Source organism: Streptoalloteichus tenebrarius, assembly GCF_024171885.1.
In the GTDB taxonomy this organism is placed as follows: domain Bacteria; phylum Actinomycetota; class Actinomycetes; order Mycobacteriales; family Pseudonocardiaceae; genus Streptoalloteichus; species Streptoalloteichus tenebrarius.
Window position 1 is genome coordinate 1 of sequence record NZ_JAMTCP010000021.1, and the last position, 57,671, is coordinate 57,671.

The following is a 57,671-nucleotide window of genomic DNA, read 5'->3' on the forward strand; positions in this document are numbered from 1 at the left end:
TTCTTCGACAAGCTGACCGCCCGGGAGCAGTTGGAGACCTTCGCCGCGCTCTACGGCGTCTCGCGCGGCGACGCCGCCGACATGCTCGACGTGGTCGGGCTGGCCGACAAGGCCGACACCCGGGAGGACAAGCTCTCCGGTGGTCAGCGCCAGCGGTTGTCGATCGCCTGCGCGCTGGCCCACGACCCGGACATCGTGTTCCTCGACGAGCCCACGGCCGCGCTCGACCCGCAGTCGCGCCGCAACCTGTGGGACGTGCTGCGGGTGATCCAGCAGCGCGGCAAGACGATCGTGTACACGACCCACTACCTGGACGAGGCCGAGATCCTCTGCGACCGGGTCGCGATCATGGACCATGGCCGGGTCCTGGCGATGGACACACCCGCCGCACTCGTGCGCGGGCTGGACGCGCCCACCCACGTGACGCTCGCCGACGGCGCGCTGTCCGTCGAGACGGCCAGGGCGATCCCGGGCGTCGAGTCCGTCAACACCGACGGCGTCTCGCTGACCCTGTCCACCCGCACGCCCGCGCCGGTGCTCGCCGACCTGGCCGAGCGGGGCGCGCTGGACGGCCTCCAGGTCCGCACGGCCACCCTGGAGGACGTCTTCCTCCACCTGACCGGACGGGAGTACCGCGCATGACCGCCTCCTCTCGCCGCGGGGGGACGGCGTCGTCCTTCCGCAGCCTGTCCACGGCCATGTTCCGGGGCTTCGTCAGGGACAGGGCCGGCCTGTTCTTCGTGTTCCTGTTCCCGCTGATGTTCCTGGTCGTCTTCGGCCTGATCTTCGGCAAGGAGGGCGGGAGCCGGCCGAAGATCGCCGTGGTCGGCGACGGCCCCGTCGTGGTGGCGTTGGAGCAGAGCGGCGCCGTCGAGCTGGAGCGGCTCGGCGCGGCCGACGACGCCGTGCGCAAGGTGCGCGACGGCGACCTCCCGGCGGCCGTGCTGGCCAGGGGCGACACCGTCGAGCTGCGGTACGCCGCCAGCGACCAGGCGCAGGCCGGCCTGGTCCAGGGCATCGTCGGCGGGGTCGTGGACAAGGTGAACATCGCCGCGTCCGGGCAGCCGCCGAAGGTGCGGCTGGACAGCCAGCGGATCGAGGACTCCTCGCTGAAGCCGATCCAGTTCCTCACTCCTGGCATCCTGTCCTGGGCGGTGTCCACCTCCGCGATCTTCGGCTCCGCCGTGACGCTGGTGTCGTGGCGCAAGAAGCAGGTGCTGCGCCGGATCCGGCTCGCGCCCGTCCCGGTGTCCACCGTGCTGACCTCGCGGCTGCTCGTGAGCATGGGGATCGCGGTCGGCCAGGCCGCGCTGTTCGTCGGCGTCGCCTCGATCCCGCTGTTCGGGCTGTCGCTGTCCGGCCAGTGGTGGCTGGCGCTCCCGTTGATCCTGCTGGGCTCGCTCGCCTTCTTCGCGATCGGCATGCTCGCCGGCTCGTTCGCCAGGACCGAGGAGACGGCGACCGCGGCGGCCAACCTCGTCGTGCTGCCGATGGCCTTCCTGTCCGGCACGTTCTTCCCGATGCAGAACGCCCCCGGCTGGTTGCAGACGGTGTCCCAGGTGCTGCCCCTGCGGCACCTGACCGACGGCATGCTCGACGTGATGGTGCGGGGCAAGGGGATCGAGGCGCTCGCGGTGCCCGCTGCCGTGCTGGTCGGGTTCGCGGTCGTGGTGGGCGCGATCGCCTCGCGGCTGTTCCGGTGGGACGACGCCTGAGGCTGATCCGAGGGTGATCTGTACCGGCGGACCGGGGATATGTAGCCTACCTACGCACCCCCGGTCCGCCGGCGCGTGTCGGCCCCGCTCCCCGCGGCGGCCGGCCGGCGAGTGACCCGACCGGGGTTGGGACGAACCGCAGACCGTCACCGACCGGAGGGAATGCCGTGCTCTCGTCGCCCGCCGCCCGTTTCCGCGCCATCGCCGTCGCCGAGGCCCTGTCCTGGTGCGCGTTGCTCGTGGGCATGCTCTTCAAGTACGTCGTGGCCAGCAACCCGATCGGCGTCAAGATCTTCGGTCCCGTCCACGGCGTGCTCTTCGTGATCTACGTGATCGTGACGCTGCTGGTGCGGGACCCGCTGCGCTGGGACGGGAAGGCGACGGTGTGGGCGCTGGTCGCCAGCGTGCCGCCGTTCGGCACCGTGGTGTTCGAGCGGTGGGCCAGCCGCACGGGCCGGCTGACCGACCCGACCGGGAACGGCGAGGACGGCGAGGGCCCCGGCGGCGCGACCTCCTCGGCCGCCGCCGAGCCGGCGCGGAGCTGACGTCCACCGGTCCGGCCCGCCCGCCGCTCCGGCGCGTCGCGGCCGTCCCCGGGCGCGCCGGCTCAGGGAGCCTCGGGCGCGTCGTCGACGAAGTCGCCCGCGGCGCGCCGGACCCGGGCCAGCAGCTCGGTGAGCTGGTCGGTCTGCCGCTCGGTGAGGCCGGGCAGGCCGAAGTTGACCTCCATGACCGCCTCGGTGGCCCGCTTCATCAGGTCCCGGCCGGAGTCGGTGATCTCCACGAGCGTGGTGCGCCGGTCCGTCGGGTGCGGGAGCCGGCGCACCAGCCCGTCGCCCTCCAGCCGGTCCACGATGTTGGTGACGCTCGTGGGGTGGAGCTGCAACCGCTCGCCCATCACCCGCATCGGGAGGCTGCCGCGCTGGGAGAAGACCAGCAGCACCAGCGCCTCGTACCGGGCGAAGGTGAGGCCGAGGGGCCGCAGTACCTGGTCCACGGCGGACAGGACGATCTGCTGGACGCGCATGACGCTGGTGACGGCCGCCATGGTTCCGGCTGGCCCTCCGATGCGCTCGGACCAGAGCCGGGTCGCGCGGGCGATCGGGTCGAACGGCAGGGGGCGGTGGGCCGTCATGGCGTTCGACGCTACCAGCGGGTTCGCCGTCGGTTGGATCACCTCGGGTGTTGGGCGGGCCGCCGGTCGGCGACGATTCCGGAGTCCGGGCGGGAACGACACGGGAAGTACGAGGAGGAGAACGGCGTGCTGGTGGCTTTCAGCGTGAGCCCGCTGGGCGGCGGCGAGTCCGACGGTGTGAGCGAGGCGGTGGCCGACGCCGTCCGGGTGGTGCGCGAGTCCGGCCTGCCCAACGAGACCACGGCCATGTTCACCACGATCGAGGGTGAGAGCTGGGACGAGGTGATGGACGTGGTGCGCAGGGCCGTCGAGGCCGTGCAGGCCCACGCGCCCCGGGTGAGCCTCGTGCTCAAGGCGGACATCCGGCCCGGTCACACCGGGCAGTTGCGCGCCAAGGTGGAGCGGGTCGAGCAGCACCTGGCTCAGGACTGAGCGCGCGACCGCGCGGACTGCGTCGACCGCATCGACCGCATCGACCTCGCCGAACGGCCGCCTCCGGCATCGTGCCGGTGGCGGCCGTTCGGCGTTCGTGGCCCGCCTCCCCGGCGAAATGGTGTCCGCACGAGCCCGCACGTCCTGACACGGACACGTCCCACGCGCCAGGTGTGCCCGTCGACGCGGCCATGAAGGGGTGCGATTTCGCCAAAACACCGTTACCAGGGGGAACCCCTGATTTCACGATGGCAGGGGAGGGTGACAGTTCCTGGGCCGCCGCGTCGGGAGCCGGCGGAAACCGCCCGGGTTGGTGACGGGCGCCACACTGGCCGGTAGATACTAGGAAGTCCTACCATCGGGGTACCGATGGAGACCCAGCCGAGGGGGTAGTGATGCCCGTGCCTGGTTCCGACGAGCAGCGGGAGGCCGGCCCGCACGGCGGGCTCACCGGTCCCGAAGAGATCGAGGCCGGTCGCGAGCGGTGGCGTCAGCGCTACGAGGAGGCGCGCCGCAGGGGGCAGGTCAGGGACGCCGACTTCACCACCCTGTCCGGGGTGGAGGTCGACCCGGTCTACGGCCCCCGGCCCGGCGAGACGGTCGCTGGCTTCGAGCGGATCGGCTGGCCCGGCGAGTACCCGTTCACCAGGGGCCTGCACGCGACCGGGTACCGGGGCAAGGCGTGGACCATCCGGCAGTTCGCCGGGTTCGGCAACGCCGAGCAGACCAACGAGCGCTACAAGATGATCCTGTCGCGCGGCGGCGGCGGCCTGTCGGTCGCCTTCGACATGCCGACCCTCATGGGGCGCGACTCGGACGACCCCCGCTCGATCGGCGAGGTCGGCCACTGCGGCGTGGCGATCGACTCGGCGGCCGACATGGACGTGCTGTTCCGCGACATCCCGCTGGAGCAGGTCACCACGTCGATGACCATCTCCGGCCCCGCCGTCCCGGTCTTCTGCATGTACCTGGTGGCGGCCGAGCGGCAGGGCGCCGACGTCGGCAAGCTCAACGGCACGCTCCAGACCGACATCTTCAAGGAGTACATCGCGCAGAAGGAGTGGCTCTTCGCGCCGGAGCCGCACCTGCGGCTGATCGGCGACCTCATGGAGCACTGCGCGCACCACATCCCGGCCTACAAGCCGCTGAGCGTGTCGGGCTACCACATCAGGGAGGCCGGCGCGACGGCCGCGCAGGAGCTGGCCTTCACCCTCGCCGACGGCTTCGGCTACGTGGAGCTGGGCCTGTCGCGGGGGCTGGACGTCGACCGGTTCGCCCCCGGCCTGAGCTTCTTCTTCGACGCGCACGTCGACTTCTTCGAGGAGATCGCCAAGTTCCGCGCCGCCCGTCGCATCTGGGCGCGCTGGATGCGGGACGTCTACGGCGCCAAGACGGCCAAGGCGCAGTGGCTGCGCTTCCACACCCAGACCGCGGGCGTGTCCCTGACCGCGCAGCAGCCGGACAACAACATCGTCCGCACCGCCGTCGAGGCGCTGGCCGCCGTGCTCGGCGGCACCAACTCGTTGCACACCAACGCCCTCGACGAGGTGCTGGCGCTGCCCAGCGAGCGGGCCGCCCAGATCGCCCTGCGCACGCAGCAGGTGATCATGGAGGAGACCGGGGTGGCCAACGTGGCCGACCCGCTCGGCGGCTCCTGGTACGTCGAGGCGCTGACCGACCGGATCGAGGCCGACGCCGAGCGGATCTTCGACCGGATCAGGGACATGGCCAGGGCGGCCGTGCCCAGCGGCGAGCACCCGATCGGCGAGATGACCTCCGGCATCCTGCGGGGCATCGAGGACGGCTGGTTCACCGGCGAGATCGCCGACGCCGCGTTCGCCTACCAGCAGGCGCTGGAGAAGGGCGACAAGAAGATGGTCGGCGTCAACTGCCACGTCGACTCGCTGTCGGACGACCTGGAGATCCTCCGGGTCAGCCACGAGGTCGAGGTGGAGCAGCGCCGCCTGCTGGAGCGGCGCCGCGCCACCAGGGACCAGGCCGCGGTGGACCGCGCGCTGTCGGACATGGTCGAGGTGGCCAGGGGCGAGGGCAACCTCATCGAGCCGATGCTGGCGGCGGTCCGCGCCGAGGCGACGCTCGGCGAGATCTGCGACGCCCTGCGCGCCGAGTGGGGCGTGTACACCGAACCCGCCCGGTTCTGACCGTTCCGCCACCTCGCGTTCTCGGGCGACCGGCCGGCGTCGACGCCGGCCGGTCGCCCGTCGTCGTTCCGGCTCCGGTCCTCCGGCGGAACCGGGCGCCGCGCGACACGGCCGCGCGGGTTGGTGAGGGGACGGGCGGCCGTTGGTCACGCGGTCGTGCCAAGATGGAGGACGTGACGAGGCCGGATCCACGTCAGCAGTCCGCAGCAGCGCTGTCCGCCGCCTTCGCCGGCGCGGTCGACCTCTCGGCGGTGAAGGCGAGGGCCGAAGCCGCCAGGCAGGCGCCCGCCCCACCGGCGCCGGGCGGCGGGGCCGGCGCGCCCGCGCGGGGCTCCTTCGTGGTCGACGTGACCGAGGCGACCTTCCAGCAGGAGGTCGTCGAGCGCTCCATGCAGGTCCCGGTGGTGGTCGACCTCTGGGCCACCTGGTGCGGGCCGTGCAAGCAGCTCTCCCCGGTGCTGGAGCGGCTGGCCGAGCAGGGCGGGGGCGCCTGGGTGCTCGCCAAGATCGACGTCGACGCGAACCCGCGCATCGCCCAGCTCTTCCAGGTGCGCTCGGTCCCGACCGTGATGGCCATCGCCGGCGGCCAGCCGATCGACGGCTTCGCCGGCGCGCTGCCCGAGCCCCAGGTCCGCGACTGGATCAAGGCGTTGCTGGACGCGCTGCGCGACCAGATGCCGGGCATCCGCGCCGCCGAGCAGGCCGCGTCGGGCGCGGCCGAGCCCGCCGAGCAGCCGGAGGACCCGAGGTTCGTGGCGGCCGAGGAGGCGCTGGAGCGCGGCGACCTGGCCGCCGCCGAGGCCGCCTACCAGCGCATCCTGGACGCCGAGCCGGGCAACGAGGAGGCGAGGGCCGCGCTCGCGCAGGTCCGCTTCGAGGCCAGGGCCGCCGCGGCCGACCCGAGCGCGGTGGCGCGGGCCGACGCGAACCCGGACGACGTCGACGCCCAGTTGGCGGCGGCGGACGCCGAGATCGCCGGCCAGCGGGTGGAGCAGGCGTTCCAGCGCCTGGTCGCCGCGGTGAAGCGCACCTCGGGCGACGAGCGCAACCGCGTACGCCAGCACCTGGTCGACCTGTTCGAGCTGTTCCCCGCCGACGACCAGCGGGTGATCGCGGCGCGGCGGAACCTGGCCAGCGCGCTGTTCTGACGGCCCGCCGCCCGGGACGGCCCGGCCGGCGCGCCGGCGAGAGACGAGCCGGCGAGAGACGAAGGGTCCTCTTCGGACAGACAACTGTCCGAAGAGGACCCTTTCTCGTCCGTCGGCGTCAGGGGCGGGGAGCGGGGCGGCCAGCCCGGCCGCCCCGGCGTCCTCACATCCCCCGGAGTCCCCGCCTCCGCCGACGGCTCAGTTGAACTTCTCCGTGCACGGGCTGACGCCGTCCATGAACCCGACCCGCAGGGCCTCGACCCTGGCGAAGCCCGAGGGCACGCTCCTGCCGTCCACGTCCGCCGCGATCAGGCTGTGCTCGGACAGCAGCTCGGCCACGGCCTCGTCCAGGTCGCCGGGAGAGATCTTGGCTCCCGGCAACGGGTTCCGCTTGTTGACCGGGTGCTCCAGGAGCTGCCCAGCCCACGAGCCGACCATGCAGGCGGTCCGCAGGCCGGCCACGTCACCCTTCAGTTCCGCGCCGACCGCCTTCTGCACCGACATCACGTACCGCGACGCCACCTCGCCGTAGGCGGCGAAGTCGCCGATGCCGGTGCTCTGCCGGTCGCCCTTCTTCGGCGGGGTGCCGATCCTGGTCAGGTCGGCCATGTCGAGCGAGACCGTGTTGCTGCTGGGGCAGTACGCCGTCGGCTTGGTGGGCTTGGCGTCCGAGCAGGACCCGACCGAGTCCCGGAAGGACGGCGCCGCCGCCCCGGTGTCCCTGAACGCCTCGCCGAGGCTCTTCTTGATCGCTTCGAGGTTGGCCGCGTTGATCTCGATGTTGCCGCCGGTCTTCTGGTCGTCCTTCTTGATGAACGGCAGCTCGGTGATCCGGTTCTCGACCTCCTTGACCCCGATCCTGGCGCAGCGCGACGGCCCCTCGGCGAAGCCGTACTGGAAGCCGGTGATGCGGTCGAAGGCGGTGCCGTGCGCGCCCTGCTTGGCGAAGGAGGTGCCGACCTGGTCGCGGATGAAGAACAGCGAGGCGAGCACCTGGTTGAGGCCCTTGCCGGTGGAGATCTCGAAGTGCTTCGACCTCCCCTCCGCCACGTGCCGGAAGAAGGCGCCGGCGTAGCAGTCGGCTTGCTGCTCGGCCACGATGGACGGGGTGGAGCTCGTGATCTTCGCGTCGTCGGGGATCCCGGCGGACGTCCCCGCCGTGGCGAGCCGGTGCTGCACCGCGTGGCCCATCTCGTGGGCCAGCACGGTGACGACCGCCATGGGGCCGAACCGCTTGTTCAGCATCGGCAGCAGCTCGCCCCTGTCCCACGCGATGGCGTCGTCCAGCGGGCAGTAGAACGCGTTGACCTGTCCCTCGGTGCTGCTGCGGCAGATCTGCACGCCCCTGCCGTTGGAGTCGTAGGACAGCAGCCGGCTGACCGGCTTGAACTCGGTCTTGAAGTCGGTGCGGAAGCGCTCCTTCCAGTACTCCTGGACGTCGTTCACCGCGTTGACGGCGATCTTGTCCATCTCCCCGCCGTCGGCGTTGTCGACCGGCAGCGTGGAGTCGGCCGCGCCACGCTTCGGCCCGCTGGGCCCGTCGGTCACCGGCAGGCCGGCCACGGTGCCGGGGTCGATCGCCCCCAGCGCGCGGGGCTTCCCGGCCACCTTCTGCCCGGCGCATCCGCCGAGTGCCAGCGCGGCCACCACGGCGACCGCCGTGACCACCGCCCGGCCCGTCCGTCGGGATCGGGTCGACACCACCGCCATCCGAACGTCCCATCCTGATCGTGGAAGTGAGAAACCGGCGCATCCACCGAACCGGTGACGCGCCAGCACGAACTTAGTGGCCGGATGTCGCCCAGGTGCCCGACTTGCTCCAACTGGCGGCTTGGCCACGGCCGCGAAACCGAACACCCTTCAGCTTTACTCCCCGGTAACAACCGGGACGCCAGCGGGCGGCGCTCGGGCCGGGCGAGCTGGAAGGAGTCGACCATGGTGACTGCACGACAGGGTGGCCGCACCAGGTGGCTGCGGTTCGGCGCGGTGCTCGGCGGCGGCCTGGTCGCCAGTGGCGTCCTGGTCATGGGCATCTCGCAGGGCGCGCTGGCCGCGTCCTTCACGGTCTCCGGAACCAGCTTCAAGGCCTCGGCCGACAAGATGGTGGGCCAGGGCTACGCCCAGTACGGCAGCGTCGACCGGTCCGCGGACGGCAAGGCGCACGCGGTCGCCGTCAACGCGATCGGCAAGGCCAGCCTGGACAACTTCTGCCAGTCCGTGGTCACGCCGAACGTCCCCCTGCTCGGCGAGATCTCGCTGAACATCACCGCGGGGGGCGCCGGGGGCATGAAGGCGGAGAACCTGCTGCTCAACGCCGAGAGCCTGTCCGGAAGCCTGACCCTCAGCAACGCCGAGGTGGGCCGTGACGCGGCGACCCTCGACAAGGGCCCGGGCAAGGGGCAGGCGGGGACGTTCGGCTTACAGGCCGACACGGTCACGGTGACCGGTCTCAAGCAGACCGCGTGGAGCACCACCGCCTCGACGTTGCAGTTCAACGGGATGAACCTGGCCCTGCGGGCCGGCCGGCACGAGTGTTTCTGATCCTGGCCGCGCCCTCGCACGTCGTCCGGCCGACCGGTCGGACGACGTGCTCGGCCGACACGGGAGGAGACGGCGATGGTCGCCGAGGAACCATCTGTGGGCTCGGGGGTGGGGGCCGGAGCTCCCCCGCCCCGGCCACCCGCGCGCGCCGGGACCTCCGGTCCGGCTCCGAACGCCGGGGGAACGCCCCGCCCCGGCGACCGGTGGTCACCCGAGGGCCCAATCGCCCGGGATGACGGAGGCTCGTCCCCACCAACATCCGGGACCGGGTCCCATGCCACCTGGGTGGCGCCGGGCGCCGTCGGCGAGGACCCCCTCGGGCCGCCCACCGCCGTGATCGGCGCGACCGCGGTGTCCCCCGGGGGCGGCGGCGACCACGCGCGCACCCGGGTCCTGCCCCAGCCCGGGGCGGCGGCGCCACCCGCCGGGTCCAGGTCGGCCCCCGCCCGGCTCGCCCAGGGGTGGCGCGCCTTCCGGACCTGGCGCCGGGGCCGGCCGTTCTGGGCCGGGTTGTTCCTGGGGCTGTCCGGCGTCGTGATCCTGGTCCCGCCCTACGCCACCCTCCGCATCGGCGACCTGACGCTGGCGATCCGCACCATCGGCGGGGTCTCCTCGCTGGTGATCGGCGTCCTGCTGATCACCGTCGGGCTCTCGCTGTGGGTGCGCCCCCAGTTCCGGCTGGTGGCGGGCGTCGCGGCGATGTTGCTCGCGCTGGTCTCCCTGGTGACCGCGAACCTGGGCGGCTTCGTGGTGGGAGCGGTGCTGGGCGTGGTCGGCGCGGCGCTGGCGGTGTCGTGGACCGACCAGGCCGGGCAGGCACGACCTCGGAAGCGGCGGCGCTCCGAGGGGCGGAAGGACCGGGGACGAGCGGTGGACGACGGCGAGACCGCGGTGTCGGCCACGGCGACGACCACCGGGGCCGGGGCCCCGACAGCGCCGACCACCGAAGAGATGATCACGCGTGAGGTCGTCGACGCGGCCGAGCGCTCCGCCGCACCCGGTGAGTCCGACGCGTCAAGCGAGTCCGCCACGTCAAGCGAGTCCGCCGCGCCCGGCCAACCGACCGTGCCTGGCGAGTCCGGCGCGCGGCGAGCGCCCGACGAGCGGCCGTCTCCCGGACCCCGTCTGCCCCCGTCGGCGCTGGTCGTGGGCCTGCTCGCGGCGGCAGCGGTCGCCGTGCTGATCGCCTCCGCGCCCGGGAGCGTCGCCGTCGCCGGTGGGCGTCCTCCCGCCACCGCCACCACGACCCCGTCACCGACGCCGGCGGCCACGACCGCCCCCACCACACCCACGTCCGGCACACCCACGTCCGGCGCGCCCCAACCCGGCCCGACCGCGACCAGTGGCGCGCCGGGGACGTCCCCGGGGGCGCCGCCCAGCTCACCGTCCTCCTCGCCAGGCGCGTCGCAGAGCGGCTCGGCGTCGGGAACCCCGACGCCGAGCACGCCGAGCACGAGCACCAGCCCGCCACCGACGGTGCAGGCGGGACCCGGCCTGGCCGCGACCAAACCGTTCACGCTGACCGGGTCGCGGATGACGTTGTCCGGCCTGAGCTTCGACGGGATCACCGACGTGCCCATCCGCGGCGGGACCAAACGCGCCCTGGCGTTCCGGGTCACCGGGGTCGACATCACCGACATGGTGATGACCTCGGACGTGGGGGAGGGGCGGACGATGACCGTGCGGGCCGGCCCCGGCACCGTCACGACGATCCGGGGGTCCTCCGTCGTCCTGCACACCGAACGGCTGGTCGGCAAGCTCGACATCCTGGGGATCCCGATCCCGGTGGACTTCAGCCCGGACAGCCCCCCGCCCCTCACGTTGCCGCTCCTGTTCTTCCGGGACGTCACCGTGACCAACGCGCAGCAGCTCGGCGGGACGTTGAGCATCCCGGGGGCGGTGATCAGCCTCTCCTGACCCTGCCCCTGACCCTGACCGCTCAGCCGAAGCCGCAGGCGGCGGGGCCGCCGAGCGCGCCGTTGCGGAACGCCTCCACCCGGTCGAACCCGGAGTGGACCGCCTCGCCCGCCACGTCGCGCGCGCCGTAGTCGTACCCGAGCAGCACCTGGACCGCCTCGTCCAGGTCGCCCGGTGACAGGCCGAACCCCTCCCGCCGGCCGAACACCGTGCCGGTGTACGCGCCGGCCAGGCACAACGCCGTCTTGGTCGCGGCCTCGCCCCGCACCGGCCGGCCCAGCGCCGACTGGGCCGCCAGCCCGTACCGCGTGGCCACGAGCGTCCCGGTCGCGTAGTCGCCGATCCGCGTGTGCAGCCGCGACACCTCGTCGGCGCCGTCCAGCTCGATCCGGCCGGTGGCGGGGCAGAACGCCACCGGCCCCTGGTCGCGGCCCTCGCACTCGGGGTGGGGCACGTCCACGCGCACGGTCGGCCGCCGCCACGAACCGCCGCGCTGGGTGACCAGGGCGTTGAAGTAGTTGTCGAGGTCGGCGGTGACCGAGCCGATCATGCGGTCAAACTCCATGTTCCCGCCGCTGGCCCGGTCGTCGAAGCTGGTGAACGTGGTCTGGGTGAACTTCCGGTTGTCCACGCTCATTCCCGAGCACAGCTTCGGCCCCTGCTGGAAGCCGTCCTGGAACGCCGAGACCCGGTCGAAGGCGTTGCCGTGGGCGCTGCGGTCGGTCTTGGCCGTGCCGACCGGGTCCCGGAAGCTGACCAGCGCGCCGAGCGCCGAGTCGAGCTGCCCGCCGTTGATCCGCAGGTGCGGGGCCCTGCCGTCGGCGACCCACCGGACGAACGCGCCGGCGTAGCAGTCGGCCATCGCCTCGGTCAGGATCGTGGGGTACCGGCTGGGCTGCTGCCGTTGCTCGGCGACGCCGACCCCGGCCCTGTGGTGCACGGCGTGGCCGATCTCGTGCGCCAGCACGATCACCACGGCCGCGTCCCCGTACTTCTCCCGCAGGACGGGCAACAGGGCGGAGCGGTCCCACGCGATCGCGTCGGCGCTGGGGCAGTAGAACGCGTTGCCCTCCACGTCGCTGGCCTTCTCCGTGCACGGCGCCGGCTTGGCCGACCTGCTGGAGCTGTCGACCGAGTAGAACCCGCCCTTCAGGTCCTGCCAGGCGCGGCCGAAGGTCGGCTCGAAGGTCTGCCGCCAGTAGTCCTGGACGTCGGTGACGGTGGCCGCGGCCAGCCGGTCGGTCAGCCCGCCGTCGGTGCCGCGCACGAACGACGGGTCGACCCCGCTCCTGGTCACGCTCTCCGCCGCGCTCGGCACGCCGGGGACCGGCACCGAGCAGGCCCCGAGCAGGGTGGCGAGGAGCGACACCACGGCGGCGGTCCCCACCCCCCACCGCCTCCGGCGCCGTTCCCCAGCCTGTCGCACCCGGTCATTGTGCCGGGCAGGGGTTGAGATCCCCGTCGGTTCCGACGAGGCCGTCCCCGCCGTGCCCGCCGTAGGTGTACTGACCACTGAGAGTGCGAACGGGCTGACGCGTCATCGGATGATCGTGGAATGAGGGAGGGATTCCGGGTTCGGTGTGGACCGCGACGTCGACACCGACCAACGCAAGCCCCTCGTGACCCACGCTCACACACCACTGACTCCGCTGGGCAGGCTGCGCTTGGCCCGGTGTGTCGTGGACGAGGGCTGGCCGCTGCGGCTGGCCGCGGAGTCCAAATCTGGAGTCAGCACGGCGAAACGCTGGGCCGACCGCTGCCGCGTCCAGGGCGTGTCGGGTGTGGCCGTCTGATCATCGCCTCCGCACCAGTCCCGGGCGCACCCCGACCCGCATCGAGCGGCGGATCATCACGGTCCGCCTGGCACGGCGGTGGGGGCCGGCCCGGATCGCGTTCCTGCTGCGCATGGCGCCCTCGACAGCGCATCGGGTGCTGACCCGGTTCGGCCTGGCCCGGCTGACCCACCTCGACCGAGCCACCGCGCAACCGGTGCGCCGTTACCAACGCGCGCCCACCGGGTGAGAAGAAGGAGAGCGCGGTCTCGAACGCTTCAACCGCACCCTGCTCGACGAATGGGCCTACGCCCGTCCCTGCCGATCCGAGACCGAACGACGAGCCGAGCTGCCGCGGTGGCTGCCACCGACCATCACCACCGCGGCCACACCGCACTCGCAGGCGAACACCCGCCAGCCGCGTTCCCCACCTCTCAGGTCAGTACACCTAGTCCTGCCCGTCGGGAACGAGCCACAGGACCCCGAGCGGCGGGACGTCGACGACCGCCGAGGCCGGCCGGCCCAGGTGGGGCTCGGCCGTGGCGGTGACCAGCTTGCCGTTGCCGACCCCGGAGCCGCCGAAGTCCGGCTCGTCGGTGTTGAGCAGCTCCCGCCACCGGCCGGCCAGGGGCAACGCGAGCCGGTGCTCGTGGTGCGGGATGCCGGCGAAGTTGACCACGCAGACCAGCAGGGACCCGTCGTCGCCCCGGCGGAGGAAGCTGAGCAGGTTGCGGGCGGCGTCACCCCCGTCGATCCACTCGAAGCCCTCGGGGCTGGTGTCGAGGGTGTACAGCGCGGGGTGCTCGCGGTAGAGCGAGTTCAGCACGCCGACCAGGCGCTGGATGCCCCGGTGGTAGTTCATGCCGCCGTGCTCGTCGAGCAGGTGCCACGCCAGCGACGTGGCGGCCGACCACTCCCACGGCTGGCCGAACTCCCCGCCCATGAACAGCAGTTGCTTGCCGGGATGGGCCCACATGTAGGCGAGCAGCGCCCGCACGCCGGCGGCCTTGTTCCAGGCGTCGCCGGGCATCCGCTCCCACAGCGAGCCCTTGCCGTGCACGACCTCGTCGTGGGACAGCGGCAGGATGTAGTTCTCGCTCCACGCATAGAGCATCGAGAACGTGATCTCGTTGTGGTGGTAGGAGCGGTGCACGGGATCCCGGCGCAGGTACTCCAGGGTGTCGTGCATCCAGCCCATGTTCCACTTGAAGCCGAAGCCCAGCCCGTCCTCGTCCGTGCGGCGGGTGACGCCGGTCCACGCGGTCGACTCCTCGGCGACCATCATGATCCCCGGGTGCCGCCGGTAGGCGGTGGCGTTGAGTTCCCGCAGGAAGGCGATGGCCTCCAGGTCCTCCCGGCCGCCGTGCGGGTTGGGCACCCACTCGCCCTCCTCGCGGGAGTAGTCGAGGTAGAGCATCGACGCCACGGCGTCCACCCGCAGGCCGTCGAGGTGGAACTCGTCGAGCCAGTACAGCGCGCTGGCGATCAGGAAGTTGCGGACCTCGGTGCGGCCGAGGTTGAACACCAGCGTGCCCCAGTCCGGGTGCTCCCCCCGCCGGGGGTCGGCGTGCTCGTAGAGCGGCGTGCCGTCGAAGCGGGCCAGGGCCCACTCGTCCCTCGGGAAGTGCGCCGGCACCCAGTCCAGCAGCACCCCGATGCCGCGCTGGTGCAGGTGGTCCACGAAGTAGCGGAAGTCGTCAGGGGTGCCGTAGCGCGCGGTCGGCGCGTAGTAGGAGGTCACCTGGTAGCCCCACGAGCCGCCGAACGGGTGCTCGGCCACCGGGAGCAGCTCCACGTGGGTGAAGCCCATGCGGTCGACGTAGTCGGCCAGCTCGTGGGCGATCTCGCGGTAGCCCGTGCCCTGCCGCCACGAGCCGAGGTGCACCTCGTAGATGCTCACCGGCTCCCGCCACCACTGGGCCGAGGCCCGGCGCGTCATCCAGTCGTCGTCGTGCCACACGTGGCCGGAGGTGGTGACCACCGAGGCGGTGGCGGGTGGCAGCTCGGCGGCGAACGCCATCGGATCGGACCGCTCGTGCCAGTGGCCGTCCGGGCCGAGCACGCGGAACTTGTACCGGGTGCCCACGGGCAGGTCGGGCACGAACAGCTCCCAGATCCCGGAGGAGCCGAGGGAGCGCAGCGGGAAGGCCCTGCCGTCCCAGAAGTCGAAGTCGCCGCAGAGCCGGACGCCGCGCGCGTTGGGCGCCCACACCGCGAAGGCGACGCCGGACACCGTGCCGTGCTCCGTCTCGTACGCCCGCTCGTGCGCGCCCAACGCCTCCCACAGCCGCTCGTGCCGTCCCTCGGCGATCAGGTGCAGGTCGAGGTCGCCGAGCGTGGGCAGCCACCGGTAGGGGTCGTCGACGGTCTCGACGTGCTCCCCGTAGCGGATCTCCAGCCGGTAGTCGCCGGGTGGCGCCGGCACCACCCCGGAGAACAGGCCGGCCTCGTCCACCAGGGGGAGCGGGCACCGCCGCTCCGGCTCGTCCCCGCCGCCGGGCAGCACGACCGTCACCGCGTCGGCGTGCGGTCGGAACACGCGGACCACCATCCCGTCGGGGTGCGGGTGCGCGCCCAGGACCGAGTGGGGGTCGTGGTGGGAGCCGGAGACCAGCCGGTCCACCGACTCCCCGTCGGGCGGGCAGGTGTCCACGGTGTCCAGAACCGACTTCATCGATCACCTCGACGGGGGTGCACGGAGACGATGTGGGCGACGCGGTGGGGGTGCAGCCGGACGTAGTTGCGCGCGCCCCAGTCGAACAGCTCCCCGCTGACCTCGTCGTGGGCGTCGAACCGCTCGTCCCACCCCAGCCCGAGCGCGGGCATGTCCAGGGACAGCGTCGCCTCCTGCGGCCGGTGCGGGTCGAGGGTCACCACGCAGACCACCGTGTCGCCGCTGACCGGGTCGCGCTTGGAGTAGGCGATCAACGCGTCGTTGTCGACGTGGTGGAAGCGCAGCGTCCGGAGCCGCTGGAGGGCGGGGTGGTCTCTCCTGATCTCGTTGAGCCGGGTCAGCCACGGCTGCAACGACCGGCCCTCGGCCAGCGCCCCGGCGAAGTCCCTCGGCCGCAGCTCGTACTTCTCCGAGTCCAGGTACTCCTCGCTGCCCGGCTCGCGGGGAACGTGCTCGTACAGCTCGAAACCCGAGTACACGCCCCAGCTCGGGCCGAGGGTCGCGGCGAGGGCGGCGCGCAGCGCGAACATCGCGGGCACCCCGGTCTGCAACGAGGCGTGCAGGATGTCGGGGGTGTTGACGAACAGGTTCGGGCGGGACTCGTCGGCGTGCCGGACCAGTTCCTCGCCGAACTCGGTCAGCTCCGCCTTGCTGGTGCGCCAGGTGAAGTACGTGTAGTTCTGGTGGAAGCCCAGCCGGGCCAGCCCGTAGAGCCGGGCGGGCCGGGTGAACGCCTCGGACAGGAAGACGACGTCGGGGTCGGTCCGCCTGACCTCGGCCAGCAGCCACTCCCAGAAGTCCGCCGGCTTGGTGTGCGGGTTGTCCACCCGGAAGATCCGCACCCCGTGGTCCATCCAGTGCCGGACCACGCGCAGGATCTCGCGGCGCAGCCGCTCGGGGTCGTTGTCGAAGTTCAGCGGGTAGATGTCCTGGTACTTCTTGGGCGGGTTCTCCGCGTAGGCGATCGTCCCGTCGGGACGGCGGCCGAACCACTCCGGGTGCTCCTGCACCCACGGGTGGTCGGGCGCGCACTGCAACGCCAGGTCCAGCGCGACCTCCATGCCCAGCTCGTGCGCCCGCTCGACGAAACCCTTGAAGTCGGCCAGTGTGCCGAGGTCAGGGTGCACCGCGTCGTGCCCGCCGTCGTGCGAGCCGACCGCCCACGGGGACCCGACGTCGTCGGGCGAGGCGACCAGGGAGTTGTTGCGCCCCTTGCGGTTCACCCGCCCGATGGGGTGGATCGGCGGGAGGTAGACGACGTCGAAGCCCATCGCGGCGACGCGCTCCAGTTCCCGGGCCGCCGTCTGGAACGTGCCGTGCACCGGCTCGCCCCTGGCGTCCCAGCCGCCGGTGGAGCGGGGGAACATCTCGTACCAGGCGCCGACGGCGGCGCGCGGCCGGTCGACCCACACCGGGTGCGGCCGCCCGCGGGTGAGCAGCTCACGCACCGGGTGGTCGTGCATGATCCGGAGGATCTCGGGGGACAGCGCCGGACCGACCCGTTCCGGCAGCGGGCGGCGCGCGTCGCGCAGCGCGGCGGCGGCCCCGGCCAACGCCGCCCGGTCGCGGCGGCGGTCGGGCCGGCGGGCGACCCGGTCCAGCAGGCGGGCGCCGGCCTCCAGGTCGTTGGCCAGCTCGGCGGCGTCCTGCCCCGCGCGCAGCCGCGCCTCCACCGCGTGGACCCAGCTCGCCCAGGGATCGCTCCACGCGTCCACCCGGAAGGTCCACGGGCCCAGCCGGTCGGGCAGGACCATCGCGACCCAGCGGTCGCATCCCTCACCGTCCGGAACCATGCGCACCTGACGGCCCACCCGGTCGCCTGGCCCGCGCCACACCACCGTGGCGGCCATCGCCTCGTGGCCCTCCCGCCACACCGTCGCCCGGATCGGGAGCTGCTCGCCGAGCACCGCCTTGGCGGGGCGCCGACCGCAGGAGATCACCGGGGAGACGTCGTCGATGCTCAGCCGGCCGCTCACCGGTCCGCCTTCCGTCATCCGACGTGCTCGAACGGTGCCCAGTCTGCCGTCTCGCCCTGGCCACTGCCGGGTGACCCCGGGGCGGTCCGCGCATCTTGCGCCCGGTCGGGGACGGATATCCCCCGGGCGGTGGGACCGGTCGCGCGACCCCCGTCGATCACGGCCGTGTCGGCCCGCCGACGTGCCCGGCGCGGGGCCGGTTTCCGTGACCGGAGCGGGGTTCGGGGCGCGGCGCGACGGTGCCGCCGCTCGGGGGAGCCCGGGGGTCACCTGGCGGGATGACGACGGAGGCACCGACGGTCATTCGCTCCAAAGTGGAGTGGTGGCGCCGGCCGCGCCGGCCGATCATCAGGGACCGAGGCCCTCACCGGCCTCGCCCCGCCCGACGCTCCCGTCATTCCCGCCCGCTCCCGACCGGCCAGGGGGACACCGTGGTCCGAACGATCGTCGCGGCGCTCGGCGCCGCCCTGTCACTGTCCCTGGTGCCCGCGTCCGCGGTCGCGGACCCGGCCGTCGACCCGGGCACGCGCGCGGCCGCCGCCCCAGCTGCCACCTCCGCGGACCCGGTCGCCCTGGTGGGCGCGCGGTCCGTCGTCGAGGTCTCGACCGGCGACGCGCGCGTCTCGCGGGGCTCGCGCCGCGAGGCCCGGCGCGACCTCATGGCGGCCCGCGCCGCCTCGGCCCGGTTCCGCGACCTCAAGGTCGCGCTCGACGAGGGCTACGTGCCCATGGGCCAGAGCTGCGTCAGCTCGCCGGAGGGCGGCATGGGCCGGCACTACATCCGGCGCGAGCTGGTCGGCCGGCTCGAACCGGTGCTGCCGACGATCCTGGTCTACGACGTCGACCCGGAGAGCGGAGAGACCAGGGACCTCGTGGCGCTGGAGTGGGTGAAGTGGGACGACGACCAGGACGTCTCCACCGACGACGACCGGCCGACAATGTTCGGGGTGCCCTTCGACGGCCCCTTCGAGCGGGTCGAGGACATGCCCGTGCGCTACGACCTGCACGCCTGGGTGTGGAAGGAGAACCCGAGCGGGGTGTTCGCGAGGTGGAACCCGACGGTGAGGTGTTGATGCGCCTCGCTGGCCCGTTCGTCCGGCGGCCGGTCCCCCGGCCAGGGTCGTAGGCTGCCCTGCCGTGAGAGCAGTACGCCGCTTCACCGTGCGCGCCCACCTGCCGGAGCAGTTGTCCGCGCTGGGCACCCTGGCCACCAACCTGCGCTGGACCTGGCACCCGCCGACGCAGGACCTGTTCGCGGCCGTCGACCCCGAGGTGTGGGAGCGGGTCGGGGGCGACCCCCTCCGGCTGCTCGCCGAGGTGCCCGCCGAGCGGATGACCGCGCTCGCCGCCGACCCCGACTTCCTGACCAGGACCAGGGCGCTGGCCGACGACCTGCGGCGCTACGTCACCGGCCCCCGCTGGTACCAGCGCCGCCAGGAGGAGGGCGTCCGGCTGCCGGCCTCGATCGCCTACTTCTCCATGGAGTTCGGGGTCACCGAGGCGCTGCCGAACTACTCGGGCGGCCTCGGCGTGCTCGCCGGCGACCACCTCAAGGCCGCCTCCGACCTCGGGGTGCCGCTGGTCGGTGTCGGCCTGCTCTACCGCTCCGGCTACTTCCGGCAGTCCCTGTCGCTGGACGGCTGGCAGGTGGAGCACTACCCGGTGCTCGACCCGCGCGGGTTGCCGCTGGAGCCGCTGGTCGAGCCGTCCGGCACGCCGATCCAGGTGCACGTCGCCATGCCCGGCGGCCGCGTCCTGCGGGCGCGGGTGTGGAAGGCCCAGGTCGGCAGGGTCCCGTTGCTGCTGCTCGACTCGGACCTGCCGGAGAACGACCCCGACCTGCGGGGGGTCACCGACCGGCTCTACGGCGGCGACCAGGACCACCGCATCCGGCAGGAGATCCTGGCCGGGATCGGCGGCGTGCGCGCCGTGCGCACCTTCTGCGAGCTGGTCGGCCACCCGCAGCCGGAGGTGTTCCACACCAACGAGGGGCACGCGGGTTTCCTCGGCCTGGAGCGCATCCGCGAGCTGATCACGACCGAGGGGCTGGACTTCGACCAGGCGCAGGTGGCCGTGCGCGCCGGCACGGTGTTCACCACGCACACCCCGGTGCCGGCCGGCATCGACCGGTTCCCGGTCGACCTGGTGCGGCACTACTTCGGCAACGGCGACGCGGACGGCCTGCTGCCCGGCGTGCCGGCGGACCGGGTGCTCGCGCTGGGCGCCGAGGACAACCCCGGGGTGTTCAACATGGCGCACATGGGGTTGCGCCTGGCGCAGCGCGCGAACGGGGTGTCCGCCCTGCACGGCAGGGTCAGCCGGGGCATGTTCCGCAAGTTGTGGCCGGGGTTCGACGTCGACGAGGTGCCGATCGGCTCGGTCACCAACGGCGTGCACGGCCCGACCTGGGCGGCCAGGGAGATCAGCAAGCTCCTCGGCGAGCCCGAGATGGGCGCGGTGGACAGCGGGATCGGCCTCGCCGGCTTCGAGCCGGTGACCGACTCGCTGCTGTGGGAGCTGCGGTGCGCCCTGCGGGCGCGGCTGGTGGAGGAGGTCCGGCGGCGGGTCCGCCAGGCGTGGTTGCAGCGCGGCGCCTCCGCGTTGGAGCTGGGGTGGACCGAGTCGGTGTTCGACCAGGACGTGCTCACCGTCGGGTTCGCCCGGCGGGTGCCCACGTACAAGCGGCTCACGCTGATGCTGCGCGACCACGCCCGGCTGCGGGAGCTGCTGCTGCACCCCGAGCGCCCGGTCCAGCTCGTGGTGGCCGGCAAGTCACACCCCGCCGACGACGGCGGCAAGGCGTTGATCCAGCAGATCGTGCGCTTCGCCGACGACCCCTCGGTGCGCCACCGCATCGTCTTCCTGCCCGACTACGACATGCAGCTCGCGCGTTACCTGTACTGGGGCTGCGACATCTGGCTCAACAACCCGTTGCGCCCGTTGGAGGCGTGCGGCACGTCCGGCATGAAGGCGGCGCTCAACGGCGGGCTCAACCTGTCCATCAGGGACGGTTGGTGGGACGAGCTGTACGACGGCAGCAACGGGTGGGCGATCCCCACGGCCGACGGGGTCACCGACCCGAACCGCCGTGACGACCTTGAGGCTGCGGCGTTGTACGAGCTGCTGGGGTCGCAGGTCGCGCCGCTGTTCTACGACCGGGGTGAGGACGGCGTGCCGAGCCGCTGGATGGCGATGGTGCGGCACACGTTGGCCTCGCTCGGCCCGAAGGTGCAGGCCTCGCGCATGGTGCGGGAGTACGTCGAGTCCTACTACCTCCCGGCGGCCGCGTCCGCCGCGGGCGTGCGCGACGACGGGTTCCGGGGAGCCAAGGAGCTGGCGGAGTACCGCGCGCGGGTGCAGGCGTCGTGGAACCGTGTGCGGGTGGTCGACTGCGACATGTCGGTGAACGGGGCGGCGGCGCCGGTCGTGGGCGCGCCGGTCACGGTGCGCGCGCGGGTCGAGCTGGCGGGGCTTGCTCCGTCCGAAGTGGACGTGCAGGCGGTGGTGGGCCGGGTCGACGACGCCGACGACCTGCGGGACGTGGTGACGGTGTCGATGAACCACACCGGGGGCGGCGAGTACGTGGCGGAGGTGAAGCTGCCGCACACCGGGCCGGCGGGCTTCACCGTGCGCGTGTTGCCGCAGCACGACCTGCTCGCGACGCCGGCCGAGCTGGGGCGCGTCGTCCTCGCCCGCTGATCCTCCGTCCAAAGTGGACGTCGTACGGTCCTGACTGGCCGCGCGGGCGGCCGGAGCGCCCTGGGCCGGCCAGGGCGGCGGACGCCGTCGAACGGCTCACTCGTGCGCGATCGGTGCTGTTCCGGCCGGGTGGGTGACCGTGCTGCGGCACGGTCACCCACCCAGCTTGTTCTTCGACCTTCCGCCCGATGCGGTGACCCCGCCGGACGCCTTTCTGTCGGTGCGCCGTGCGACTGTGGAAGTGGGGGGTCCCCCTACTACAGGCCTGTAGGCGCCGGTCAGGCTCGCGTCGCCGCCGCCGGTTCCTCGGCGCGCGAGGACCTGCCACCGAGCAGCGCCCAGGCGAGGGCCGCGGTGAGCGCCGCCGCCGCGGCGATCAGGCCGAAGCCGAGGGTCATCGCGTGAGTGAAGGCCTCCCTGGCTGTCGCCGCGAGCGTCTCCCCCTCGGGGCCGGCGGTCCGTGCCACGGACAGCGCCTCGGCGAGGGAGTCCCGCACGGAGGCCGGGGCGTCGGCCGGCAGGGCGGCGGCGTAGCCGGCCGCGAGCACGGTCCCCAGTCCCGCCACGCCGAAGGACATCCCGACCTCCTGCGCCGCGTCCTGCACCGCCGAGCCGATTCCGGCCTGCTCGCGGGGCAGCGCGCCGAGCAGAACCTCGTAGACCATCGGCTGGGCGGTGCCCAGCCCGACGCCCAGCGCGGTCAGTGCCGGCAGCAGGGACGCGAAAGAACTGTCCACAGTGGACGTCATCAACAGGGCGAGCCCGCCGGCGAGCCCGGCCAAGCCGAGCGCGATGGTGCGGGCGGCCCCGAGCCGGGGCTTGAGCAGGTTGCCCAGTCCGGCCCCGAGCGCGCCGGCCACCGACAGCGGGATCATCGCGCTGCCCGACTCGATCGCCGAGAAGCCCAGCACGAGCTGGAGGTACTGGGTGAAGGTGAACATCAGCCCGGCGACGGCCATCTGGCTCAGCGCGATGACGCCGCAGGCGGCGCTGAACCGGCGGTTGCGGAACAGGCGCAGGTCGAGCATGGGCGACGGGCACCGCCGCTCCCACGCGACGAAGGCGGCCATCGCGAGCACCCCCACCGCGAGCCCGCCGAGGGTCCGGCCGCTGGCCCACCCGTGGGTGTGCACGGAGATCGCCGCCCAGGCCAGGGCCGCCATGCCGACGGTGGACAGCAGCGCGCCCGCGGGGTCGGGCCGGCCCTGGCTCGGCTCCCGCGACTCGGGGATCAGGACGAGCGTGCCGACCAGGCCGAGCACGGCCACCGGCACGTTGATCAGGAACACCGCGCTCCACCCGAGGCGCTCGACCAGCAGCCCGCCGAGCACCGGCGCGCCGGCCACCGCGAGCATGTTGGCCGCGCCCCAGACGGCGATCGCCCTGCTCCGCTCCCGCCCGTCGAACAGGACCGTCAGCAGCGACAGCGTCGAGGGCATGATCAGCGCTCCTCCGACGCCCATCACGCCCCGCAGCACCACGAGCGCGAGCACGGAGTCCGCGTGCGCCGCGCCGAACGACGCGAGGCCGAAGACGACGAACCCGACCACCAGGGCGAGGCGCCGCCCGTAGCGGTCGGCCAGGCTGCCGGTGGTCAGCAGCAGGCCGGCGAACACCAGCGAGTAGCTCGCGGTGATCCACTGCACGTCGGCGGTGGTGGCCCCGAGGTCCGACATCAGGGTCGGCAGGGCGACGTTGAGCACGGTGTTGTCGATGACGACCACGAACATGCTCACGCAGAGCACGGCCAGCGCCGACCAGCGGCGCGGGTGTGGAGCGGTGGTCACGAGATCCCCCAGGAACAGCGACGAACGGCCACGAACACGCGCGAGACGCCGACGGGCGACCGGCGCCGCCGACAGACGCCGCCGAACAGGGACAACCCCCGACGAGCACCAACAAGCACCGACGAGCACCGACGAACGCCGACGAGCACCGACGAACGCCGACGAGCACCGACGAACGCCGACGAGCACCGACGAACACGGTCGCGTCGCGCGCCTCGAACGCTGTGCGAGACTGTAGAACAGTGTGCGATGAAATGGAACACCGTGCTGGCGAATCGCACGCTGTACCAGCGACGGTAGGGTGAGACCCCGGAACGGGGGACTGGGGCGACGGCGACAGGGAGGCGGCGTGCCGGAGCGCGCCCGCGGCAACGTCCGCGGTGACGAGGTGCCCACCGTCTGGGCGAGGGGACGTGCCCGCAGGGGCCAGGGCCCCACGCTCAGCCGGGAGCAGATCGTGCGGGCCGCCGTCGAACTGCTCGACGCCGAGGGGGCCGACGGGCTGAGCATGCGGCGGCTCGGCGCGAAGCTCGGCGCCGGCGCGACCTCGCTCTACTGGCACGTGGCGAACAAGGACGAGCTGTTGGAGCTGGCCTTCGACGAGGTGATGGGCGAGGTCCCACTCGTCGAGCCGTCAGGGGACTGGCGGGCCGACCTCCTCGGGTTCGCCGACGGGATGCGGGCGATGATGTTCCGCCACCCGTGGGTGGTGGCGTTGTTCGGCACCTCGCCGAACGTGGGGCCGCACGGCCTGCGCCAGTCCGACGCGGCCGCGAGAATCCTGGTGGCCGGCGGGTTCGCCGTCGAGGACGTGGACAACGCGATCTCGGTGGTCATGGACTACGTGATCGGGTCCGCCGCCACGGAGCTGGCCTGGATCCTGCGGGTGCGCCGGGAGGGCGTGGACGTCGAGCGGTGGACGGCCGCGCTCCAGGACTATCTGCGCGAGGCGCTCAAGCCCTACCCGACGCTGTGGACGTTCTGGTCGCACGGGCTGGCCATGGAGGACGAGGAGCGCCGCGACCAGCGGTACGTCTTCGGTGTCAACCGGGTGTTGGACGGGCTCGAAACCTACGTGGCCCGGCGCGCCGAGCGCGAGTAGCCCGTGTTTCGGATGTGGCGTAGCCAGATGTTGATGCCGCACTCGACCGCGTGGCTCTGCTCGGAGACCTGCCCGTCGATCACGGCTGGCCACCTGCCGCGGGAGCCTTGAGCCGTGCGGTGGCCGGCCTGGTCACGGGGCTGGTCGTTGGTCACCTTGATCTTCCGCCGACGCCGGGAGGCCCGGTTGGCTCGGCAGATGTTGGCCTCGTCGGCCAGAACTCGGTCCGGCTGGGCGCGTGGACGGCCACCGCCGTTGTTCGCAGGCCAGGTGCGGCGTGCTGGTCCACCCACCCCGAGACCACCCCACCCCGAGATCCTTCGACGCACCACCCGCGTCGATATCGGGCGGCTCGACCTGAAGATCCCCGTTCCGCGCACCGGCGGCGTGCTGGTGCGAGCGTGATCGTGGAATCCACGCTGACGTCCCACACGACCAGCCCGTCGGCGGCCGCGACAGCGTTCCGGCCACCTCCCCGCCGCCGGTCACCTCACTTCTGGAACACGACCTAACCGACCTCCAGCCGGGCCTTCGTGGCCACGACCCGGGGCCACCACGCGGCCATCCGCTCGGCCTCGGCCAGCGCCTCGCGCGCGGCCCGGTTGTCCCTGGCGGCCATGTGGGCCCTGGCCAGGGTGGCGAGGTGGTCGACGCGGCTGAGCAGGTGGTCGCAGGTCTGGGCCCCGGCCCGCGCCAGGCGCACGGCGGTCGCCGCGTCCCCATCGAGCAGGGCCAACAACGCCTGCGTGCCCTGGGCCTGGTGCGCGGGGTAGCCGAGCTGGAGCGCGTCGTCGAGCGCCTGGCGCGCGGTGGGCACGCCGAGCGCCGCGTCGAGCTGCCCCGCCTCGACGGCGCACGCCGCCAGCCCGGCCACGCCGGCCAGGGTGAGCCCGGCCTCCTTCTGGCCGATGTCGGGCGCGCGCATCAGGCCGAGCGCCAGGCCCAGCGCCTCGCCGTACCGGCCCCTGGCCTCCAGCACGCTGATGCGGGCGTAGGTCCCCGAGCGCACCTCCGGGTGCTCCTGGGCGATCCGGGCGGCCATCCGTTCGGCCGTCTCCAGGTCGCCGGTGCTGAGGGCGTCCAACGCCTCGTCCACCATCGGCGCGACGTCCATCCTCGCCGCCCGCTCCGGCGGCAGCCGGAACAGGTGGAACAACGCCCACCCGGTCGACGAGGACCCGGCGCTCTCCGAGGGGAGCATCGCGTGCGCCAGCGTGGCGACCGCGCCCACGGCGAGCCCGTGCCCGAAGGGCCCGGTGGACAGGACCGAGGCCAGGACGGCGAGGGTGAGACCGGACACGGCCGAGAGCAGCGCCGCCGCCCACATCCTCGGCCGGACCGGGGCGCGCCCGGGTCCGACCGACACGGACACCAGGATCGGCACGGCGCGCAGCACCACCGCCCGCTTGGCGGTGGTGCGTTCCCACAGCCGCGCGCCGATCCCGATCACGAATCTGTGGATCCGCGCGCCGAACACCACCGCGCCCAACGCCATCCCGAGCTGCAACGCGGCCAGCTCCGCGAACAGGCCGACGACCGCTCCGCCGAGTCCCGTCGCGACGCCGAGGGGCGAGCGTTCCAGGATGACCACGGCGACGACCGCGAGCGCCGCGGCGATCGGTCCGGGGCTGGCGAACGGCTTGAGGATGCGCACGGAACCGAGACGCTACGCGTTCGGGTGAGGTTCCCGGCCTCGAACGGGGGGACCGACCGGACGGGACCGACCGGACGGGACCGATCCGGCGGGGCCGATCCGGCGGGGCCGATCGAACGGATCGACCGGACGGGGCATCGATCGAACGGGGACGAACGGACGGGGACGGCGGAGACGGGTCGGGGGCGCCGGAGATCCGGCGCCCCCGACCCCGGCGGCGGACCTCAGGGCACGGGCGGGCCGCCCCCGGGGACGACCGGCAGGCCGGCCGCCTTCCACGCGCGGAAGCCGCCCACGAGGTCCGTGGCCAGCGGCAGGCCGAGTCTCCGCAGGTCACGAGCTGCCAGGCTCGACGCGTAGCCCTCGTCGCAGAGCACGACGACCCGGCTGTCGGCGGTCACGCCGGGCAGTCGGTGCTCGCCAGTTGGGTCCAGCCGCCACTCCAGGACGTTGCGCTCCACGGGCACCGCCCCCGGCAGCTCGCCCTCCGCCGCCCTGGTGTCGCGGGGGCGGATGTCGACGACCAGGACCGAACCCCGCCCGCGCAGCGCGGCGAGCTGGTGCGGGGTGAGGCGGTCCAGGTCCGCCCGCGCCTCGCGCAGCAGGTCCTCGGCGGTCACCCCGCGACCTCCTCGCGGTGCGCCCACCGCGCGCCCGGGCGGCGGTCGGGCGCGGAGTGGGTCAGGGGCTGGCCGAGGACGTCCTCGGCGGCGGGCCGGGGCACGGGCACGTCGGGGACGTCGAGCAGGCTCGGGTACTCCCGCACGGGCAGCAGCGGCGGCGAGTAGGCGTGCACGCTCGCGGCGTTGACGCGCCCGGTGTTGCGGACCTGGTGGGCGCGGTTGGGACCGAAGCCGATGGCCGCGCCGACCTGGTGGCGTCCGCTGCGGATCGGCCCGCCGGGGTAGCGGTAGTCCTCCCCGAGCGCGCCGAGCAGGACGCTGAACGAGCCCGAGGCCCCGCCGTGGTCGTGCGGCTCGGTGCCCTGCCCCGGCGTCCAGGACAGCAACCACAGCTCCACGCCCCTGGTGAGCGCGAGCCGCGCCCACCACCGTTGCTCGGGGTGGAACTCGACGACGGACAACAGCTCGGTGGTGAGTTCGGCGGCGACGGTCCTGGTCAGGTCGCGCAGCTCCCGAGGCGTCCACAATGGACGGTCGGGGTGGATCAGGTCGCGGAGCAGCGGGACGTCGAGGGCGGGGTGGACGTCGAGCCGGGCGGTGCGGGTGCTCATGGGAGGACCTCCTGACGCGGGGGAGACGAGGGCGCGGCAGGACGCGACGCGGCTGTCCGCCTGACGGGACGAGCGCCCGCGACGGCGGAGGGAGAAGAGAGGTGATCCGGCCGGGAGCCAGGACGAGGAGGACGGATCAGCAGCCGCGCCGCGTCCGGGTACACGCGCAGGTCACGACCCTCAGCAGGTCGACCGGCCGGTCCCGGTGCAGCAGCGGGCAGATCACGCGTCGATCGTGGCAGAGGAGCGGGACGCGCCGCCACGCCTCCCAGATGCCGGGAAGACGTCGGTCACCGCGACGCGCGGAGCAGCAGCACCGTGCGGGCGGGGACCCGCATCCGGGAGCCGGGTGGGAGCGGGGCGCCGTCGGGGGGAACGCCGTCGGCCGTCCCGGTGTCGAGGACGGGCTCGAAGCGCGCCCCGAAGTCGTCCTCGGGCAGCACGACCTCGACGTCGGCGTGGCCGGCGTGCAGCACGACCAACCACGAGTGGTCCTCGACCTGCTCGCCCTCCCTGGTGCGCGAGCGGCAGTCCGAGCCGTCGATCCACATCAGCAGGGTGTGCCGGGAGAGGTCGAACCAGTCGGTCTCGGCCATCTCCTGCCCGTCGGGCCGCAGCCACACCAGGTCGGGCGCGCCGGACGGGGTCGTGCGGCCCTCGAAGAACTCCGGCTGCCGCAACGCCGGGCACCCGGCGCGCAGCCGGACCAGCCTGCGCGTGAACGCGAGCAGCTCCGCCCCTGCCGATCCGGGACGCCCCAGCGGGGTCCAGTCCACCCAGGACACCTCGTTGTCCTGGCAGTAGGCGTTGTTGTTGCCGCGCTGGGTGCGCCACAGCTCGTCCCCCGCGCACAGCATCGGAGTCCCCGTGGAGAGGAACAGGGTGGCGAGCAGGTTGCGGGCCTGACGCGCGCGCAGCGCCCGCACCGTGCGGTCGTCGGTGTCGCCCTCGACACCGCAGTTCCACGACCGGTTGTCGTCGGTGCCGTCGCGGCCGTTCTCCCCGTTGGCCTCGTTGTGCTTGTGGTTGTAGGAAACCAGGTCCCGCAGGGTGAACCCGTCGTGCGCGGTGACGAAGTTGACCGACTGCCAGGGGCGGCGCCCGTCGTCGGCGTACAGGTCGGAGGAGCCCGACAGGCGGTAGGCCAGGTCCGCGACGCCGCCCTGCCCCCGCCAGAAGTCCCGGACCGTGTCCCGGTACCGCCCGTTCCACTCCGCCCACTGCACCCCGAAGCGCCCGACGCGGTACCCGTCGCCGGTCGCGTCCCACGGCTCGGCGACGAGTTTCCGCCGGGACAGGACGGGATCGGTGGTGATCGCGGTGAGCAACGCGCCGTGCGGCTCGAACGGGCCGCCGCCGGGGCGACCGAGCACGCTGGCCAGGTCGAAGCGGAAGCCGTCGACGCCCATCTCCGTCGCCCAGTACCGCAGCGAGTCGGTGACCAGCCGCACCACCGTGGGCGATCCCGCGTCGAGGGTGTTGCCGCAGCCGGTGAGGTCGATCTGCCGCCCGTGGTGGCCGTGGAGGTAGTAGGCCGGGGCGTCCAGACCGCGGAAGCACAGCGTCGGCCCGGACACGTCGCTCTCGCAGGTGTGGTTGAACACCACGTCCAGCAGCACCTCGATGCCCGCCGCGTGCAGCGCCGCGACCATCGTGCGGAACTCCTCGACCTCGCGCCCCGGCTCGCTCGCGTAGCCGGGGTGCGGGGCGTGGAACGCCAGCGGGGAGTAACCCCAGTAGTTGTGCCGGCCGGTGCCGTGGAGCACGGGCTCGTCCACGAACGCGTGGACCGGCATCAGCTCCACCGCGGTGACGCCGAGCCGGGACAGGTGCTCCACCACCGCCGGGTGGGCCAGCCCCAGGTAGGTGCCCCGCTGGTGCGCCGGCACCTCGGGGTGGCAGCGGGTGAGCCCCCGCACGTGCGCCTCGTAGACGACGGTCTCCTCCCACGGCACCTCGGGCGGCTGCCCGGTGTCGGGGCCGCCGGGGGAGGCCACGACCGACAGCGGCACGCCCCCCAGCGAGTCGACGGGGGACGGCGGCCCGCTCATCGGGTCGCCGGTGTAGCCCAGGGCCGCCCCGAGATGCGTCACACCGCCACTGATCACCCGGGCGTACGGGTCGACCAGCAGCTTCGCCGGGTTGCAGCGCAGGCCCCGCTCGGGGGCGTACGGGCCGTAGACCCGGAAGCCGTAGCGCTGGCCGGGGGCGACCCCCGGCACCAGCCCGTGCCAGACGCCGAAGGTCCGCTCGGTCAGCTCGACGCGGCGCTCGACCGGGGGACCGTCGTCGGTCGGGTCGACCAGGCAGACCTCCACCGCCTCCGCCACGGTCGAGGCCACCGCGAACCGTACGCCCCCGCCCTCCGGGTGCGCGCCGAGCGGGAACGGCCGCCCGGCCAGGGCGGGCGGTCCGGGCGAGGGCCGAGGGGACACAGTGGGATCTTCCCGGACGCACCCCGGTTCACGCTTCCCCCGGCCGGTCGGGGGAGCCACGGTCACCGTGCTCGGTGAGCTGCGACAACCCGGACGGCGGCACCCTCGACCACTCCCGGTGGCGAGCCGCCGGACCCGGGTCGCAAGAATGGACGCGTGACCCAGCACGCCGGGATGCAGGCCACGCCGAACGGGGAGGTCGGAGGAGACGTGGACATCGATGTCACCGACCTCGTGGTGCGCATGGACTCCGTGGGGGTCCGCCGAGGGCGCACCGCGTTGTTGCACGATGTCGACTGGCGCGTCGAGCTGGACGAGCGGTGGGTGGTGCTGGGCCCCAACGGGGCCGGCAAGACCACGTTGCTGCGGTTGGCGGGGGCCGAGCTGCACCCGACGACCGGGTCCGTCCACCTGCTCGGCGAGCGGATGGGGCGCACCGACGTCTTCGAGCTGCGGCCGAGGATCGGCTTCTGCTCGGCGGCGGTGGCCAACCGGGTGCCGGCCGAGGAGAAGGTGCGCGACCTCGTCGTCAGCGCCGGCTACGCGGTGCTGGGTCGGTGGCGCGAGGAGTACGACGCGCTGGACACCGGCCGCGCCGACGAGCTGCTGCACGCGCTGGGCATCGCCCACCTCGCCGACCGGGCCTTCGGCACGTTGTCCGAGGGCGAGCGCAAGCGGACCATGATCGCGCGCTCCCTGATGACCGACCCGGAGATGCTGCTGCTGGACGAGCCGGCGGCCGGGCTGGACCTGGGCGGCAGGGAGGACCTGGTCTCCCGCCTGTCCGCGCTGGCCCTCGACCCGGACGCGCCGGCGATGGTGCTGGTCACCCACCACGTCGAGGAGATCCCGCCGGGCTTCACGCACGCGATGCTGCTGCGGGAGGGCGGTGTCGTGGCCCAGGGCCTGCTGGAGGAGGTGCTGACCGCGGAGACGCTGTCCACCACGTTCGGCCAGGACCTGGAGCTCCAGCGCGCCGGCGACCGGTACTTCGCCCGCCGTCGGGTCTGACCCCCGCCTCGTTCGGGTCCTCGCGCTCGCGTCCACCCCGCGGCGACTGGCGCCGGCGGGGGGACGCGGCGCGGCCGGCGGGCGGCCGGGCGGGCGTCTGCCTGGCGGGAGTGTCCGCGACGTCTCGTTCGGAACCGGGCTACCGCGCGGTAGCCTGCGCTGGGCCGGCGGATGCGGCCGCCGGCGGCAGCGACGAGGAGGTAGCGGCGTGGGCGAGTTCGTCAGGCTTGAGGTCGACGAGGGCATCGGCACCATCCGGCTCGACCGGCCGCCGATGAACGCGCTGAACACCCAGGTGCAGGAGGAGATCCGGGCCTGCGCCCACGAGGCGGGCTCCAGGGACGACGTCCGCGCGGTGATCGTCTACGGCGGGGAGAAGGTGTTCGCGGCCGGCGCGGACATCAAGGAGATGGCCGAGATGTCCTATGCGGACATGGCCGCCCGCGCCCACGCGCTGTCCTCGTCGTTCACCGCGGTGGCCGAGATCCCGAAGCCGACGGTGGCCGCGATCACCGGCTACGCCCTCGGCGGCGGCTTCGAGCTGGCGCTGTGCTGCGACCGGCGGATCGCCGGCGACAACGCCAAGGTCGGCCAGCCGGAGATCCTGCTCGGCATCATCCCCGGCGCGGGCGGCACGCAGCGGCTCGCGCGCCTGGTGGGGCCGAGCCGGGCCAAGGACATCGTCTACACCGGACGGTTCGTCGGCGCGGAGGAGGCGCTGCGGATCGGCATGGTGGACGAGGTCGTGGCGCCCGACGAGGTGTACTCGGCGGCGCGGAGCTGGGCCGGCCAGTTCGTCAACGGCCCCGCGCGGGCGCTGGCCGCGGCCAAGGCGGCCATCGACGGCGGGCTGGAGACCGACCTCGGCAACGGGCTGCGCCTGGAGAGCCACCTGTTCGCCGCGCTGTTCGCCACCGAGGACCAGAAGACCGGCATGCGCTCGTTCGTCGAGAACGGCCCCGGCAAGGCGAAGTTCGTCGGCCGGTGAGCGGGCGGACGCGACGGCCGGAGAACGACGTGACCACACTGGACCCCCAGGTGGATCCCCAGCCGAACCCCCCGGTGGACCCCGAGCCGAACCCGCACGCCACCGCCGAGGAGGTCGAGGCGGCGTACGCGGACCCCAAGCTGGCCAACGTGCTCTACCACGACTGGGAGGCCGCCACCTACGACGAGAAGTGGTCGATCTCCTACGACCAGCGGTGCGTCGACTACGCCGTCGGGCGGTTCCGCGCCGCGGCCGGTGACCGGGGCTGGCCGTACGGCCACGCGCTGGAGCTGGGGTCGGGCACCGGCTTCTTCCTGCTGAACCTCATGCAGGGCGGGGTCATCGCGAAGGGCTCGGTGACCGACCTGTCGCCGGGCATGGTCCAGGTGGCCCTGCGCAACGCGGAGAACCTGGGCCTGGACGTGGACGGCCGGGTCGCCGACGCCGAGCGCATCCCCTACGACGACGACACCTTCGACCTGGTCGTCGGGCACGCGGTGCTGCACCACATCCCGGACGTGCCCTCGGCGATGCGCGAGGTGCTCCGGGTGCTCAAGCCCGGCGGCCGGTTCGTCTTCGCCGGTGAGCCGACCAGGGTCGGCGACTCCTACGCCAGGGCGCTCGGCCGGCTGACGTGGTGGCTGACCACGAACGTCACCCGGCTCCCGCCGCTCACCGGCTGGCGGCGCCCGCAGGAGGAGCTGGACGAGTCCTCGCGCGCGGCGGCGCTGGAGGCCGTCGTGGACCTGCACACGTTCGACCCGACCGAGCTGGAGCGCACCGCGCGGTCCGCCGGGGCGGTCAACGTGCGGGCGGTGACCGAGGAGTTCACCGCCGCGCTGTTCGGCTGGCCGGTGCGGACGTTCGAGGCCGCGGTGCCGAGGGAGAAGCTGGGCTTCGGCTGGGCGATGTTCGCCTACCGCACCTGGCAGAAGCTGTCCTGGTTGGACGAGAACCTGCTCGCGAAGGTCCTCCCGCGCGAGCTGTTCTACAACGTGCTGGTCACGGGTGTGAAGCCGAAGGCGTGACCAGGCCGTGAGAGGACGTGTGAGGGCCGCCCCGGCCGGGGCGGCCCTCACCGCGTCTGGCCCTCCGCCCACGAGGAGTCGCTGACTCTCCACAGTGGACATTCGTTCCCGGGGAACCCCGCTCGTCCCTGTGGTCGCGCGCCCGCCGGAAGGCGAGGTCACCGGAGGAAGGGGTCAAGGGGAACCAAACGCCCTGACTGCCCGAATCGGGTCGAGGGGTTGGCCCGTGTGGCCTAGGGTGCCGACCCGGATCCTTGTGAGGCGAGGGGAAGAGACATGACCAGTGGCACGAGGCGCGTCGGCAAGGTGGCCGCGATCGCGGCGATGGCGGCGGTGTTGGTGACCGGCGCGAGTTCGCTGTCCACCGCCGCGCCCGCCCCGGTTCCCGCCGGGCACGGCGCGCACGAGCCGGCCAACGTCGGCCAGGTCAAGAACGACGTGAAGAAGTACTACGGCGACCGGGTCGACGCCCAGGGCCGGCACCAGGCCTCGCCGGACAGCGCGTGGGCCAGGGACACCCGGTCGCAGATCGACCGGGCGCGCCACCACCTCCAGGCGCGGCTGCACGCCGTGCGCAACCCCGCGATCGTGCTCGACATCGACGACACCTCCGAGCTGACCTACTCCTACGAGGTCAGCAGGGACTTCGCGTTCGACCAGCGCAGCTTCGACGAGGCGGTCAACACCGGAGCCTTCCCCGCGATCGAGGCGACCAGGGAGCTGACCCTCTGGGCCAAGCGCAACGGCGTGAAGGTGTACTTCGTCACCGGCCGCAGGGACAACCTGACCGAGGGCACGCGGAACTCCCTGCGGAAGAACGGCTACCCCGAGCCGGACGGGCTGTTCCTCAAGCCGAGCGCGAACCCGCCGGCCTACCTGAAGTGCGGCACCCAGTGCTCCACCGTGGAGTACAAGTCCGGCACCAGGGCGTTCCTGGAGTCGCAGGGCAACACGATCGTGCTGAACATCGGGGACCAGTACAGCGACCTGGAGGGCGGGCACGCCGAGCGCGGCGTGAAGCTGCCCAACCCGATGTACTACCTGCCCTGACCGCTCCCGGCGTCTTCTCCGCCGACCGTCGCGCCCCCGGCCCGCCGACCCCCGCTCCGTGCGGTGGCTCGGCGGGCCGGCCGCCACTCACCCGGCCCGGTGGTGACCGCGCCGCCTTCGTGTGGCGCGCCTGGCGGGTCGGCCGTCCCCGGCGGTGGCGGGGCGGCAGACTTCGACGCCTCGCCGCGCGTGGAGGGACCAGTCGATGTCGGGTGTCCGGGCCGTGTTCGCCGTCCTGCTCGTCGGGCTGCTCAGCGGCGCGTCCGCGCTCGGCTCCGGGCGCGCGGAGCGGGACGCGGAGCCGCCCAACCTGGGACGGGTCAAGGCGGCGGTCCGGGAGTTCTACGGCGACCGGGTCGACGCCGCCGGCCACCACCACGCCTCGCCGGACAGCCCGTGGGGCAGGCAGGTGGCCCACGAGGTGGGGCAGGCCAGGGACCACCTCGCCGAGCGGCTCGCCGCCGGGGTGGCGAACCCCGCCCTCGTCCTGGAGGTGGAGGACACGGCGGAGCTGAGCTACCCGCTGCGCGCCGACCGGGACTTCGCGGTCGACCGGCGGGCCGTCCACGAGGCGGTCCGGGCCGGCTCGCTCCCCGTCATCGAGCCGACGCGAGACCTCGTCGTGTGGGCCAAGCAGCACGGGGTGCGGGTGTTCTTCGTCGCCGCGCTCCCCGAGGACGCCGCGGACGGGGCCGTCGCCGGGTTGCGCGCGCACGGCTATCCCGAGCCGGACGGCTTCTTCACGTTCCCCGGTGAGGAGCCGCCCAGCTACCTGCGCTGCGCCGCCCGGTGCACGCCGCTCCAGTACAAGACCGGCACCCGGGCGTACCTGGAGCAGCAGGGGCACACCATTGTCGTCAACCTCGGCTCCCAGGAGGTCGACCTCGCCGGGGGCCACGCGGAGCGCGCCGTGAAGCTGCCCAACCCGATGTTTTTCGTACCCTGACGGAAAAGGCCCGCGTTTCCGGTACGCCCTCCAGCGCCGCTGGCGTCCGTGCGTCAGAAGACGGTGCCGACGTCCTGGGCGACGATGCGACTCAGGCAGCGTTCCGCGAGCGCCGCGACCGTCCACGACGGATTGCAGCACCCGGTCGACCCCGGGATGAGCGCGGCGTCCACGACGTAGAGACCGGGGTGGTCGAGCACGCGTCCGTCGAGGTCGCAGACCCTGCCCAGCACCGCGCCCCCCAGCGGGTGGAAGGTGAACGGGTCGAGCGCGTTGAGGTCCACGAGGGTCCCGCCGGTGGCGCGGACCAGCCGGTCGAGCGTGCTCCGGACGGCCTCCCGCGAGCGCTGGTCGGCGCTGACCGGCCACCGCAGCACCACCTCGTCGGCGCGCCCGTCGTAGTGGAACCGCCCGTGCCCGTCCGGGATGCCCATGCCGAGCATCGCCATGGTCCGCAGTTCGACCGGCAGCGGCGCGGGACCGTGCTCGACACTGACCGGCCCGGCCGGGTTGGACCAGTCCAGGATGGCCGAGCAGGCCGGCCCGCCCTGTGGCGGGTTGGTCGGCTGGGGGACGAGGTGGCGCAGGTAGAGCCGGTCGCCGTTGTTGCCCCAGTGCCCGCCCACGTCGTCCGGCAGGTCCGGCATCGCGCCGGTGCCCCTGGCCCGCACCAGCAGCCGCGACGTGCCGGCCGACCCCGCGCCCAGGAACAGGGCGTCGGCCGTGACCACGACGTGTTCCAGCACCTCGCCGTCGGTGTTGATCCGGTCGCAGCGCACGACGTAGCGGTTGGCGTTGTCCCTGCGGATGTCGCGCACCACGTGCAGGGGAGCGACCGTCACCCGTCCGGTGCGCTCGGCGGCGGCGAGGTAGGTGCGGTCGACGGAGTGCTTGCCGGAGTTGTTGACGCCGTAGATGACGTCCCCGGTGGACATCGAGGCGGGCACCTCGCCGCGCAGCTCGCGGCGCACGTCCTCCCAGTCGACCGGCAACGGCACCCGCTCGGCGCGCAGCCCCGCCCGTCGCGCGTGTTCCAGGAACAGGCGGGTCGAGGTGTACCGCACGTGGTCGAGCACGTCGTCGGGGATGGCGGTGAGCCGCAACATCGCCGCCACCCGGGGGTAGAAGACGCGGTCCATCTCGTCGTAGTCGACGCCGGAGGGCATGACCCTGGCGAACAGCTCGGCGTTCGGTCGCAGCGACATCCCGGCGTAGGCCAGCGACGACCCGCCGACGCCCGCGCCGCAGATGATGTCCATGCCCTGGCCCCTGACCCGTTCGATCACCCCGGTGTAGGGGCGGAACAGGGCGGGCGGCGAGGCGGGGAACACCGGGTGCGGCTTCAGCCAGCTCACCCGCCGGTCGGGGTGGAAGAACCGGGGGAAGGTGTCCGAGCCGGGCCCGGCCTCCCACCTCCGCCCGCGTTCCAGCACGAGGGTCCGCACCCCGGCCTCGGCCAGGCGTAAGGCGGCGACGCCCCCGCCGAAGCCGCTGCCGACGACCACCGCGCGCCAGCGTTCCTCGCGGGTGGGCGGTCCCGCCGCGTTCGCGGGGGCGGCGGCGGCCGTCAGGCCGAACGCCGTCACCGCCGATCCGGTCAGGAACCGCCGCCGGTCGAACCCCCTGGCCACCTGGTCTCCCTCCTGCCGTGGACTGGACAGGTGGCCACGCTAGAAGTGAGGGATCTTCACAACAACTCGTTGACCAGGGGAAACGTGAAGACAACACGGTTGACGGCACCGCTCCACACCATCGTGGACTCCGCCGGGTCAGCGGGCACGCGCAGTGATCGTCACCTCCTCCCGTGCTTCCTCCGTCCGGTCGAGCGTCACGGCGGCCACCTGGCGATCGGCGTCCCACTCCACGGAGCAACGGACACCGCACGTGATCACCGGCCGCTCCGGGAACCGGGAGCGGGGGAGGAACAGCTCGGTGGGGCCGCGCGCTCCCGCCCCCGGCCGGAGCACGACGGTCAGCGCCGTCCCGTCGTCGTCCCACCGCACCGGCTCGCCGGCGATCGCCCTGGGGTACGGCCTGGCCAGGCGGTCGGCCAGCGGGGCCCAGCCGCCGTCGGGCGCGTACGGCCCCCACCCGCCGCGATCGTTGGACCAGTACAGCCATCCGCTCCCGTTGCGGTCGGCCATGTCCACGACGTCGTCCACGTAGTCGAGCGCGCCGTCGACCGTCGCGTTCAGCCCGAACTCGGCCAGCAGCAACGGGGCGTCGAGCCGCCGCGCGACCTCGGTGTTGGCCCGACGCCACCGCTCCACGGTGTCCCGCGTGAGCGCCCTGGTGAGGCCGGTGTACGGCTGGCCGGCGGTGACCAGCACGGGGTAGAGGTGCGGCGCGTACGCGATCCTCGGCCCGCCGGGCCGGGGGTCGGAAAGTCGGCCCAGCGAGGACCGGAGGCCCCAGTTCACCCCGAGCGCCTGCGGCTCGACGAGGATCCACCGCCGGGTGTCGACCTCCCGGATCGCGTTGATCAGGCGCTGGGAGAACGGGGTCAGGAGGTCGCGCTCGAAGAACGGCCAGGTGCTCGTCCCGCCGTAGGGCTCGTTGAACAGGTCGTAGCCGAGGACCCCGTCCTCGCCGGCGAAACGTTGGGCGACATGCCGCCACATCGCCACGAAGTGCCGGGCCAGCTCGGGGTGCCGGCCCGTCGTGCCCCAGAGGTGGTCGAAGGCGCGCACGACCCCGGGCTGGAGGTAGGTCAGCTCCCACGGCGTCTGCGACACCGCCGGCAGGCCGTCGAAGTGGGTGGCCCAGCGGGGAGCGCCGTTGTTGGGGGACGCGCCGGCGACCGCCGGTCCCCACGCGTCCTGGTGCATGTCGAGCACCACGTGCACGCCGTGGCGGCCGTACCACCTGACGCGTTCCGCCACCTTGTCCAAATAGGACTCGTCATAGACGCCGGGGCTCGGTTCGACCCTGGCCCAGAAGACCAGCAGGCGCACGGCGTTGGAGCCCAGCCGCCGGACCTCGGCCGCGATCTCCGCCTCGCCCGTCCACGGCATCGCGTCTGGGGACTCCTTGGCGCTGTGGCCGTTGTTCATGCCGTGGAGGACCAGGGCGCGGCCCTGCTCGTCGGTCAGGTGGGGGAGGGACGGGCGTGCGCCGCTCCCCGCCCGCGCGCACGGGTCGGCCTCCGCGCCGCCCGCGCACGCCACCTCGGGGATCACTCGGTCCGGTGTGCGGGCGTCGGCCCGCTGGACGCCGACCAGGGGCGCCAGCAGGCCGACCACCACCGCCACCGCGAGGGCGGCGCTAGTACGCACGGGACGGGATCCAGTCGTCGTGGCCGTAGCCGCTCAGCGTCGTGCGGACCTCGGAGGCCCACTGCTGGGCGGCACCGCCGTCGCAGCGGGCCAGGACGAGCGGCGCGCCCTTCGCGGTGCCACCCGTGGCCAGGCACAACGTGGTGTCGGCGGTCGGGCGGAGCCGGCCGCCGTCCGTGGTCCACGTCTGGGCGGCGCTGCCGTTGCAGTTCCAGAGCTGGACGCGCTGCCCGGGGACCAGGTTCTGGTTGGGCACGTCCAGACACCGGTCGTGGGTCAGCTCGGAGTGCACCGACCGGCGCTGCGCGTCGTACCAGAACGCCTGGTTGCGCCCGCCGTGACAGGTCCAGGCGAGCACCGCCGTGCCGTTGCGGGCGTTGTACCCCTCGGCGTCGGCGCACAACCCGGTCGCCGGGTTGCGAAGCTGACGGAACTCCAGCAGGCCGGGGATCAGCGTCGTGCTCCCGGTGCTCGCCGGGTCGACACAGGTCGCCTTGGTCCACTGTGGATTGCGGTAGAAGGCGGCCATGCAGGACGCGAACGCCCCGTGGCCCCTCTCGTTGGGGTGGAAGGACTGCTGGAGCGCGTGCGGGTCGAGCAGGTTGCCGTTCTCGATGGTCAGACCCCGCGCCCACGTGTTGTCCGAGCACACCTCGTGGCCGTCGAAGAGCCGGCTGGCGTCGAGGAAGCGCGCGCCGGTGTTCTCGGCGGCGCGCCGGACCGCCTGCGCGAACAGGGGGACGGCCTTGTTGCGCGCGAAGGCCATGTCCTTCAGGTAGGCCAGGCAGCCGCCGCCGTACCAGCCGGGGAAGTCCGGGTTGTCCTCCACGTCGGGGCCGGTCGGCGTGGGGTAGCTCATCAGGACGAGCTGGTAATCGCCGTCGGCGTAGCCGGCGTCGCGCATGGTCTGCCGTACGCTGCGGACCGCCTGCTCGGCCCCCGCCTGGGAGCCGTCGACCCTCCGCTGCCACCCGTCGGTGTACTCGGGCCAGCAGTTGCCCTGGAACAGCACCCGTCGCTTCACGCAGTCGCTGATGACGGGCCCGAACTCCACGCCGCCGTAGTCGTTCGCGCTGATGACGATCCACACCAGCTTCAGCCGCGTGTTGCGGGCCTTGATGGCGAGGTTGTCACCCTGGTTCAGGTCGTCGTACTGGTGCTCGTCGCTGCGGTACACCAGGTTCGCGCTCCGACCGCCCGAGCAGGCGAGGTTGAGGGTGAGGTCGACGGGGATTCCCGTGCGGTGCACGGCGGCGTCGAGGGAGCGGTCGCACCAGTTGTCGGGGCCGTGCGTGCCCGGCTCGTAGTTTCCGACGCCCTCGCCGGAGATCTCGCTGTCGCCGAGGGTCGTGATCGCGGTGCGGCGCTGGTCGGCCGGGCGGATCTCCGGGCTGCCGTAGAGCCGGACGGCCTCGGCCCGCCGGATCTGTTCGAGGTCGTCGGGTAACGGTGGGATCGCGCGGGTCCCGGCGGCCGCGCTCGCGGGCGGGGGCGCGGCGTCGGCCGGCGACGGCGGGCCGGCCAGGGAGAGTGTCGACGCGGTGAGGGCGGTCAGCGCGAGGGCCGCGCGTAACCACCGACGGCTGCGGTCCGGCATGGCGGTTGCCCTTCTGTGCAGGGGGCGGGGTCGGGTGAGGGAGATCACCCGGCCCCGCCCGCACGGTAACCGCTGGGCCGTCAAACCTGAAAGCCCTTCACGTCTGGCGGATCGGTTCAGCGGCGCGACGACCCCATGCGGTCCAGCAGGAACGCCCGGAGCGCGTCGAGGTCGGCGTCGACGGCCACCTCGATCTCCCGACCCACCCGGTTCGTCGAGTGGTTCCGACGGTCGCCGATCACCATCCCGCGCGTCGGGCCGACCCCGCACTCCACCTCGACGGCCATCCGCTCACAGCGCAGGATTCCCGGCTGGATCACCTCGGCGAGGGCCACCGCGTCGTGCAGCGCCATCGCGTCCCGGCTCAGCGCCTTCCGGTAGTTGGCGCGGTACGGGGCCGTCAGCCCGACCAGGCTCTCGCCCACCGGCCCGGAGTTCGCCAGGGTGTCCAGCCACTCCGAGTCCACGGCGCAGCGGTGCGTGAGGTCGATCGGCACCAGCACGACCGGCACGTCCTCCTCGACCAGCACCCGCCGTGCGGCCTCGGGGTCGCTCCAGATGTTGAACTCGGCCGTGGCGGTGATGTTGCCGATCTCCAGGCCGCCGCCCATCACAACGAGTCGCTCGATCTTCGGCTTCAGCTCGGGGTAAGAGGCCAACAGCAGCGCGATGTTGGTCATGGGGCCGATCGGCGCGATCGTCACCGGTTCGTCGGCGCGGCGCAGGACGTCGGCCAGCACCTCCACCGCCGGGCGCGGGTCGACCTCGGCGCCGGGCGTCGGGAGGCTCGCGCCCTGCCCGCCCAACCCGTCGTCGCCGTGGATGAGGGCCGCGCGGGGTGGCTGCGGGTACACCAGGGGGCGGGCCGCCCCCGCCGCCACCGGGACGTCCTCCCTCCCGACCAGCGCGAGCAGCCGCCGGGCGTTGAGGGTCGTCGACTCCAGACCCACGTTGCCGAACACGGTGGTCAGGGCGCGGAGGTCGACCTCGGGGCTGTGCGCGGCCAACACGAGGGCGAACGCGTCGTCGATGCCGGGGTCGGTGTCGACGACCAGCGGGCGGGGGCTCATCGGGCCAGCACCTCCTCGACCTCGGCCAGCGTCGGCAGCGAGGGCTGCGCGCCGTGCCGGGTCGCGGTGAGGGCGCCCACGGCGCACGCCCGCCGCAGCGCCTCCTCGTCCTCCCTGCCCTCCAGCAGGCCGAGCACCAGGGCCGCGGTGAACGCGTCGCCGGCCGCGGTGCCGTCCACGGCGCGCACCGTCGGCGGGGTCGCCCTGGCGACCTCCCTGCCCTCGCGCAGCAGCACCGCGCCCTCCGCGCCGAGGGTCACGGCCACCGTCCTCACGCGGTCGACGCCGGGCACGCCCTCGTACTCCTCGCGGTTGACCACGACCAGGTCGGCCCGGTCGAGCACGGCCTGGGGCACCGGCCGTGCGGGCGCGGCGTTGAGCGCGAAGAAGTTCGGCGCGTGTTCGGCCGCGGCCACCACGGCCCGCTCGGGCACCTCCAGCACCGTGAGCACGGCGTCGGCTCCGGCGAGCTGTCCAGGGTGGACGGTCACGTGCGCGTTGGCCCCCGGCACGACGACGATGGTGGTGTCGGCCGACTCGTCCACCTCGATCAGCGCGGTGCCCGTTGCGTCATCCACAGTGGACACATGGGTCAGGTCGACCCCCGCCTCGCGCAGCAACGCGAGCGCGGGCTCGGCCGACGCGTCCGCGCCCACCGCGCCGACGAGGGAGACCTCGGCGCCGAGCCGTCGCGCGGCCAACGCCTGGTTCGCGCCCTTGCCCCCCGGCGCCCGGTCGAATCGTGTCGCTGTCAGTGTCTCTCCAGGTCGTGGCAGCGCGCGGACCCCGGCGAGGAGGTCCAGGTTCACGCTGCCCACGACGGTGATCGAAGGAGCCATGGCCCCATCCTCCCTCCCCGCCCTCCTCCGGACCCGCGAATATCCCGCGCCCTCGTCCCGCTCCCGCGCCTTCCAGAGGACGACCCTCCGTAGTGCGAAGACCACGGGTTCACCCGTCTCACGGAATCCCGGAAGCGGGGGGTGTCCGGGCTACGCTGGCGCTGCTACGGTCCCCTTGCCGCCGGTCTGCGGACGTGGTTGGAAGTGAGCCCGGGTATCCCGCGTTGTCGTGGGCGCCCGGGCTTCGCGCTACTGAGGCGAGATCCTGACAGGACAATCCGGAGATCGGGCGGGATGTCCGATGTGTCAGGAGAGGGCCACGCCAACAGAGCAGTCCTGGACCGGCCAGACGGCGGCTTCCTTGCGGTGGTGCGGAGAGGGGAGAACTGGTCTGCTCAGGGTTCGAGCTTCTTCTCCAGCGCCTCCGCCGCCTTGCGCGCCATGTCCGCGACCGCTGCCTGCTCCCGCGCCCGCTCCGCCGCGCTCGCCTCGTAGTCGGCCCTGCGGTCGCGGACCACCCGCGCTGGAGCGCCGACGGCGATGGAGTACTCCGGGATGTCTCCCCGCACCACGGCGTGCGCGCCCAGAACGCTGCCCCGGCCCACACGGGTTCCCCTCAACACCGTGACCTTGGTGCCGATCCAGCAGTCCGGGCCGATCCGCACCGGTGTCTTCACGATGCCCTGGTCCTTGATGGGCAGGTTGACGTCGCTGGTGATGTGGTCGAAGTCGCAGATGTAGACCCAGTCGGCGACGAGCGTGGAGGCGCCGATCTCCACGTCCATGTAGCAGTTGACGGTGTTGTCCTTGCCGAACACCGCCTTGTCGCCGATCCGCAACGAGCCCTCGTGGCAGCGGATCGCGTTGCCGTCCCCGATGTGCACCCAGCGCCCGATCTCCAGCCGCCCGTGCCCCGGACGGCAGTGGATCTCCACGTTCCTGCCGAGGAACACCATGCCGCGCAGCACGACGTGCGGGTTGGCGAGGCGGAAGCGGAGCAGTCGCCAGTAGCGGACCAGGTACCAGGGCGTGAACGCCCGGTTCCGCCACACCCACCGCAGGGACTCCCTGGTCAGGAACCTCGCCTGCCTCGGGTCGCGCTTCAGCCACGCCGTCCAGCGCGTGGCCATCGGAGCCCCCCACATGCTCGTCATGCGCGCAGCCTAAGCGTTGCCGCCGCAACCTCCACCACGATCGCCGAGCGGAGTCACGGGGCTACTACTCGTGCTCGTCGGGCGTGGGAACGGGATGGTCAGGTCGCACCCCGCGTCTTCCCGTCGGTCCGAGCACGTACCCCCGATCGTCGTTGCTCGGTCGGCAAGCCCTGGGCCGTTGGCCGGAGCGGGCTCGCCTGGCGGAAGAGCAGCTACAGCACGAGCCAGGAGAACTGTGTGGAGGTCGCTCCGGTGTGGGGCGTGGTGGGGGTGCGGGACTCGAAGAATCCGTCGGGTCCGCCTGTTGTTGTTCTCGCCCCGTGCGTTCGGGGCGTTCGTCGCCTCTGTCCGTCGCAGCCAGGGGCGCTGACGGGGGACGGCGCTCCTGGTAGGGAGATCAGATCGGCGGCGGGCCGAAGATGTTGCCGGTGGGGATCTTGGGGCGTGGCAGGGGCGCGCGGTCCCGGCGGCGGGCCGACGCGTAGACCTCGGCGGTGCCGACGGCGATGCGGTCCCAGTCGAAGTCCGTCGCCAACCGGGCCTTGGCCGCCCGGGCGCGCCGGCGGGCCGCGGCCGGGTCGTCGAGCACCGCGCGGACGGCGGTGGCCAGGCCGGGGATGTCGCCGGGCGGGAAGGACAGCCCGGTCACGCCGTCGACCACGACCTCGCCGAGGCCGCCGGCGGTGGAGGCGACCAGGGGCACGCCCGCCGCCGCCGCTTCCAAGGCGACGATGCCGAACGGCTCGTAGCGGCTGGGCAGCACGACCGCGTCGGCGGCGGAGAGCAGCGCGGCCAGGTCCGCGTCGGACAGGTGGCCGGTGAACCGCACCGACCGCGCCACCCGGTGCTTGCGGGCCTGCTCGGCCAGCCAGTCCTCGTGCGATCCCTTGCCCGCGACGACGACGGTCGCGCCGGGGTGCGTGCGGCGGATGCGGGGCAGCGCGGCGATCAGGTCCTGGACGCCCTTCTCCCACTCCAGACGGCCGAAGAAGAGCAGCAGCGGCGCGTCGGGGCGCCCGAAGCGCTCCCGCGCCTCGGCGACGGCCGAGGGGCGCACCCGCCACCGGCGTGGCTCGATGCCGTTGTGCAGCACGGTGATGGTCTCGGGGTCGACCTCGAAGAGGTGCACGACCTCGTCCCGCATCGCGGACGAGCAGGTGACCAGCGCGTCCGCCCGGTTCGCCAGCCACCACTCCACCGAGTGCACCTGCTGGTTGAGCGCGTGGGACAGCCAGCCGGAGTGCCGCCCCGCCTCGGTCGCGTGGATCGTCGCGACCAGGGGGACCTCGGCCGCGTCGGCCAGGGCGATCGCCGGGTGGGTGACCAGCCAGTCGTGGGCGTGCACCACGTCCGGCCGCCAGTCCCGCAGCAGGGCGAGCCCCGCCCGCACCATGGCGTGGCCCATCGCCAGCGTCCACGCCACGAGGTCGCGCTCGAACACCAGGTGCGGCGGGTCCTCCGCCACCCTGATCAGGCGGACGCCCTCGCTGACCAGGTCGGAGTCGGGGTGGGTCGCGGCGTCGGTGCCCGAGGGCTGCCGGCAGAGCACGACCACCTCGTGGCCATGGGCGGCGAGCCGCCGGGCCAGGGCGTGCACATGCCGGCCGAGCCCGCCGACCACGACCGGCGGGTACTCCCAGGACAACATCAGCACGCGCATCGGCGGCATCCTCCCAGGTCGCCTCCTGCCGGCTACTCACCGGTACCTTTCCAACGGTCGAGGGACCCCTGAAGGTGTGATCAACAGGGCGTGGTGGGTCGGCCCGCCGCTGCTCCCGCCCTGGTCGGACCGGGGGTCGGGGCCGTCGCGTTGCCGCCGACTCCCGGCGGGGCCATGCTGGCCGTGGCCGATCTCGTTGGCTCGTTTCCTCACGCCCGGAGGCAGCCGTGAGCGATCATCGCCTCCCGTCCGCTCGTGGGTGCCGACTGGGTACGGGTGTCCCTCCCGGTGCTCGGGAACCCGTGAGCGTTGATGACCTGTGTCGGGCACGGGGGTGCCGGCCCGTCGCGGGCGCGGCGCGGCCGGGGGAGGGGACATGAGCCTCGACGAGCTGCGCCAGCGCGGACGGGAGGCCTTCGCCGCGCTCATCCCGAACGGGGAGGAGCGGCTGGACCGCCTCTTCCTCGCCGCGCCCGCGCTGGGCGAGCTGACGGTGAGCACGCTCTACGGGTACCTGCACCACCGGTCGGCGCTCGACCCCAGGACCAGGGAGGCGATCGCCCTGGCGGCGGTGATGGCCTCGGGCACGACCGAGACGCCGCTGGCGATCCACGTCCGCACGGCGCTCGCCGCCGGCCTGGCTCCCGCCGAGGTGGTGGAGGTGCTCGTCCAGACGGCCGCGTTCAGTGGGTACCCCCGCGCGGTGCAGGCGCTGGCGCGGGTGGAGGAGGTGCTCGGCGAGGCGGGGTCCCCGCTGCCGGCCTTCCCCGCGCCCCGCGAGGTGTTGCTCTCGCTGGTCGAACGGCTCCGCGCGGAGGGCAGGCAGGCGACGGGTGCCGGGTACGCGGTGGACACCGACGAGCGGGACTACCTCGACGCGCCGGGGTCGGGGGGCGGCGTGGCCGAGCTGCTGGAGCCCGAGTTCGGGGACGACCGGGCCCTGGCCGAGCTGCGGGACATGGCCGTGGCGGGGCTGCACGTCCAGGTGCGGACGACCAGCTCGCACACGGCCGTCGCGCTGTTCAACGGCGAGTCGGACCGGCCGTCGGCCGTCGTGCACGCCACCATGCACGCCGGGCGGGTCTCCGAACTGGTGTGCCTGCGCCCGGTGACCTGACCGCGCGGCCGCTGGTCAGGCGCGCCGCGCCAGGTCGCGGGCGTCGAGGTGGCCGAAGGGGCCGTCCTCGCGCCGCAGTCGCCGCGCCAGCGCGAGGGCCTCGGCCCTGCGGCCCGTGCCCGCGAGGGTGGCCAGCTCCCGGAACCGCGCCGTGTGCCGGTCCGCCCGCTCCCTGGCGTAGCTCGCGGCGGAGTCCTTGGTGACCATGAAGGCCCAGTCGCTGGACAACGCCAGCAGGGCCTCCCTGACCACCTGGTCCAGCACGGGGTCGCGGTCGGGTCCGCCAAGTTCGTCCACAGTGGACAGAAGATCGCGCTGGACGCCGGCGCCGGTGGCGACCAGGTCCGCGACCTGCTCGCCGTCCCACACCCGCCAGTCCTTGCCCGAGCCCCACGAGGAGGCGGGGAGGTCCACCGGGTCGCCGAGGTGACCGGCCTCCACCGCGCCGCGCAACGTGGTGACCCGCACGCCGGCCTCCGGCAGCGCGGTCAACACCGCCTCCAGCCACTGTGGACCCTCGTGCCACCAGTGCCCGTACAGCTCCGTGTCATAGGCGGCGACCACCATGCCGGGGCGGCCGTGCCGGTCCGCCAGCGACCGCAGCCGCCGCACCACGACGTCGACGAAGTCCCGGACGTGCTCGCGCACCGCGACCGCCGCGAGCGCGGGCTCGTAGGGCTTCTTGCGCTCCGGAGGAACGTGCTTGCCGGTGACCCGGCACGGCTTCAGGCCGGAGGGGTGGTCGAAGGTGTGGAAGTCGCGGTAGGCCGCGTGCCCCGGGTAGCCCGCGCGCGGCGACCACACGCGGTACGTGACGTCGAGATCGCGCCCGAAGCAGATGACGTCGGAATCCCCGACAGTGCGGGCGAAGGCCGTCTCACCGCGCAGCGAGGGTCCGTCGACCAGGAACCGTCGGACGCCCGCAGCCGCGTAGTCCGCCTCCATGCCCGGCGCGTAGCCGCACTCCGGCGCCCAGATCCCCTCCGGCCTGGTGCCGACGCGCCACGCCGTGTCGGTCAGACCCGCGCGCAGGGCGAACGAGCGCACCCGCTGGTCCAACAACGGCTGGAAGGGGTGGGTCGCCGGACCCCCAAGCAGCTCGATGACGCCGGCGTCGACCAACGGCCGCAGCAGGGGGGAGAACCCGTGCCGCCACCGGCTCTCGAACGCGTCGAGGGCGCGGGTCGCCTGCCGGTGCTCCTCGGCGGCCAGCTCGCGCAGCGCGGGATCGGCCTTCCACCGCCCGCCCCAGCGGGTGGCGGCGAGGTGAGCCCTGGTCCGCCACGTCCCGAGCCAGTGGTGGAAGTTCCGCAGGCAGTACGGGTCGTCGAGCTGCGCGGCGAGGACCGGGGTCACGCCCAGGGTCAGGACGTCCCGGTGACCGCGCTCGGCCATGCGCTCCACGAGGTCGATGACGGGCAGGTAGGAGTGCGCCCACGCCTGGTAGAGCCACTCCTCGCCCACCGGCCACGACCCGTGGTGCGCCAGCCAGGGCAGGTGGCTGTGCAGCACGAGGCAGAAGCTGCCGACCGGTTCGCGGCTCACGGCCGCACCGCCACCGCGACGAGGTCCAGGCTCGCGTCGAGGTCCCGCTCGCTGATCTCGAAGTCCGACGTGGACACCGAGGCCACGTCGGCGAGCAGGGCCGGCGGCCACGGCCCGCCGGAGAGCGCGACGGCGACCTGCGCGTCGATGATCGAGCCCCCGTGTGCCGCGTCCAGCTCGCGCAGCCGGGGGCCGTGGCGCAGCCCGGCCAGCGTCTCGACGCGGAAGCCGGCCCCGCGCACCAGCTCGTCGAGTTCGGCGGGGGACAGCTCCCTGGTGTGGAAGGGGTTGAGCGGGGTGTCCCTGCCGGGGGAGAAGGTGATGCGGTTCGGCGTGGTCACCACGAGCCGGCCGCCGGGGCGCAGCACCCTGGCGCACTCCAGGAGGAACCCCTCCTGGTCCCACAGGTGCTCGATCACCTGGAGGTTCGCCACGACGTCCACCGAGGCCGACGGCAACGGCAGGCTCGCCAGGTTGCCCCGGACCACGCGGAGCTGGGGGTACCGGCGGGCGACGTGGGCGGCGGTCAGCTCGTCGTAGTCGAGGGCGATCACCTCGTCGGCCACGCCCGCGATCAGCGCCGCGCCGTAGCCCTCCCCGCAGCCGGCCTCCAGGACGCGCGCGCCCGCGCAGTACGGCAGCAGCGCCTCGTACGCCGCCTCGTGCCGACGGAACCAGTAGTTCTCCTCGGGCACACCGGGCACTGTGCGCTCCCCGGTGAGCGGCAGTGGCTCGACGGGGTCCATCGGCTGCGGGGTCACGGGGCGGAGGGTAACCGTGGGGACGCCGTCACCTGCTCGATCGGGTAGCGTCCGACGGCGTCCGCCTAGGTGAGCACCATCACGCCATCCGGGCGCTTGCCGCCGTTTGCGCCCCCGCTACTGGTCAGTAACATCGGGGTGGTCGAGGCCACCGTGCCACACCGGCGCCTGACGTGGCAGGGTCGGTCGAACATCCGGCCTTGAGCCGTCAACGCGCCGCAGTCCGCAGGAGGTCGAAGGGGACCCATGAACATCGTCGTCCTGGTCAAGCAAGTGCCCGACACCAACTCCGAGCGCAGGCTGACCGACTCAGACCACACCCTGGACCGCGCGTCCGCGGACGTCGTGCTCGACGAGATCAACGAGCGCGCCGTGGAGGAGGCCCTTCGGCTCCAGGAGGCCCACGGCGGCGAGGTCACCGTCGTCACGATGGGCCCGGACAGCGCGACCGACGCGCTGCGCAAGGCGCTGTCGATGGGCGCCGACAAGGCGGTGCACCTCAGCGACGCGGCCCTGCACGGCTCGGACGCGGTGCAGACCGCGCGGGCACTGGCCAAGGTGATCGGCACCGTCGAGGGCGTGGACCTGGTGCTGGCCGGCAACGAGGCCACCGACGGCCGGATGGGCGCGGTGCCCGCGATGGTCGCCGAGGTGCTGGGCCTGCCCGCGCTGACCCACGCGCGCAAGGTCGAGGTCGACGGCAGCACCGTGCGGGTCGAGCGGGAGACCGACGAGGGCGTGGCCTTCGTCGAGGCCGCCCTGCCCGCCCTGGTGAGCGTCGGCGAGAAGATCAACGAGCCGCGCTACCCGTCGTTCAAGGGCATCATGGCCGCCAAGAAGAAGCCGGTGACCACGCTCGGCCTCGCCGACGCCGGCATCGACGCCGCCGAGGTCGGCCTGGCCAACGCCGCCACCACCGTGGTGGAGGCCGCGCCGAAGCCGCCGCGCTCGGGCGGCCAGAAGGTCGAGGACGCCGGCGACGGCGGCGTCAGGATCGCCGAGTTCCTGGCAGCCCAGAAGCTCATCTGACGACGCAGCGAGGAGGAGAACAAGCCAATGTCCGAGGTTCTGGTCCTCGTTGACCACGTCGACGGCGAGGTCAAGAAGGTCACCTTCGAGCTGCTGTCCGCGGCCCGCCGGCTCGGCGAGCCCGCCGCCGTGGTGGTCGGCGCCCCCGGCTCGGCCGCCAAGGCCAAGGAGTCCCTGGCCCGCTTCGGCGCCGCCAAGGTCTACGTGGCCGAGTCCGACGAGGCGGCCAGCCTGCTGGTGACGCCCAAGGTGGACGTGCTGGCCGCCCTGGTCGGCAGCGCCTCGCCGGCCGCCGTGCTGGTCTCGGCCACCGCCGAGGGCAAGGAGGTCGCCGGCCGGCTCGCGGTCCGCGTGGGCTCCGGCGTGCTGGCCGACGTCGTCGACCTCGACGGCGAGGGCGTGGCCACCCAGTCCGTGTTCGGCGGCGCCTACACCGTGAAGGCCAAGGTGACCACCGGCGTGCCGGTGATCAGCGTGCGGCCCGGCGCGGTCGAGGCCGAGGAGGCGGCCGGCGCCGCCGCCGAGGAGACCGTCGAGGTCCCCTCGGTCGACCCGGCCAGGGCGGTGCGGATCACCCGGCGCGAGCCGGTGACCGGCGGCGACCGCCCCGAACTCACCGAGGCGTCCGTGGTCGTCTCCGGCGGCCGCGGCGTGGGCAGCGCCGACAACTTCGCCCTGGTGGAGAAGCTGGCCGACGTGCTCGGTGGCGCCGTGGGCGCCTCCAGGGCCGCGGTGGACTCGGGCTACTACCCGCACCAGTTCCAGGTCGGCCAGACCGGCAAGACGGTCGCCCCGCAGCTCTACATCGCGCTGGGCATCTCCGGCGCGATCCAGCACCGGGCCGGCATGCAGACCTCGAAGACGATCGTCGCGGTGAACAAGGACCCCGAGGCGCCCATCTTCGAGATCGCCGACTTCGGCGTGGTGGGCGACCTGTTCCAGGTCGCTCCGCAGCTCACCGAGGAGATCACCAAGCGCAGGGGCTGATTCCCGGCCCGCGCGAGCGGTGGGGAGGCTTCCGTCGACGGCGGAAGCCTCCCCGCTGTGCATTCGGGGTAACGGAAATCCGGAAGGGTGTTAACCCGCACGGGGTATTGCGTGATTCTCCCTGGGGAAGATCCCTGATCCTTTCGGTCAGGGATTCACCGATATTCCACCGACACGTCATCGAAGGGGCTTCCATACGGGCGGAGGTAACCGGTAAACCGGGGTCATGACGCAGTCGCAGGTGCTGGTGAGCTCCGCAGACGCGGGAGCCGAGCAGTCGCAAGGCGCCCCGCGTTACTCGCTGCTCGTGGCACGGAAGACCGAGGAGGTCCTGGCCGCGCAGCGGTTGCGCCACCGGGTCTTCGCCGAGGAAATGGGGGCGACGTTGCACTCCCGGGAACCGGGGGTGGACGTTGACGAGTTCGACGAGTTCTGTGATCACCTGGTGGTCAGGGAGGACACCACCGGGGAGATCGTCGGCACCTACCGGATGCTGCCGCCGGAGCGCGCGGCCGAGGCGGGTCGCCTGTACTCCGAGACCGAATTCGATCTCGGTTCGCTGGCCGCGCTGCGGCCGGCCGTCGTGGAGGCGGGACGGTCCTGCGTCCACCCCGACCACCGCACGGGCGCGGTGGTCAGCCTGGTGTGGGCCGGCATCGGGCGCTACATGCTCCTGTCCGGCCACAGCCACCTCGCCGGGTGCGCGTCCGTGCCGCTGCGCGACGGCGGCGCGACGGCGGCCGGCGTGTGGGACCTGGTGCGCGCCAAGCACTACGCGCCCGAGGAGTACCGGGTCCGCCCCCTCAACCCGTGGGACGTCGACGCGGTGGAGCGGCCGGCCCGTACGGTCGTCCCGCCGCTGCTGAAGGGGTACCTGCGGTTGGGCGCGTGGGTGTGCGGCCGGCCCGCCTACGACCCGGACTTCGAGGTCGCCGACCTGTTCATCCTGCTGTCCCTGGAGCGCGTGGACCCGAGGTACCTGCGCTTCTTCCTCGGGGAGATGGCGTGAGCCACGCGGTGCTGGCGCCGCCGGCGCCCGGCAGCCACCCGTGGATGCCGGTGTCGCCGTGCGGCGACCACTGCCTGCCCGGCCCCGGGGAGGAGCCACGGGTGGGGGCGGCGCGCCGGGCGCTGCGGCTCGGCGCGCTGTTCCTGGTGATGCTGTCCGGGGTGCCGATCGCGGTGGTCTACCCGGTGCTCGGGGCGCGGGGCAGGCAGTGGCTGGCCCGCGCCTGGTTCCGCACGGTGCTGCGCGCCGTGGGCGTCCGGCTGGTCGTCCAGGGAGAACGCCGGTTCGCCGCCAGGGGGCGGGGCGCGCTCGTGGTCAGCAACCACTGCTCCTGGCTGGACATCGTCGCGTTGGACGCGGTGCAGCCGGTGCGCATGCTCGCCAAGCGCGAGGTGCGGAAGTGGCCGGTCGTCGGGTGGTTCGCCGCCGTCGCCGGCTCGGTGTTCGTGGACAGGGAGCGGCTGAGCACGCTGCCCGCGACCGTCGACGACCTCGCCGCCGTGCTGCGGGAGGGCGGGCTGGTCGGCGTGTTCCCCGAGGGCACCACGTGGTGCGGCGCGGCGTCCGGCCGCTACCGCAGCGCGCCCTTCCAGGCCGCGCTCGACGCCGACGTCCCGGTCCGGCCGGTGATGGTGCGCTACCTCGTCGGCGGCGCGCCCACCAGGTCGGTGGCCTTCGTCGGCACGGACACGCTGTGGCACTCGGTGCGGCGGGTCGTCGGCCTGCGGGGCCTGGTCGTGGAGGTCGAGCCGCTGCCGGAGCTGCCGGCCCGGTCCGCGCCCGACCGCAGGGCGCTGGCCGCCCTGGCGCAACAGCTCGTCGCGGCCGCGACCCGTCGGGGCGACGCCCCGGGACCGCGCCCGGAGCGCGCCGCGGCCTGACCGGCGACGCCCCCGCCGGCGACGACGCCTCCGTGCGGCGTGCCCCGGCCTGGTCCGGACGCGCCACACGGACACCGCCGGACGGCGGAGCGGACTCCGCGGGGTGGCCCAGATGTGGCGAAGAATCCACTGGACCTCCAGAGGGGTGGAGGTGTGAGAGTGTCGCGGTGACCTCGACGACCCCCACCCGTGACAGTGCCCTGTGGGCGCCTGACCGCAGATTCGTGACCATAGCCCTGTTCCTGCTGGTCACCCTGGCCGCGTTCGAGGGGATGAGCCTGGGCACGGCCCTCCCGACGATCGTGGCGGACCTGCACGGCGAGGCGCTGTACGCGTGGCCGTTCGTCTCCTTCCTGGCGGCGAGCGTCGTCGGCACCGTCCTGTCCGGACGGATCAGCGACAGGTGGGGACCGGTGCCCGCGCTCGTCGTGGGGCCGGTGCTGTTCCTCGTGGGGCTGGTGATCGCCGGGCTGGCCCCGTCGATGGTCGTGCTGCTCGTCGGCAGGGTGCTCCAGGGCGCGGGCAGCGGCGCCCAGGTGGTGGCGCTCTACGTGATGATCGCCCAGGTCTACCCGGAGCGGGACCGGCCGGCCGCGTTCGGCGTGCTCTCCGCGGCGTGGGTGATCCCCTCCCTGATCGGCCCGACCGTGGCCGGGCTGCTCACCCAGCACCTGAGCTGGCGGTGGGTGTTCCTCAGCCTGGCCCCGCTGGTGGCCGTCGGCGTGGCCATGCTGACGCCGGCGCTGCGCCAGCTCGGCATCCGTCGGGACGGGACGGGCAGCGACGAGGCGTGGTGGCGGCTGCCGCTGGCGGCCGTGGCCGCCGCGGTCGGGCTGTCCGCGCTGACCTGGGGCGCGCAGCACCCGTCGCTCGGGTCCGCGGTCCTCGTCGTCGCCGGACTGGTCGTGCTCGTGCCCGCGTTGCGGCGGTTGCTGCCGGCCGGCACGCTCTCCGGCCGGCAGGGGCTGCCGGTGACGATCCTGTCCAGGGGCCTGATCGCCGGCGTGTTCTTCGCCGTCGAGGCGTACGTCCCGCTGACGCTCAGCTCGGTCCACGGCTTCTCGCCGGCCATGGCCGGCGTGCCGCTCACCATCGGCTCGCTCGGCTGGTCGGCCGCGTCGATGTGGCAGGCCCGCAGGCAGGGGCGGCCCGAGATCCGCATCCGCAACGGGTTCCTGCTGGTGGCGGTGGCCGCCGCCGGCGTGGTGATCGTCGCCCCCGACTGGGGCCAGCCGTGGGCGGTGGTGCCGCTGTGGCTGGTCGCCGGCGCCGGCATGGGCCTGGCGATGCCCAGCATCAGCGTCCGCACCATCGCGCTGTCCGCCGAGGGGGAGCAGGGCGCGAACTCGGCCGCGCTCCAGGTGTGCGACATGCTCGGGACGGCGTGCCTGATCGGCCTGGGCGGCGCGCTCGTGGGGACGCTGGCCTCCACCGCCCACCCCACGGCGGCGGTGATCCCGTTCGACCTGGCGATGGCCGTGGTCGCGCTGGTCGGCGCGGTGCTGGTCAGCCGGAAATGACGCTGCTCACGCGGGCGGCGGCGGGCGGTCCCGCGCGTTCCTGACCGCCACCGGATCGGACTACCCTGGTTCCACGATGACGTATCTCGACCACGCGGCCACCACGCCGATGCTGCCCTCGGCGGTGGCGGCGATGAGCGAGGCGTTGGCCAACTCCGGCAACGCCTCGTCGCTGCACACCTCCGGCAGGAGGGCGCGCAGGGCGGTCGAGGAGGCGCGGGAGGACGTCGCGCTGGCGCTGGGCGCCCGGCCGTCCGAAGTGATCTTCACCGGCGGCGGCACGGAGAGCGACAACCTCGCGGTCAAGGGCATCTACTGGGCGCGCAGGGACGCCGACCCGCGCCGCCGCCGCGTGCTGGCCTCGGCCGTGGAGCACCACGCGGTGCTGGACGCGGTGCGGTGGCTGGCCGACCGGGAGGGCGCCGAGGTCACCTGGCTGGAGGTCGACCGGCACGGCCGGGTGCGGCCGGAGGTGCTGCGGGAGGCCGTCGAACGCGACCCGGACTCCGTCGCCCTCGTCTCGGTGATGTGGGCGAACAACGAGGTCGGCACGGTCAACCCGATCGCGGAGCTGGCCGAGGTCGCGCACGAGCACGGCATCCCGCTGCACACCGACGCGGTGCAGGCCGTCGGCGCGCTGCCCGTCGACTTCGCCGCGAGCGGGGCGGACGCGCTCACGCTCACGGGGCACAAGCTGGGCGGGCCGCACGGGGCCGGCGCCCTGTTGCTTGGCAGGAACACCCCGTGCGTCCCCCTGCTCCACGGCGGCGGGCAGGAGCGGGACGTGCGGTCGGGCACGCTGGACGTGCCCGGGATTGTGGGGCTGGCCGTCGCGGTGCGCGAGGCCGTCGCGGCCCGCCCGACCTGGGCGGAGGAGGCGGGGCGGCTGCGGGACGCGCTCGTCGACGCCGTCCGCGCGGCGGTGCCGGACGTCGTGGTGAACGGCGACCCCGACCCGGCTGGCCGGCTCCCGGGCGTCGCGCACTTCACCTTCGCCGGCTGCGAGGGCGACAGCCTGCTGATGCTGCTGGACGCCAGGGGGATCGAGTGCTCGACGGGCTCGGCCTGCACCGCCGGGGTCGCGCAGGCCAGCCATGTGCTGCTGGCGATGGGCGTGGACCCGGTGACGGCCCGCGGCTCGCTGCGGTTCTCGTTCGGGCACACGTCCACCGCGGCCGACGTGGACGCCGTGCGCGCGGCGATCGGCCCGGTGGTGGAACGGGCGCGCAACGCGGGGCTGGCCGGGCTGCGCCGCTCGGCGGCGGCCGGGGTGGCGGCTCCCGCGGCGGCCCCCGGGGAGGGCACGGCGGAAGGCGCGGAGGCCGCGGGGACCGTGGCCGCTGGGAACACGGGGGAGGCGTGAGGCCGGTGCGGGTGTTGGCGGCGATGAGCGGCGGCGTGGACTCCGCGGTGGCGGCGGCCAGGGCGGTGGAGGCCGGACACGACGTGGTGGGCGTCCACCTGGCGCTGTCGGCCAAGCCGGGGACGCTGCGGACCGGGGCGCGCGGGTGCTGCACGATCGAGGACGCCAGGGACGCGCGCCGGGCCGCGGACGTGCTCGGCATCCCGTTCTACGTCTGGGACTTCGCGGAGCGGTTCACCGAGCAGGTGGTGGAGGACTTCGTCGCCGAGTACGCGGCGGGCCGCACGCCCAACCCGTGCCTGCGCTGCAACGAGAAGATCAAGTTCGAGGCGTTGTTGGACAAGGCGCTCGCGCTCGGCTTCGACGCGGTGTGCACGGGCCACTACGCTCGACTGTCCATTGTGGACGGACGCCCTCGGCTGGCGCGCAGCGCGGACGAGGGCAAGGACCAGTCCTACGTCCTCGCGTCGCTGACCGCCGAGCAGCTCCGGCACGCGATGTTCCCGCTCGGGGACTCCACCAAGACCGAGGTCAGGGCGGAGGCCGCCCGGCGGGGCCTGGCCGTGGCGGAGAAGCCGGACAGCCACGACATCTGCTTCATCCCCGACGGCGACACGCGCCGGTTCCTCACCGACCGGCTCGGCGAGCGGCCGGGCAAGCTGGTCGACGACAGCACCGGCGAGGTGCTCGGCGAGCACGAGGGCGTGCACGGCTTCACCGTGGGGCAGCGCAAGGGACTGGGCATCGACCAGCCGGCCAGGGACGGCCGCCCCCGTTACGTGCTGTCGCTGGAGCCGGTGTCCGGCACGGTCCGGGTCGGCGCGGCCGAGCGCCTCGCGGTGACCGGCATCGTCGCCTCGCGCCCGGTGTGGCCCTCCGGGGTCCCGCTCGACGGACCGGTGGAGTGCGTGGCGCAGGTCCGCGCGCACGGCGGCACCGCTCCCGCCGTGGCCGAGCTGGAGCCGGACGGCGCCCGGCTGGCCGTGCGGCTGCGCGAGCCGCTGCGCGGTGTCGCGCCCGGGCAGGCCGTGGCCCTGTACCGGCCCGACCCCGCCGGGGACGTCGTGCTGGGCAGCGCCACCATCACGGCGACCTCGTGACCGACCTCGCGACCGGCTGGGTGGCCGGTCACGCCGGTCGGCTGGCGGGGCCGGTCACGCCGGCCGGCTCCCGCGCTCGGTGACCACCTTCGTCGCGACGATCGCCAGCAGCATCGCCAGCGTGAGGGTGTTCGCCAGGATGATCGCCAGGTCGTCGCGCGCCACGCCGTAGGCGGCCCAGCAGCCAACGCCCCCGCTCAGCACGAGCAGGTACGCCCACGAGAAGTCACGCGCGCTGCGCGTGCTGACCGTGCGCCGCACCTGCGGCAGCCAGCTCACGGTGGTCAGGACGGCGGCCAGCACACCCAACGCGGTGATCACGGACGGCACCTCGCTCCACGACGCTCTCACGACCCGACAGCACACGGGTCGAGAAAGCCGCGTCGCGGCGGCTGCCGCAAGTCGTCAATATCAGGCGGGCCTCCACTCGTCAGGCGTGGCCTGCACCCCGGGTCCCTCGTCAGGCGGGCGACCAGTCGGTGTTCGCGCCGCAGAGCACCACGCAGGGCAGCTCGGCGTCGACGCGTCCGGCCAGCCACGCGGCGAACGGCGCCGCGGCCGCGGGTTCGACCGCCAGCCGGAACTCCTCCCACAGCCGGTCCCTCGCGGCCAGCAGCTCGGCGTCGTTCACCAGCACCGAGCGGGTCGGCGCGTCGGCCAGCACCGCGAACGGCAGCTCGCCCACCCGGGCCGCGCCCAGCGCCGAGGCCGCCGGCGAGCGGCCGTCGACGACGACGTCCACCGGCCGGCCCGCCGCCAACGCGGCGTGCAGCGTCGGACAGCCCTCGGGCTCCACGGCGAACAGCGGGCCCGCGCCGTCCAACGCCACGGCCGCGCCGGCCGCCAACCCGCCCCCGCCCACGGCGAGGACCACCGCGTCCACCTCCGGCGCGGAGGTGAGGATCTCCAGGGTCATCGTGCCCTGCCCGGCGATCACCGCCGGGTCGTCGTAGGCGTGCAGGTACCGGGTGCCCGGCTCCCGCGCGTCCGCGAGCGCCGCGGCCGCCGCCTCGGCGTAGCCGTCGCCGTGCCGGACGACCCTCGCGCCGGTCTCCTCCACCCGGCGCACCTTGCCGGACGGGGCCGAGACGGGCACGTAGACCGTGGCCGGCAGGCCGAGGATGGCGGCCGCCGTGGCCACGCCCAGGCCGTGGTTGCCGCCGGACGCGGTCACCACGCGCTCCGGGCGTTCGCCGGAGAGGAGGGCGTTGAGGGCGCCCCGCAGCTTGAACGACCCGGTCCGTTGCAGGTGCTCCAACTTCAGCACCAGCGGACGTCCGTCCACAGTGGCGTGCAGTAGCGGGGTGCGTCGGACGTGGGGCCGGATCCGGGCGGCTGCGGTCTCCACGTCGTGCGGGGTGGGAGCGGTCATGCCATCAGGGTGCGTCCCTGCCGTCCTAGAGTGAAGCAAGACTTGGTGACCTGCCGTGAGGAACGCTGATGTCGTTGGACGTGGGTCGGCTGCGTGTGCTCGTCGAGGTGGCGCGGGCCGGGTCCATCGCGGCGGCGGCGCAGCGGATGTCGTTCACCCCGTCGGCCCTGTCGCAGCAGCTCGCCAAACTGGAGCGGGAGGCCGGCGGCCAGCTCCTGGAACGCCACCCCCACGGGGTGCGCCTGACCCGGGCCGGTCGCGTCCTGGTGGAGCACGGCGAGCGGGTGCTCGGCGAGCTGCGGGACGCCGAGGACGCGGTGCGGGCCGCGCTCGGCGAACGCCCGCAGAAGCTGTCCATCGGCGCCTTCCCCTCGGCGGCCCAGATCTTCGTGCCCGGTGTGCTCGCCGCCCTGCGGCGCGACCACCCCGGGGTGGAACTGCTGCTGCTGGACCTCGAACCGCCCCGGGGGTACGGGCTGGTGTCGGCCAGGGAGCTGGACCTGCTCATCACCCACCGCTATCCCGGCGTCCCGTTGCCCAGCGCGCGGGGGCTGCGCCGGGTGCGGCTGCTCACCGACCCGCTGGCACTCGTCCTGCCGGCCGACCACCCGGTGGCGCGGGCGGAGCGGGTGACCCTGGGCGACCTCGCGGGCGAGGAGTGGATCTCGGGTCAGCGCGGGGTGGCCGACCGCGTGTGCCTGGAGCGGCTGGCCGAGCAGGCCGGGGTGCGGCTCCACGTCGCCTACGAGACGCACGACTACGAGGTGAGCATGGCCCTGGTGGGGGCGGGGGTCGGGGTGACGTTCGTGCCGTCCAGCGTCGTCCGCGCCGGGCTGCCGCCGGGGGCCGTCGCCCGCGAGGTCCACGGCGTCGGCCCCGCGCGGGAGATTTACCTGGTGCACCGGCGACGGCCGCCGGCCCTGGTGGGCGAGGTGATCGCGCTGCTGCGCGAGGCGGTCGCCCGAGCACAACAGTCCTCAGTGGAC

46 protein-coding genes and 1 pseudogene (1 of these 47 running past the window's edge) are annotated in these 57,671 nt (G+C 73.6%); 26 read left to right on the forward strand and 21 right to left on the reverse strand.

Annotated elements, in window-relative coordinates:
* The 3 genes from LX15_RS17895 to LX15_RS17905 all read left to right on the forward strand — a co-directional run.
* On the forward strand, window positions 1-642 hold a 642-nt coding region (locus LX15_RS17895), incomplete at its 5' end, for an ABC transporter ATP-binding protein (RefSeq protein WP_253670758.1).
* On the forward strand, window positions 639-1,715 hold the full coding sequence (locus tag LX15_RS17900) for an ABC transporter permease (RefSeq protein WP_253670759.1): 1,077 nt from the start codon (window positions 639-641) through the stop codon (window positions 1,713-1,715). The genes LX15_RS17895 and LX15_RS17900, both read left to right, overlap by 4 nt.
* A gap of 167 nt (window positions 1,716-1,882) precedes the next feature.
* Entirely contained in the window at window positions 1,883-2,260 is a 378-nt protein-coding gene (locus tag LX15_RS17905; RefSeq protein ID WP_253670760.1) for a DUF3817 domain-containing protein, read from the forward strand.
* Window positions 2,261-2,322: 62 nt separating this feature from the next.
* On the opposite strand, the gene LX15_RS17910 is transcribed toward LX15_RS17905, so the two are convergent.
* Window positions 2,323-2,850 carry a MarR family winged helix-turn-helix transcriptional regulator gene (locus LX15_RS17910; protein ID WP_253670761.1) on the reverse strand — a complete coding sequence of 176 codons (528 nt, stop codon included), beginning with the start codon at window positions 2,848-2,850 and terminating at the stop codon, window positions 2,323-2,325.
* A gap of 126 nt (window positions 2,851-2,976) precedes the next feature.
* On the opposite strand from LX15_RS17910, the gene LX15_RS17915 reads away from it, so the two are divergent.
* The 3 genes from LX15_RS17915 (at window position 2,977) to LX15_RS17925 (ending at window position 6,592) form a co-directional block, all read left to right on the forward strand.
* Complete coding sequence (locus tag LX15_RS17915; protein WP_253670762.1) at window positions 2,977-3,282, forward strand: MTH1187 family thiamine-binding protein; 306 nt, start codon at window positions 2,977-2,979, stop codon at window positions 3,280-3,282.
* 395 nt (window positions 3,283-3,677) lie between these two features.
* Window positions 3,678-5,444 (forward strand): coenzyme B12-dependent isobutyryl-CoA mutase large subunit, encoded by a 1,767-nt coding sequence (gene icmA / locus LX15_RS17920; protein WP_253670763.1) that lies wholly within the window; start codon window positions 3,678-3,680, stop codon window positions 5,442-5,444.
* A 164-nt stretch (window positions 5,445-5,608) separates the two neighbouring features.
* Window positions 5,609-6,592, forward strand: a complete 984-nt coding sequence (locus tag LX15_RS17925; protein WP_253670764.1) for a tetratricopeptide repeat protein — start codon at window positions 5,609-5,611, stop codon at window positions 6,590-6,592.
* 198 nt (window positions 6,593-6,790) lie between these two features.
* Here the strand turns inward: LX15_RS17925 and LX15_RS17930 are convergent, their stop codons facing one another.
* The gene (locus LX15_RS17930) at window positions 6,791-8,302 is read right to left on the reverse strand and encodes a neutral zinc metallopeptidase (protein WP_253670765.1); all 1,512 of its coding nucleotides are present in this window, start codon (window positions 8,300-8,302) and stop codon (window positions 6,791-6,793) included.
* Between the two features lie 225 nt (window positions 8,303-8,527).
* Between LX15_RS17930 and LX15_RS17935 the strand changes: the two genes are divergently transcribed.
* Together LX15_RS17935 and LX15_RS17940 are read left to right on the forward strand one after the other, a co-directional pair.
* Window positions 8,528-9,133, forward strand: coding sequence for a DUF6230 family protein (locus LX15_RS17935; protein WP_253670766.1), 606 nt, complete (start codon window positions 8,528-8,530; stop codon window positions 9,131-9,133).
* A gap of 285 nt (window positions 9,134-9,418) precedes the next feature.
* Entirely contained in the window at window positions 9,419-11,050 is a 1,632-nt protein-coding gene (locus tag LX15_RS17940) for a DUF6114 domain-containing protein (RefSeq protein ID WP_253670767.1), read from the forward strand.
* 22 nt (window positions 11,051-11,072) lie between these two features.
* Here LX15_RS17940 and LX15_RS17945 read toward each other — a convergent pair whose 3' ends face one another.
* The gene (locus LX15_RS17945) at window positions 11,073-12,437 is read right to left on the reverse strand and encodes a neutral zinc metallopeptidase (RefSeq protein WP_253670768.1); all 1,365 of its coding nucleotides are present in this window, start codon (window positions 12,435-12,437) and stop codon (window positions 11,073-11,075) included.
* A gap of 232 nt (window positions 12,438-12,669) precedes the next feature.
* On the opposite strand from LX15_RS17945, the pseudogene LX15_RS17950 reads away from it, so the two are divergent.
* Window positions 12,670-13,274, forward strand: a pseudogene (locus LX15_RS17950) (leucine zipper domain-containing protein).
* On the opposite strand, the gene glgB reads toward LX15_RS17950, so the two are convergent.
* Together glgB and LX15_RS17960 are read right to left on the reverse strand one after the other, a co-directional pair.
* Window positions 13,271-15,496, reverse strand: coding sequence for a 1,4-alpha-glucan branching protein GlgB (gene glgB / locus LX15_RS17955; protein ID WP_253670769.1), 2,226 nt, complete (start codon window positions 15,494-15,496; stop codon window positions 13,271-13,273). The pseudogene LX15_RS17950 and the gene glgB sit on opposite strands and share 4 nt — an antisense overlap.
* Window positions 15,493-17,472 carry a maltotransferase domain-containing protein gene (locus LX15_RS17960; RefSeq protein WP_253670770.1) on the reverse strand — a complete coding sequence of 660 codons (1,980 nt, stop codon included), beginning with the start codon at window positions 17,470-17,472 and terminating at the stop codon, window positions 15,493-15,495. The genes glgB and LX15_RS17960 overlap by 4 nt, the downstream gene beginning before the upstream one ends.
* A 431-nt stretch (window positions 17,473-17,903) precedes the next feature.
* Between LX15_RS17960 and LX15_RS17965 the strand changes: the two genes are divergently transcribed.
* Both LX15_RS17965 and glgP read left to right on the forward strand, forming a co-directional pair.
* Window positions 17,904-18,545: a hypothetical protein gene (locus tag LX15_RS17965; protein WP_253670771.1), complete on the forward strand. Its 642-nt coding sequence runs from the start codon at window positions 17,904-17,906 to the stop codon at window positions 18,543-18,545.
* 64 nt (window positions 18,546-18,609) lie between these two features.
* Window positions 18,610-21,171 (forward strand): alpha-glucan family phosphorylase, encoded by a 2,562-nt coding sequence (glgP, locus tag LX15_RS17970; protein ID WP_253670772.1) that lies wholly within the window; start codon window positions 18,610-18,612, stop codon window positions 21,169-21,171.
* A 278-nt stretch (window positions 21,172-21,449) separates the two neighbouring features.
* Here glgP and LX15_RS17975 read toward each other — a convergent pair whose 3' ends face one another.
* Complete coding sequence (locus LX15_RS17975) at window positions 21,450-22,958, reverse strand: DHA2 family efflux MFS transporter permease subunit (protein ID WP_253670773.1); 1,509 nt, start codon at window positions 22,956-22,958, stop codon at window positions 21,450-21,452.
* A gap of 349 nt (window positions 22,959-23,307) precedes the next feature.
* Between LX15_RS17975 and LX15_RS17980 the strand changes: the two genes are divergently transcribed.
* The gene (locus LX15_RS17980) at window positions 23,308-24,060 is read left to right on the forward strand and encodes a TetR/AcrR family transcriptional regulator C-terminal domain-containing protein (protein WP_253670774.1); all 753 of its coding nucleotides are present in this window, start codon (window positions 23,308-23,310) and stop codon (window positions 24,058-24,060) included.
* Between the two features lie 508 nt (window positions 24,061-24,568).
* Here LX15_RS17980 and LX15_RS17985 read toward each other — a convergent pair.
* From LX15_RS17985 to glgX, 4 genes are all read right to left on the reverse strand, one after another.
* Window positions 24,569-25,714, reverse strand: a complete 1,146-nt coding sequence (locus LX15_RS17985; protein ID WP_253670775.1) for a tetratricopeptide repeat protein — start codon at window positions 25,712-25,714, stop codon at window positions 24,569-24,571.
* 224 nt (window positions 25,715-25,938) lie between these two features.
* Window positions 25,939-26,334, reverse strand: coding sequence for a rhodanese-like domain-containing protein (locus tag LX15_RS17990; protein WP_253670776.1), 396 nt, complete (start codon window positions 26,332-26,334; stop codon window positions 25,939-25,941).
* Window positions 26,331-26,948 carry a cysteine dioxygenase gene (locus LX15_RS17995; protein WP_253670777.1) on the reverse strand — a complete coding sequence of 206 codons (618 nt, stop codon included), beginning with the start codon at window positions 26,946-26,948 and terminating at the stop codon, window positions 26,331-26,333. The genes LX15_RS17990 and LX15_RS17995 overlap by 4 nt, the downstream gene beginning before the upstream one ends.
* 290 nt (window positions 26,949-27,238) lie before the next feature.
* Entirely contained in the window at window positions 27,239-29,383 is a 2,145-nt protein-coding gene (glgX, locus tag LX15_RS18000; protein WP_253670778.1) for a glycogen debranching protein GlgX, read from the reverse strand.
* 174 nt (window positions 29,384-29,557) lie between these two features.
* Here glgX and LX15_RS18005 point away from each other — a divergent pair, with 174 nt between their 5' ends.
* The 5 genes from LX15_RS18005 (at window position 29,558) to LX15_RS18025 (ending at window position 34,406) form a co-directional block, all read left to right on the forward strand.
* Window positions 29,558-30,394 carry an ABC transporter ATP-binding protein gene (locus LX15_RS18005; RefSeq protein WP_253670839.1) on the forward strand — a complete coding sequence of 279 codons (837 nt, stop codon included), beginning with the start codon at window positions 29,558-29,560 and terminating at the stop codon, window positions 30,392-30,394.
* Window positions 30,395-30,602: 208 nt separating this feature from the next.
* Complete coding sequence (locus LX15_RS18010; RefSeq protein ID WP_253670779.1) at window positions 30,603-31,382, forward strand: enoyl-CoA hydratase/isomerase family protein; 780 nt, start codon at window positions 30,603-30,605, stop codon at window positions 31,380-31,382.
* Between the two features lie 29 nt (window positions 31,383-31,411).
* A complete protein-coding gene (locus LX15_RS18015) occupies window positions 31,412-32,410 on the forward strand; it encodes a class I SAM-dependent methyltransferase (protein WP_253670780.1) in 999 nt (332 codons plus the stop codon).
* Between the two features lie 276 nt (window positions 32,411-32,686).
* Window positions 32,687-33,460 (forward strand): HAD family acid phosphatase, encoded by a 774-nt coding sequence (locus LX15_RS18020; protein WP_253670781.1) that lies wholly within the window; start codon window positions 32,687-32,689, stop codon window positions 33,458-33,460.
* Window positions 33,461-33,665: 205 nt separating this feature from the next.
* The gene (locus LX15_RS18025; RefSeq protein WP_253670782.1) at window positions 33,666-34,406 is read left to right on the forward strand and encodes an HAD family acid phosphatase; all 741 of its coding nucleotides are present in this window, start codon (window positions 33,666-33,668) and stop codon (window positions 34,404-34,406) included.
* A 53-nt stretch (window positions 34,407-34,459) separates the two neighbouring features.
* Here the strand turns inward: LX15_RS18025 and LX15_RS18030 are convergent, their stop codons facing one another.
* The 7 genes from LX15_RS18030 to LX15_RS18065 all read right to left on the reverse strand — a co-directional run bounded on the left by LX15_RS18030 (window position 34,460) and on the right by LX15_RS18065 (window position 44,001).
* Complete coding sequence (locus tag LX15_RS18030) at window positions 34,460-36,037, reverse strand: GMC oxidoreductase (protein ID WP_253670783.1); 1,578 nt, start codon at window positions 36,035-36,037, stop codon at window positions 34,460-34,462.
* A 138-nt stretch (window positions 36,038-36,175) separates the two neighbouring features.
* Window positions 36,176-37,681: a cellulase family glycosylhydrolase gene (locus tag LX15_RS18035; RefSeq protein WP_253670784.1), complete on the reverse strand. Its 1,506-nt coding sequence runs from the start codon at window positions 37,679-37,681 to the stop codon at window positions 36,176-36,178.
* On the reverse strand, window positions 37,671-39,278 hold the full coding sequence (locus LX15_RS18040) for a ricin-type beta-trefoil lectin domain protein (RefSeq protein WP_253670785.1): 1,608 nt from the start codon (window positions 39,276-39,278) through the stop codon (window positions 37,671-37,673). Before LX15_RS18040 ends, LX15_RS18035 begins: the two co-directional genes overlap by 11 nt.
* A 116-nt stretch (window positions 39,279-39,394) precedes the next feature.
* Complete coding sequence (locus tag LX15_RS18045; RefSeq protein WP_253670786.1) at window positions 39,395-40,348, reverse strand: nucleoside hydrolase; 954 nt, start codon at window positions 40,346-40,348, stop codon at window positions 39,395-39,397.
* Window positions 40,345-41,187, reverse strand: coding sequence for a ribokinase (locus tag LX15_RS18050; protein WP_253670787.1), 843 nt, complete (start codon window positions 41,185-41,187; stop codon window positions 40,345-40,347). Before LX15_RS18050 ends, LX15_RS18045 begins: the two co-directional genes overlap by 4 nt.
* A gap of 395 nt (window positions 41,188-41,582) precedes the next feature.
* Window positions 41,583-42,341, reverse strand: a complete 759-nt coding sequence (locus LX15_RS18055) for an acyltransferase (protein ID WP_253670788.1) — start codon at window positions 42,339-42,341, stop codon at window positions 41,583-41,585.
* Window positions 42,342-42,738: 397 nt separating this feature from the next.
* On the reverse strand, window positions 42,739-44,001 hold the full coding sequence (locus LX15_RS18065) for a glycosyltransferase family 4 protein (protein ID WP_253670789.1): 1,263 nt from the start codon (window positions 43,999-44,001) through the stop codon (window positions 42,739-42,741).
* A 376-nt stretch (window positions 44,002-44,377) separates the two neighbouring features.
* On the opposite strand from LX15_RS18065, the gene LX15_RS18070 reads away from it, so the two are divergent.
* Window positions 44,378-45,118 carry a carboxymuconolactone decarboxylase family protein gene (locus LX15_RS18070; protein ID WP_253670790.1) on the forward strand — a complete coding sequence of 247 codons (741 nt, stop codon included), beginning with the start codon at window positions 44,378-44,380 and terminating at the stop codon, window positions 45,116-45,118.
* 15 nt (window positions 45,119-45,133) lie between these two features.
* On the opposite strand, the gene LX15_RS18075 is transcribed toward LX15_RS18070, so the two are convergent.
* Together LX15_RS18075 and LX15_RS18080 are read right to left on the reverse strand one after the other, a co-directional pair.
* Window positions 45,134-46,663 (reverse strand): 1,4-alpha-glucan branching protein domain-containing protein, encoded by a 1,530-nt coding sequence (locus LX15_RS18075; protein WP_253670791.1) that lies wholly within the window; start codon window positions 46,661-46,663, stop codon window positions 45,134-45,136.
* A complete protein-coding gene (locus LX15_RS18080) occupies window positions 46,660-47,409 on the reverse strand; it encodes a class I SAM-dependent methyltransferase (protein WP_253670840.1) in 750 nt (249 codons plus the stop codon). Before LX15_RS18080 ends, LX15_RS18075 begins: the two co-directional genes overlap by 4 nt.
* 261 nt (window positions 47,410-47,670) lie before the next feature.
* Between LX15_RS18080 and LX15_RS18085 the strand changes: the two genes are divergently transcribed.
* From LX15_RS18085 to mnmA, 7 genes are all read left to right on the forward strand, one after another.
* Complete coding sequence (locus LX15_RS18085; RefSeq protein WP_253670792.1) at window positions 47,671-48,453, forward strand: electron transfer flavoprotein subunit beta/FixA family protein; 783 nt, start codon at window positions 47,671-47,673, stop codon at window positions 48,451-48,453.
* A gap of 27 nt (window positions 48,454-48,480) precedes the next feature.
* The gene (locus LX15_RS18090) at window positions 48,481-49,440 is read left to right on the forward strand and encodes an electron transfer flavoprotein subunit alpha/FixB family protein (protein WP_253670793.1); all 960 of its coding nucleotides are present in this window, start codon (window positions 48,481-48,483) and stop codon (window positions 49,438-49,440) included.
* 226 nt (window positions 49,441-49,666) lie between these two features.
* On the forward strand, window positions 49,667-50,449 hold the full coding sequence (locus LX15_RS18095) for a GNAT family N-acetyltransferase (protein ID WP_253670794.1): 783 nt from the start codon (window positions 49,667-49,669) through the stop codon (window positions 50,447-50,449).
* Entirely contained in the window at window positions 50,446-51,330 is an 885-nt protein-coding gene (locus LX15_RS18100) for a lysophospholipid acyltransferase family protein (RefSeq protein ID WP_253670795.1), read from the forward strand. The genes LX15_RS18095 and LX15_RS18100 overlap by 4 nt, the downstream gene beginning before the upstream one ends.
* 224 nt (window positions 51,331-51,554) lie before the next feature.
* Window positions 51,555-52,850, forward strand: a complete 1,296-nt coding sequence (locus LX15_RS18105) for an MFS transporter (RefSeq protein WP_253670796.1) — start codon at window positions 51,555-51,557, stop codon at window positions 52,848-52,850.
* Window positions 52,851-52,926: 76 nt separating this feature from the next.
* The gene (locus tag LX15_RS18110) at window positions 52,927-54,213 is read left to right on the forward strand and encodes a cysteine desulfurase family protein (protein ID WP_253670797.1); all 1,287 of its coding nucleotides are present in this window, start codon (window positions 52,927-52,929) and stop codon (window positions 54,211-54,213) included.
* Between the two features lie 5 nt (window positions 54,214-54,218).
* Window positions 54,219-55,313, forward strand: coding sequence for a tRNA 2-thiouridine(34) synthase MnmA (mnmA, locus tag LX15_RS18115; protein ID WP_253670841.1), 1,095 nt, complete (start codon window positions 54,219-54,221; stop codon window positions 55,311-55,313).
* A gap of 54 nt (window positions 55,314-55,367) precedes the next feature.
* Here mnmA and LX15_RS18120 read toward each other — a convergent pair whose 3' ends face one another.
* Window positions 55,368-55,664: a SemiSWEET family sugar transporter gene (locus LX15_RS18120; RefSeq protein WP_253670798.1), complete on the reverse strand. Its 297-nt coding sequence runs from the start codon at window positions 55,662-55,664 to the stop codon at window positions 55,368-55,370.
* A 109-nt stretch (window positions 55,665-55,773) separates the two neighbouring features.
* Window positions 55,774-56,685: a serine/threonine dehydratase gene (locus LX15_RS18125; RefSeq protein ID WP_253670799.1), complete on the reverse strand. Its 912-nt coding sequence runs from the start codon at window positions 56,683-56,685 to the stop codon at window positions 55,774-55,776.
* Between the two features lie 68 nt (window positions 56,686-56,753).
* On the opposite strand from LX15_RS18125, the gene LX15_RS18130 reads away from it, so the two are divergent.
* Window positions 56,754-57,671, forward strand: the 5' portion of a protein-coding gene (locus tag LX15_RS18130) for a LysR family transcriptional regulator (RefSeq protein WP_253670800.1). Its footprint extends 6 nt past the window's final position; only the first 918 of its 924 coding nucleotides appear in the window; it begins with the start codon at window positions 56,754-56,756; its stop codon lies off the right edge, out of view.

Excerpts from the sequence above, each read along its gene's own strand:
- LX15_RS17900 (WP_253670759.1), top strand. The coding sequence starts at position 639 with ATGACCGCCTCCTCTCGCCGCGGGGGGACGGCGTCGTCCTTCCGCAGC.
- LX15_RS17910 (WP_253670761.1), bottom strand. The coding sequence starts at position 2,850 with ATGACGGCCCACCGCCCCCTGCCGTTCGACCCGATCGCCCGCGCGACC.
- icmA (WP_253670763.1), top strand. The coding sequence starts at position 3,678 with ATGCCCGTGCCTGGTTCCGACGAGCAGCGGGAGGCCGGCCCGCACGGC.
- LX15_RS17925 (WP_253670764.1), top strand. The coding sequence starts at position 5,609 with ATGGAGGACGTGACGAGGCCGGATCCACGTCAGCAGTCCGCAGCAGCG.
- LX15_RS17930 (WP_253670765.1), bottom strand. The coding sequence starts at position 8,302 with ATGGCGGTGGTGTCGACCCGATCCCGACGGACGGGCCGGGCGGTGGTC.
- LX15_RS17935 (WP_253670766.1), top strand. The coding sequence starts at position 8,528 with ATGGTGACTGCACGACAGGGTGGCCGCACCAGGTGGCTGCGGTTCGGC.
- glgB (WP_253670769.1), bottom strand. The coding sequence starts at position 15,496 with ATGAAGTCGGTTCTGGACACCGTGGACACCTGCCCGCCCGACGGGGAG.
- LX15_RS17995 (WP_253670777.1), bottom strand. The coding sequence starts at position 26,948 with ATGAGCACCCGCACCGCCCGGCTCGACGTCCACCCCGCCCTCGACGTC.
- LX15_RS18005 (WP_253670839.1), top strand. The coding sequence starts at position 29,558 with ATGCAGGCCACGCCGAACGGGGAGGTCGGAGGAGACGTGGACATCGAT.
- LX15_RS18020 (WP_253670781.1), top strand. The coding sequence starts at position 32,687 with ATGACCAGTGGCACGAGGCGCGTCGGCAAGGTGGCCGCGATCGCGGCG.
- LX15_RS18025 (WP_253670782.1), top strand. The coding sequence starts at position 33,666 with ATGTCGGGTGTCCGGGCCGTGTTCGCCGTCCTGCTCGTCGGGCTGCTC.
- LX15_RS18040 (WP_253670785.1), bottom strand. The coding sequence starts at position 39,278 with ATGCCGGACCGCAGCCGTCGGTGGTTACGCGCGGCCCTCGCGCTGACC.
- LX15_RS18045 (WP_253670786.1), bottom strand. The coding sequence starts at position 40,348 with ATGAGCCCCCGCCCGCTGGTCGTCGACACCGACCCCGGCATCGACGAC.
- LX15_RS18050 (WP_253670787.1), bottom strand. The coding sequence starts at position 41,187 with ATGGCTCCTTCGATCACCGTCGTGGGCAGCGTGAACCTGGACCTCCTC.
- LX15_RS18055 (WP_253670788.1), bottom strand. The coding sequence starts at position 42,341 with ATGACGAGCATGTGGGGGGCTCCGATGGCCACGCGCTGGACGGCGTGG.
- LX15_RS18065 (WP_253670789.1), bottom strand. The coding sequence starts at position 44,001 with ATGCGCGTGCTGATGTTGTCCTGGGAGTACCCGCCGGTCGTGGTCGGC.
- LX15_RS18070 (WP_253670790.1), top strand. The coding sequence starts at position 44,378 with ATGAGCCTCGACGAGCTGCGCCAGCGCGGACGGGAGGCCTTCGCCGCG.
- LX15_RS18080 (WP_253670840.1), bottom strand. The coding sequence starts at position 47,409 with ATGGACCCCGTCGAGCCACTGCCGCTCACCGGGGAGCGCACAGTGCCC.
- LX15_RS18085 (WP_253670792.1), top strand. The coding sequence starts at position 47,671 with ATGAACATCGTCGTCCTGGTCAAGCAAGTGCCCGACACCAACTCCGAG.
- LX15_RS18090 (WP_253670793.1), top strand. The coding sequence starts at position 48,481 with ATGTCCGAGGTTCTGGTCCTCGTTGACCACGTCGACGGCGAGGTCAAG.
- LX15_RS18095 (WP_253670794.1), top strand. The coding sequence starts at position 49,667 with ATGACGCAGTCGCAGGTGCTGGTGAGCTCCGCAGACGCGGGAGCCGAG.
- LX15_RS18110 (WP_253670797.1), top strand. The coding sequence starts at position 52,927 with ATGACGTATCTCGACCACGCGGCCACCACGCCGATGCTGCCCTCGGCG.
- LX15_RS18125 (WP_253670799.1), bottom strand. The coding sequence starts at position 56,685 with ATGACCGCTCCCACCCCGCACGACGTGGAGACCGCAGCCGCCCGGATC.